This is a genomic window from Streptomyces coeruleofuscus, assembly GCF_039532725.1.
Classification (GTDB): Bacteria; Actinomycetota; Actinomycetes; order Streptomycetales; family Streptomycetaceae; genus Streptomyces; species Streptomyces coeruleofuscus.
The window spans coordinates 1-56417 of the sequence record NZ_BAAASE010000006.1; the positions used below are offsets into that span (position 1 = coordinate 1).

Sequence of the window (56417 nt, forward strand, 5' to 3'; positions counted from 1 at the left end):
GTGGCGTCACCACCGTCGTCCAGGATCATGTTCGGACCGCCGGTGGGGCTGTCCGGCCACGTCAGCGCCTGCTCCGTGCACCACCAGTACTCCTCCAGCGTCTCGCCCTTCCAGGCGAACACCGGGATGCCGGCTGCGGCGATGGCGGCGGCCGCGTGGTCCTGGGTGGAGTAGATGTTGCAGGAGGCCCAGCGGACCTTCGCCCCCAGGGCGACCAGGGTCTCGATGAGTACGGCCGTCTGCACGGTCATGTGCAGGGAGCCCGTGATGCGGGCGCCCTTGAGCGGCTGGGCCTCGGCGTACTCCTCGCGGATCGCCATCAGGCCCGGCATCTCGTGCTCGGCGAGGGTGATCTCCTTGCGGCCGAACTCGGCCAGGGACAGGTCGGCGACCTTGAAGTCCTGGGACTGGGTGTGGCGGTCAGCGGGCACTGAGGCTCCTTGAGGCTTGGACGGTGCGGTGGATGTCGAGGGCCGCGGTGGAACGGTTGAGGGTGATGTAGTGCAGGCCGGGGGCGCCTTCGGCGAGGAGCCGCTCGGCCATGGCGACGGCGTGGTCGACGCCGATGCGGTATGCGGTACCGGGGTCGTCCCGGGCGGCTTCGAGCCGGTGGGCCAGGTCTTCGGGGAAGGCGGCGTCGCTGAGCTCGGCGAAGCGGCGGATCTGCCGTACGTCGGTGGCGGGCATGATCTCCGGGATGATCGGGGTGTCGCAGCCGGCGGCCGCCACGCGGTCCCGGAGCCGGAGATAGTCCTCGACGTGGAAGAACATCTGCGTGATGGCGTAGTCCGCGCCGGCCTTGCACTTGGCCACGAAGTGACGGAGGTCGGACTCCGGATCCGGTGACCGGGGATGCCCTTCCGGAAAGGCGGCCACACCGATGGTGAAGTCACCGAGCGAGCGGACCAGTTCGACCAGTTGGCAGGCGTGGGCGAAGCCGTCCGGGTGCGGGATCCACTCACCCCGGGGGTCGCCGGGCGGATCGCCGCGCAGGACGAGGACGTCGCGGATGCCGGCGTCCGCGTAAGCGCCGATGATGTGCCGCAGCTCGGCGACCGAGTGGCCGACAGCGGTGAGGTGGGCGACCGGACGCAGGGTGGTCTCCGCGGCGATGCGCCGGGTGACGGCGACGGTGCGGTCGCGGGAGGAACCTCCGGCGCCGTACGTCACGGACACGAAGTCGGGCCGCAGCGCCTCCACCCGGCGGATCGCTTCCCAGAGGGTGCGCTCTCCGTTCGCGGTCTTCGGAGGGAAGAACTCGAAGGAGAACGTGGTCCTGCCGGTCGTCATGGGCGGCCTCCCGCGCTGAAGTAGCTCGCCTCGGGGTGGTGGACGACGATCGCGTCCGTGGACTGCTCCGGGTGGAGCTGGAACTCCTCGGAGAGCTCCACGCCGATCCGCTCCGGCCGCAGCAGGCCGGCGATCTTGGCGCGGTCCCCGAGAGCGGGGCAGGCCGGGTAGCCGAGCGAGTAGCGGCAGCCCTGGTACTGGGTCCGGAGCATGCCGTCCAGGCCGGCCGGGTCGTGCGCGCCGATGCCGAGTTCCGCGCGGACACGGCCGTGCCAGTACTCGGCGAGGGCCTCGGCCAACTGCACGGACAGACCGTGCAGTTCCAGGTAGTCCCGGTAGGCGTCGGTCTCGAAGAGTTCGGCCGTGGCCTCTCCGATCCGCGAGCCGACGGTGACGATCTGGAGCCCCACGACGTCGACCTGGCCGCTCTCCTCCGAGCGGAAGAAGTCGGCCAGGCAGAGGCGCCGGCCGCGGTCCTGACGGGGGAAGGTGAAGCGGGTGCGCTCGGTGCCGTACTCGTCGAGGATGACCAGGTCGTCGTCCTTCGACACGCACGGGAAGTAGCCGTACACCACCGCGGCTTCGAGAAGGTTCTCGGTCCGCAGCCGGTCCAGCCACATCCGCAGCCGGGGCCGCCCCACGGGTTCGATCATGTCCTGCTTGAGGCCCCACTGCCCCTTGAACAGGGCGCCCTCGTCCAGCCAGGACGCGTACTCCTTCAACGGGATGCCCTTGACGACGCGGGTTCCGGAGAACGGCGGTGTCGGCACGGGGTTGTCGGTGGCCACGTCCGAGCGCCGCGGGCTCTCCGGCGGCCGTTGCTCCGTGTTCCGCACCGCTGCGGCGGCCTTGACGCGGCGCTGTCTGAGTTCGGGGAGAGCCGCTCCCGGGATCCCCCGCTTCACCGCCATCAGGGCGTCCATCAGGCGCAGTCCCTCGAAGGCGTCGCGGGCGTAGCGGACCTCGCCCCGGTAGATCTCGTGCAGATCCTGCTCGACGTAGGCGCGGGTGAGGGCGGCGCCGCCGAGGATCACAGGGAAGCGGGCGGCGAGTCCCCGGGTGTTGAGCTCCTCCAGGTTCTCCTTCATGATCACCGTGGACTTGACCAGCAGCCCGGACATGCCGATGACGTCGGCCCGGTGCTCCTCGGCGGCCTCCAGGATCGCCGAGACCGGCTGCTTGATCCCGAGGTTGACGACGTTGTAGCCGTTGTTGGTCAGGATGATGTCGACCAGGTTCTTGCCGATGTCGTGCACGTCACCGCGCACGGTGGCCAGCACGATCGTGCCCTTGCCCGCCTCGTCACCCTCGACCTTCTCCATGTGCGGTTCCAGATGGGCCACGGCCGTCTTCATCACCTCGGCCGACTGGAGCACGAACGGCAACTGCATCTGCCCCGAACCGAACAGCTCACCGACGACCTTCATGCCCTCCAGCAGCGTCTCGTTGACGATGTCCAGGGCCGGGCGGGACTCAAGCGCCTCATCCAGATCGGCTTCCAGGCCATTGCGCTCACCGTCGATGATGCGCCGCTTCAACCGCTCGTCCAGCGGCAGCGCGGCCAGCTCCTCCGCCTTGCCCGCCTTCAGCGACTTGGCCGTCGCGCCCTCGAACAGCTGCATCAGCTTCTGGAGCGGGTCGTAGCCCTCGGCGCGCCGGTCGTAGACCAGGTCCAGAGCCGTCCGGACCTCCTCCTCGCTGAACCGGGCGATCGGCAGGATCTTCGACGCGTGCACGATCGCCGAGTCCAGGCCCGCCTTCACACACTCGTCCAGGAACACCGAGTTCAGCAGCATGCGGGCGGCCGGGTTCAGACCAAAGGAGATGTTCGACAGGCCCAGCGTGGTCTGCACCCTCGGACGGCGCCGCTTCAGCTCACGGATGCCCTCGATCGTCGCGATGCCGTCCTTGCGGGACTCCTCCTGACCGGTGCAGATGGTGAACGTCAGACAGTCGACGAGGATGTCCTCCTCGTGAATGCCCCAGTTCCCGGTCAGGTCCTCGATCAGCCGCTCGGCGATCTCGACCTTCTTCTCCGCCGTGCGGGCCTGGCCCTCCTCGTCGATCGTCAGCGCGATCAGCGCGGCACCATGCTCCCGCGCCAGCTGCGTGACCTTCGCGAAACGCGACTCCGGACCGTCGCCGTCCTCGTAGTTCACCGAGTTGATCACCGCCCGGCCGCCGAGCTTCTCCAGACCGGCCCGGATCACCTCCACCTCGGTGGAGTCCAGCACGATCGGCAGCGTCGAAGCGGTGGCGAAACGCCCGGCCAACTCCTCCATGTCGGCCACACCGTCCCGGCCGACATAGTCCACGCACAGGTCGAGCATGTGCGCGCCCTCACGGATCTGCTCCCGGGCCATCTCCACACAGTCGTCCCAGCGGCCCTCCAGCATGGCCTCACGGAACTTCTTCGACCCGTTGGCGTTCGTCCGCTCACCGATCGCCAGGTACGCGGTGTCCTGCCGGAACGGCACCGACTGGTACAACGACGCCGCACCCGGCTCGGGCTGCGGATCTCGGGGCGGCACCTCAAGGCCCCGCACCCGTTCCACGACCCGCCGCAGGTGCTCGGGCGTCGTGCCGCAGCAGCCGCCGACCAGGGACAGGCCGTAGTCGCGGACGAACGTCTCCTGCGCATCCGCCAGCTCCACAGCGGTCAGGGGGTAGTGCGCCCCGTCCTTGGTGAGCACCGGAAGCCCCGCATTGGGCATGCAGGACAGCGGCACGCGGGAGTGGCGGGACAGGTGGCGCAGGTGCTCGCTCATCTCCGCTGGGCCGGTCGCGCAGTTCAGACCGATCATGTCGATGCCGAGCGGCTCCAGGGCGGTCAGCGCCGCGCCGATCTCGGAGCCGAGCAGCATCGTGCCGGTCGTCTCGACGGTGACCGACACGATCAGAGGTACGGCGTGGCCGGTGGCTTCCATGGCCCGGCGGGCGGCGATGACGGAGGCCTTGGTCTGAAGCAGGTCCTGCGTCGTCTCCACGAGAAGCGCGTCCGCGCCGCCGGCGAGCAGGCCCTCGGCGTTCTGCTGGTAGGCGTCCCGGATCGCGTGGAAGGCGATGTGGCCCAGCGTGGGCAGCTTCGTACCGGGCCCCATCGAGCCCAGCACCCAGCGCGGTCGCCCGTCACGGGCGGCGTACTCGTCGGCCGTCTCGCGGGCGATCCGGGCGCCGGCCTCCGACAGTTCGGAGGTCCGCTCGGCGATCCCGTACTCCCCCAGGGCGGCGAGGTTCGCGCCGAACGTGTTGGTCTCCACGCAGTCGACGCCCACGGCGAAGTACGCGTCGTGGACCGACCGGACGATGTCCGGCCGCGTCACGTTCAGGATCTCGTTGCAGCCCTCCAAGCCCTGGAAGTCTTCCAGGGTGGGGTCCTGGGCCTGGAGCATGGTGCCCATCGCCCCGTCCGCCACCACCACACGGGTGGCGAGCGCCGTCCTCAGATCTTCGCCGCGCGTTCCCGTCACGACAGCCCCCGCAGATGAGCCACGAGGTGCGCGGCGCACCCCACTCCGTAGGTGGACCGCAGCCGCGCGAGCAGCGCATCGCGGTACAGGCGGTACTCCTGCGTCCCGACGTAGTCCAGGACCGTGGCGGCCAGGACGCAGCCGAGTTGGGCGGCGCACTTCTCCGGCACGCCCCACGCCGCACCCGCGAGGAAGCCCGCGCGGAAGGCGTCACCGACTCCTGTGGGATCCACGACGCCCGCCACCTCGACCGCGGGAACGGCCAGGGCCTGGCGCCCCTCCCTCCGGATCCGGACGCCCGCTGCTCCGTGCGTGGTGACCCAGCAGCCGACGCGGCGCAGGATCTCCGGCGCGGTCAGACCCGTACGGTCCTGGAGGAGCGCGGCCTCGTACTCGTTGGTGAACAGCCAGCGTGCGCCGTCGATCAGTTCGAGGACGTCGTTCCTGCTCAGGCGTGCAAGCTGCTGGGAGGGGTCGGAGGCGAAGGGGATGCCCAGGGAGCGGCACGCCCGGGTGTGCCGGAGCATGGCCGCGGGGTCGTCGGGCGAGACCATCACCAGCCCGAGCCGGCCGACCCGCTCCACGACCGTCCGCAGGTCGATCCGGCGGGCTTCCGCCATGGCGCCGGCGTAGAAGGTCGCGATCTGGTTCTGCATCCGGTCGGTCGTGCACACGAAGCGTGCCGTGTGCTGCTCCGCGCTGACCAGCACGGAGTCGGTGTCGACCCCGTGCTGCTTCAGCCATATCCGGTAGGGCTCGAAGTCGCCGCCGACCGCGCCGACGAGTACCGGCCGCATGCCGAGCAGCCCGAGGCCGAAGGAGATGTTCGCTGCCACGCCGCCGCGACGGATCTCCAACCGGTCGGCGAGGAAGGACAGGGAGACACGGTCCAGGCGGTCGGCCAGAAGCTGGTCGGTGAAACTCCCCGGGAACGACATCAGATGGTCGGTGGCGATGGAGCCCGTGACAGCGATGCGCATCTCAGCCCCCCACAGCCCTGAGCAGGGCGTCGACCCGGTCCGTGGCCTCCCATGAGAACTCCGGGAGTTCACGCCCGAAGTGGCCGTACGCCGAGGTCCGGGCGTAGATCGGCCGCAACAGGTCCAGGTCGCGGATGATCGCGGCGGGCCGCAGGTCGAACACTTCGGTGATGGCGGCCTGGATGCGGTCCACCGGCACGGCTTCGGTGCCGAAGGTCTCGACGAACAGGCCTACGGGCTCGGCCTTGCCGATGGCGTAGGCGACCTGGACCTCGCAGCGGGAGGCGAGGCCCGCGGCGACGACGTTCTTGGCGACCCAGCGCATCGCGTACGCCGCCGAGCGGTCCACCTTGGAGGGGTCCTTGCCGGAGAAGGCGCCGCCTCCGTGGCGGGCCATGCCGCCGTAGGTGTCGATGATGATCTTGCGGCCGGTCAGGCCGGCGTCGCCCATGGGCCCGCCGATCTCGAACCGCCCGGTGGGGTTGACCAGCAGCCGGTAACCGTCGCTCTCCAGACTCAGGCCCTGTTCGGCCAGCGCCTTGAGCGTGGGCTCGACGACGAGGTCCCGGATGTCCGGGGCCAGGAGACCGTCCAGGTTGATGTCGGGGGCGTGCTGGGAGGAGACGACGACGGTGTCCAGACGGACCGGCCAGTCGCCGTCGTACTCGATGGTGACCTGTGTCTTGCCGTCCGGTCGCAGGTAGGGGCACGTTCCGTTCTTGCGGACCTCGGTCAGCCGCTGCGCCAGCCGGTGCGCGAGGTGGATCGGCAGCGGCATGAACTCGGGGGTGTCGTCACAGGCGTACCCGAACATCAGGCCCTGGTCGCCGGCGCCCTGCCGGGACAGCTCGTCCCCGCCGCCTTCGGTCCGGGCCTCGTACGCGGAGTCCACCCCCCGCGCGATGTCCGGGGACTGGGATCCGATCGACACCGACACACCACAGGACGCCCCGTCGAAGCCCTTCGCGGAGGAGTCGTAGCCGATCTCGAGGATCGCGTCGCGCACGAGCTGGGCGACGGGGGCGTAGGCGGTCGTGGTGACCTCGCCCGCGATGTGCACCTGCCCCGTGGTGATCAGGGTCTCGACGGCGACGCGCGCGGCCGGGTCCTGGGCGAGCAGCGCGTCCAGGACGGTGTCGCTGATCCGGTCCGCGATCTTGTCGGGATGGCCCTCGGTGACCGATTCGGAGGTGAAGAGCCTCCGGCCCATCTCACTTCACCCCCGCACGGAAGAAGTTGGCGTCGATCGCGTCGAGGGTGCGGATGGCGTCGACCTCCAGGGTCTCCATCTCGATGGGGCGGCCGCTGTGCTGCTCCAGCAGGAAGACGAACTCGACGAAGGACAGCGAGTCGATGAGGCGGTTCTCGATCAGGTCCAGGTCGCCCGGGATGTCCTCGCGGTCCGGGTGGCGCTTGAGGATCCAGTCCTTGACCTGCTGCAGTGCCTCGCTCATGGGTGTGCTCCTCACATTGCTGTGTACACGTGGGTGGGCAGGCGTCTCACGGCCTCGGGCCGGAGGGATCGCCGAGGATGGGGGCGGCCACGGCCACCGCGTAGTCCACGTCGTGGCTGATGCTCACCGTGATGTCCGTGATGCCGGACTGTGCCGCCATGTCGGCGGCGCCGCGCCGCAGTTCGACGAGCGGCCAGCCGCCGTCCGAGCGGCGCACCACGATGTCCCGCCACGGCAGGAACCGGCCCCGGACCCGCAGTGTCTTGAACGCCGCCTCCTTGGCCGCGATCCGGCCGCAGAGACTGAGCAGATCAAGCCCGCCGGACGTGCGGCAGTCGGCGAGTTCTCCGGGGTCCAGCATCCGCTCGAAGAACCCCTCGCCGTGGTCGTCGAGGAGCCGACGGACGCGCTTGACGGACACGATGTCCATGCCGAGGTTCGCCCAGCCCGGGCCGCCGCCTGCGGCGGTGGGGTGGGCCGGCACGTCACACCCCCGGTCCGACCGGGGAGAGACGGTCCCTGGCCGCGTGGACGGCCTCCGTGGCGGCGGCCCAGCTGCCGTGCCGCCGGGTGAGTGCGGACAGCCAGCGCTCGAGACCGAAGGCGACGCAGCTGGTGAAGGCCGGTCCGCCGGTGCCGGCGAGGGTGATGGAGCAGCGGTCGCCGAAGAAGTTGCGGTGGGTGTTGACGGAGGCGATCGCCAGGTCCTCGTAGAGGAACTCGTGTTTGACGGGTGACAGCCGCTGGAGCACCGCTTTGGAGCCGCCCTTGTCGTAGAAGGGGTCGCAGGCGGCTTCCTTGCGCAGCGGCAGGTCCAGCGCCCGGGCGAAGGCGGTGATGCGGTCGCTGGAGTCGCACAGGTGGTTCTCGGCGTGCTCGCGGCTGCCGAGGGCCACGATCTCCCGCATGCGGAAGCCGAGTTGGCGCCTGAGCCCCTCGTAACGCTCCTCCTTGCGGAAGCACCAGCCGACGACGGTGACGAGGGTGTCGTCCGCCACCTCGCGGCCTTCGTGGTCGAGGTAGACCGCGTAGCAGGACGCGGAGGGCAGGCCGAGGTCGGCGGGTTGCAGAGTGGAGCAGGGAAAGCATCCGGTCTCGGCACAGAACTCACCGCGCCGGTCCACCTCGATCGCGGTGGCGACGACGGCCTGGTGCGGGAAGTTCTCGTAGTAGTCCAGGCGCCGCAGATCCGCGGCCGGCAGCAGCGGGGGCATGGTCATGGGGCGTGCTCCGGCAGCCACTCCCCACCTTTCGAAGGTGTCGTCGAGCAGCCGCAGCAGGGCGGTGCCCTCCGGTCCGAGGGAGGGCAGGCCGCGGGCTTCCCGGGGTGAACCCGGTGAAGACCGCGGGGCTGTGAACGTGGTGTGGGACACGGTGGTTGACCACCTCTCGGGTCAGATGACCGGCAGCGTGTCGTCGGAGAAGATCCCGGTCTTGAGGAAGAAGGCGAGCGGCTTGCGGATGGCCTTGCGCTCGTGCGCGCGCCGGCGCTCGTCGGCGACGAGGGCGTTGCGCAGACCGAGCGGGTCGGCGACGCCGGCGTCGCGGTAGACGTGCGGGTTGTAGAGGGAGTTGACGCTGAAGACGACGTACCGCTTGAGGTAGCTCTCCACCTCGCGCAGCCGCTCCTCGCCCACCGCGTCGCGCATCCGGGTGAACAGCAGCGAGACCAGCTCGCGCCCGAAGGCGATGTGCCGGGACTCGTCCTGGTGGTGGATGCGGTTGACCTGGCGGATGGTGTCGCAGAGCGTCCCGTCCTGCGCCATCCGCGCGTTGTAGTGGTCGACCAGCTCCTCGAAGAACAGGATGCGGGCGAAGACGAGGAAGTTCTCGACCTCGGGTTCCCACGCCGAGTCGGCGCGCATGGCGGTCGAGGCGTAGATCTTGCCGCCGTAGCGGCGGCAGAACTCGGCGAAGAACCACATGTGTTCGTTCTCCTCGCCGATGAAGTGGTGGAAGAAGTCGGACGGCACCTCGAAGCCGGGCATGTGGATGCGGCCCACGACCTCGATGAGCAGTTCGCGGATGCCGTGCACGTTCAGGCTGTAGAAGTTGATGGACTCCCACTTGGACAGCCGGTGCAGGGTCTCCTCGCCGAGCTCGTCGAAGTACGGGGTGCCGTAGGGGGTGAGCAGCTCGGGGCTCATCCACAGGCGGTTCTCGTCGAGCTTCTCGGGCCACTCGAACTGCTGGTACGGGTTGTAGTAGTCCTCGATGGACTTCTCGCTGAGCCGTTCGAGGACTTCGAGGAAGCGGTCGGTGACGGGCAGGGCCGTGGCGGCCATGGTCTCTCCTTACGCGGGCGGGTCGGGACCGGACGCGGTGAGCTGCTCAGGGCCGGACTTCGTACACGGCGTTGACCGGGGTCTCGGTCGCGCGCCGCCAGCGGGTGAAGCCGGCCTCTTCCGCGATGGCGCGGAACGCCTTCTCGCCGGAGTGGTTGCCGAGGGCGTGCGGGCCGCGCTGGGCGACGGCGACGGGCAGGCACATCACGGCGGACAGCGACATGAACATGCGGGCCGCCGGTGTGCGGGTGTCGATGTCGGCGGGCGAGACGTTGGACTCGACGAGCATCCAGGTGCCGTCCTGGTCCAGGGACTTGTGGACGTGCTGGGCGGCGGCGACCGGATCGCCCATGTCGTGCAGGCAGTTGAAGAAGGTGACCAGGTCGTAGCCGCTGCCCGGGTAGTCGTCGGCGGACGCGGTCTCGAAGACGACGCGCTCGGACAGGCCCGCGTCGTCGGCGAGCTGCCGGGCGATGGCGACGGCCTCCTCCGAGTAGTCGAAGCCGTACACCCTGGCCCGCGGGTAGGCCTTGGCGATGAGCAGGGTGGTGTGTCCCACGCCGCAGCCGATGTCGGCGACGCTGCCGCCGTTCGCCAGCTTCTCGGTGACGCCTTCCAGCGCGGGCAGCCAGTCGGGCAGCAGCCGGTGCCGGTAGGTGGGCTGGAAGAAGCTGCCCATGCCGGTGTCGAGCGCCGGGTCGTGCTCGGCCCAGCCCACGCCCTCGCCGGTGCGGTAGGCGTCGACCAGCAGGTCCTCGGTGGCGTAGAGCGCCTTCAGCGCGGTGAAGAATCCCGCGGCGTACGTGGCGGACCCGGCGTCGGCGAGGACGGAGGCGTGCGCCTCGGGCAGGGTGTACTTGTCGGACGACGGGTGGCGTTCCACGTAGTCGGCGCTGAGCTGGGCGTGCAGCCACTCCTGCGCGTACCGCGCGGTGACGCCGGCGTGCTCGGCCAACTCAGCGGGGGTGAGCGGGCCGTGCTCGGCGAGGGCGCGGTACAGGCCGAGCCGCTCGCCGAGGGAGACGGTCAGGCCGCGGACGGCGGCTGCGGCGTCGTCGATGAGGCGCTGGTGGAAAGCGGTGGTGGGGTCGGCGCTCGGGGCACCGGTCGGGTCGGTCATGACGTGGCCTCGTCTCGGGTCGCGGTGAACAGGAAGGACCGCGGCACGCGGGGTACCTCACGCGGGGGCACGGGGTAGGGCCAGCGGCCGAAGTCGGCGCCGTCCTCCCCCGGCTGCCTGACCTCGCGCACCGTCCAGCCGCAGGAGGTGAGCAGCCGCTCGGGCTCCTCGGTGCCGAACAGCCAGGGGTTGCCGTCCTCTTCGAGCACCTTCATGAAGGGCCGCGAGAGCGGGTTCTCCAGGGCCGCCTTGCTGATGACGTCGCCGAGGAGGACGGAGCCCGGCGCGCTGTGCTGCCACAGGCTCGTGATCAGGGTGCGCACGGCGTCCTCGGGCAGGAAGAAGAGCAGGCCCTCGACCACCCACAGCGTGGGCTGCTCCGAGCGCCAGCCCGCTTCCTTCAGCGGGCCGGTCCAGTCCTGGGTGAGGTCGACGGCGACGGTGCGGCGTTGGCGGCCGGCCGGCTCCGGCTCGTCGGCGAGCATGGCCGCCTTGGTCTCGAGCAGTGCGGGCCGGTCGAGTTCGTAGACGGTGACGCCCGTGGGCCAGTCGAGCCGGTAGTAGCGGGTGTCCATACCGGCCGCGAGGAACACGACCTGGCGGATCGCCCGCTCCCGCATCGCGCGGCCGATGGCGCGGTCCAGGTAGGTGGTGCGGATGGCGAGGAACGGCACGGTGCCTGCGCCCGCGTAGCGCTCGAGCAGCTCGAAGCCGACGGTGCCGGCGACCGTGCGGGCGTAGGGATCGGCGAACAGCCGGTCCTCACGCTCGGTCTCCAGTGCCCGCGCGGCGGCGGTCCACTGGGCAGTGCGGGATACGGCCTCCACAGGAGGTCTCCCTTCGGGAAGCGCTTGGGAAGCGGAGGTGGAGCGGGGTGTGTGCGGACGGCCGTGTTCAGCGCTCTCGTGCACAGGGGACCGGGTCCTCCGCCGCGGACATCGACGCGGGGGATTCGGCGGAGGAGTCGGCAGGGCGCCGCCGGAAGATGCTGTGCAGGACCATGCTGAACACGGCCGTCCCGTCGGGGGCCACCAGCTCGCAGCGCGGCTGGACGATGCCGGTGGCGGGATTGCCGAACGAGGGGCGCGATCCCAGGATCCGGATACGCGCGGTGAGGACGTCGCCCGGACGCACGGGCCGGTGGTAGCGGACCTCGTCGATGCCCGGTGATCCGACGCAGGCGCTGTAGGCGAGGAGCCCGTCGACGTAGCGCCGCATGAAGAGCGCCGAGGTGTGGAAGCCGCTGGCGATCAGCCCTCCGAAGGGCGACTGCTTCGCGAGCTCCGGGTCGGTGTGGAAGGGCTGCGGGTCGTAGCGCCTCGCGAACTCCAGCACCTCCTCCTCGGTGACGGTGACAGTGCCGAGCTCGTGGATGTCACCGGTGCGGAAGTCCTCGAAGTAGCGCATGACGCCCCCCTGGATCCGGAGAGAAGATTCTCTTTACGTACTCCAATCTACGAATGAGCCGTTTATTTTGTCAATCCAAATCTACGACCGAACCAAACTGCCCGCCAAGGCTTGTTCGACGTCTCTCCACAGGTCGTCCGGGTGCTCGATGCCCACCGACATCCGCACCGTCCCGGCGCCGATACCGGCCGCCGCCAGGGCCTCCTCGCCGAGCTCCCGGTGCGATGTCGACGCCGGGTGGGCGACCAGCGTCTCCACTCCGCCCAGCGAGAGCGCGAGCCGGGCGAGGCGCACCCGCTCGATGAACGCGCGGCCGGCCGCCCGACCGCCGGCGAGCTCGAACGAGACCATGCCGCCGCCTCCGGACAGCACCTTGCGCGCCAGGTCGTACGAGGGGTGTCCGGGCAGCCAGGGCCAGTGCACGGCGGTGACCTGCTCGTGCTCCGCGAGGCGGCCGGCCAGGAGCTGTGCGCCCGCGCAGTGCTGCCGCATCCGCAGCGGCAGCGACGGCAGCCCGCGCAGGGTCAGCCAGGCCGCGAACGGGTCGGCGCAGGCGCCTAGTTCGACCGTGCGCGGCCACACCCGGTCGCGCAGCTCCACGTCGGCGAAGACGGCGACCCCGCCCAGTACGTCGGAGTGACCCGCCAGGTATTTGGTCGTCGAGTGCACCACCACGTCGGCGCCGTGCTCCACGGGACGGCACAGCACGGGCGACGCGAGGGAGTTGTCCACCACGCTCACGACACCGTGCCGCCGGGCGGCCGACAGCAGGCCGGGGAGGTCGGGCACCAGCCCGGTCGGATTGGCGATGGTCTCGAGGTGCAGCACGCGAGTGGTGGGCCGCACGAGCCGCTCGAACTCGGCCGTGTCGTCGCCTCGTACGTACTCCACCTCGATGCCGTAGCGCGCCGCGAGGTCCGCGAGCACGGCGTACGTTCCGCCGTACAGGCAGCGCTGCGCGACCACGTGGTCCCCTGGCCGCAGAAGCGAGAGCAGCACCCCGCTGATCGCCCCCATTCCAGACGCGAAGGCGATGGCGGCGGCTCCTCCCTCCAGCGCGGCGAGCGTGCGCTCCAGGGACCGCACGGTCGGATTGCCGCGCCGCGAGTAGACGTACGGGCCGTCCGGCCCGGCCATGGCGTCGGCCAGCGCGTCTGCGGAGTCGAAGGCGAACGCCGAGGACTGGACGATGGGCACGCTCAAGGGCCGGCTGCCGCTCGGCGCGGGCTCGTTCAGGATGTGCACGGCACGGGTCTGCATGTCCAAGACTGGTACTCCTCTCCAGACAGGGCTCAGGGCCGCCCGATGCCCCGGTTGCCCGGTGCCGGACGGCCCTTCGGAGGTTCTCTGGTCCTGGTGGACGGCGGCGTTGTGCGACTCCTCCACCTGCCCACTGGCCGGCCGCTAGACGCCGGCCCGCTCGCCCCGCGCCGCGGGGGCGGCGTCGGCCTGCGGTGCGGCGGCCGCCTTGTCGCCGCGCATCACCAGCAGGGTGATCAGCCCGCCCACTGCCGCGATGACGGCGGCCCAGACGAACGCGGCACTGAAGCCGTCCGTCAGCGCGGGCAGGTTGCCCAACTGGCCGGCGCCCTGCGACGTGGCCACCGCGGTCAGCGCCGCGAGGCCCAGTGCGGAGCCCACCTGGTAGGTGGTGTTGACGATGCCGGACGCCAGGCCCGCCTGCTCCTGCGGAGCCCCGGACATGGCGGTCATCATCGCCGGGATGTAGGCGAGCGACATGCCGAGCGCGGCGACCAGCGAGGCGGGCAGGACGTCCACCGCGAAGGTGCCGGTGGGCTCGACGGCGGACAGCCACAGCAGCCCGGCGGCGAGGACCAGCAGACCGCCGCCGATCAGCGGCTTGGCGCCGACCTTGGCCATCAGCTTCGCCGTGATCGCCGTCATGAAGATCATCAGCAGACCGGTCATCGGCAGCAGCGCGGCTCCGGAGGCGAACGCCCCGTAGCCGAGGACCTGCTGGAGGTACAGGTTGAGGAAGTACCACATCGGGATCCACGCGGCACCGAGCAGGGTCATCGCGAGGTTGGCCGAGCCGAGCCGCGGGACGCGCCAGATGCCGAGCGGCATCAGCGGCTCGCGCACCGTCTTCTGGATCACGAAGAACAGCACGAGCAGCGCGGCGGCACCGGCCAGCTGAAGCACGGTCCCGGTGGAGGTCCAGCCGGCCTCCGGCGCGCGGACGATGGCGAAGACCGCGAGCGCCAGGCCTGCGGTGACCGCGGCGGCTCCGAGCACGTCGACGGCACCGCGACGGCTGCCGACGGCGGGCAGGAGCCGGGTGGCCGCCAGGGTGGCGACGCCGATCGGTACGTAGATGATGAAGATCCACGGCCAGCTCAGCCACTCGGTGAACACTCCGCCGAGGAACACACCGGCCGTGCCGCCCGCGGGCGCGGCGGCGCCGTAGAGCGCCATGGCCTTGCCGAGCTCCTTCGGGTCGTGCGCGAAGAGCATCATCAGCAGCGTCATGGCCGACGGTGCGATCAGCGCGCCGCCCACGCCCTGAACGGCACGGCCGACGACCTCCACCCACGCCGTCTGCGCGGCGGCCGCGACGACCGAGCCGGCGATCAGCACGACCCAGCCGGTGTTGAAGATCTTGCGGGCACCGAGCAGGTCGGAGAGGCGGCCGCCGAGCAGCAGCAGTCCGCCGAAGGCGATGACGTAGGCGTTGAAGACCCACTGCAACTCACCCTGCGAGAAGCCGAGGTCCTTCTGCATCTCGGGGAGCGCCACCCCGATGATTGACGTGTCCATGATGACCATGAACTGAGCGGCAGCGAGCACGACCAGTGCCCACCAGCGCCGGGGATTGACGGCAGACATGGGTTCGTCCCTTCTCTGATATACCCCTGGGGGGTACCTTGAGTGGGACCGTAACATACCCGTGGGGGGTATGTAAGAGGGTGAAGGGAGACTCCGGATCCGACCCATCGGAAACGCGCCGCTGACGCCGCCCGTCAGCGCGCCCGGCAGGCCCCCGCCCGGAGAGGGGGGCTAACCCCAGTGCGTCCGGCGCCCCGGCTTTCTACGGTGAGTGGCATGACCGGAATGGACGCGCGGGACACCGACCTGAAGAAGGAACTCGACGCCACCCTGCACGCGCGCAGGGATCTGGGCGAGGATTACGAGTCCGCGCTGGTCGACTCGTTCCTGGAGAAGGTCGACCAGCGGATCGACGGCGCGGTGGAGCGCCGGGTGCGCCGGCAGCTCGCCGAGCAGCAGATGCAGACGACCCGGGACTCCCGGTCGCCGGGGGCCACGGACTCCTGGGGCGAACGCTTCGGCTTCGGCATCGTCTCCCTGGTCCTGGCGGTGCCGCTGTCCGCGATCGGCGGGGGCCTGGCCCATCTCCCCGGCCTGCTCGCCGCCTGGGCGGGCATCGTCGGCGTCAACGTCGTACAGGCCGCCCGCACCAACCCGGGCCTGTTCGGCGGCCGCCGCCAGTCCTCCCGGAACAGCGACTGGGAGGACTGAGCGGGCACACGCCGTTCAGACCTGGCGGGTCGGCAGCGCGACGATCTGCCGCAGGTTGACCCGGCGCGGGCGGCTGGTCACGTAGGCCACCAGGTCGGCGAGCTCCTCGGCGGACAGCGCGCCCACCTCGTCCACCATGCCCGCCACCTGCCGTGCCAGTTCCGCGTCCTCGATGTGCGTCCGCAGCTCGCTCTCGACGATCCCGGGCTCGATGTTGGTGACCCGGACGTCCCGCGGCCCGAACTCGGAGCGCAGGGCCTGCGACAGATGGGTGACGGCGGCCTTGGTCGCGCCGTACACCGCGTAGTTCGGGAAGCTGACGTGCGCGGCGACGGACGAGATGTTCACGATGTCGGCCGTACGGCCGTCCGCGGCCGCGCCCACCAGGTCACCGGTGAAGGCGCCGGTGATCCGCAGCACTCCGGCGACGTTGGTGTCGAGCATCCGCTGCCACTCGTCGGCGCGCCGGGCGTCGACGGGGTGCGGCAGCATGACGCCGGCGGAGTTGACGACCAGGTCGACGGGCCCGTACTCGGCGTGGATCCGGTCGGCGGCGTCGGTCACGGACGCCTCGTCGGTGACGTCCGCGACGACGGCCAGGGCCTGCCCGCCGTCGGCGCGGATCTTCCCGGCGAGCGCCGCCAGCCGTTCCTCACGCCGGGCGAGCAGCGCCACCCGTGCGCCCTGCGCGGCCAGCAGCACGGCGACGGCCTCACCGATCCCGCTCGCGGCACCGGTGACGACGGCGGTACGGCCGGCCAGGTTCTCGTACGGCATGGAGTGTCCCCTCGGTGGTGGCCGGGGCGTCTCCCCGGCCTCGTCCACCACCCTCGGCTCCCCCGGCGGCCGTACCCAGGGCGCCGCTTTTCCTGGGTCCGGCAGTACCAGGCTCGCCGGCCCCGGGCCGCCTAGGCTCGGACCCATGGACGGAGAACTGGGAGACTTCCTGCGCTCGCGCCGCGCCCGTATCCAGCCGGAGGAGGTGGGGCTGACCTCGTACGGCCGCCGCCGTGTCCCGGGTCTGCGCCGTGAGGAGGTGGCGCAGCTCGCCGGGGTGAGCGTCGACTACTACATCCGTCTCGAGCAGGGCAGGGGGCCTGGGGGCCCCTCCCGGACGAAGTCCGGGGGAGTCTCGGACGCCGTGCTGGACGCGGTCGCGCGGGTGCTGCGGCTGGACGAGGCGGAGCACGAGTACCTGCGGGCGGTGGCCCGGCCCCGTCGGCGGGCCGAGGGCGGTCCGGCCGCGTCCCGGGAGTCCGCGCCGCGGGAGGCCCCGGCCGCCTCCCGGGTACGTCCGGGTGTCCAGCTGATCCTGGACGGCATGGACCGCAACCCGGCCTACGTCCTGGACCACCGCATGAACGTTCTCGCCTGGAACGCCCTCGGTGACGCCGTGGTCGGCTTCAGTGACAGGTCCCTGGGCGACCTCAACCTGCCCCGCCGCGTCTTCCTCGACCCCGCCGCCCGCGACCTCCACCCGGACTGGCCGGCGATCGCCTCCCAGACGGTCGCCCACCTCCGCCTCAGCGCGGGCCACCACCCGGACGACCCCGCCATGGGCGACCTCGTCGGTGAACTCTCCCGCGCCAGCGCCGACTTCCGCCGCCTGTGGGCCGACCACCTGGTCAAGCCCTGCGACCACGGCGTGAAGCAGGTCCGGCACCCGGTCGCGGGTCTGCTGACCCTCCCGTTCGAGACCCTCAGGATCCCGGCCGCCCCGGACCAGACGATCGTGGCGTACGCGCCGCAGCCCGGCTCGGAGACGGCGGAGCGCCTGGCCCTGCTGGGGAGTTGGACCTCAGCCGTCCCCTGATCCCCCGGAACGTGCCTGAGGCGTCGGCGTAGTCGGCGAAGCCCAGGTCGGCGATGCTCAGGTCGGCGCACACGCCGGGACAGGCCGTCCTGCCGAGGCAGGGGCATGCGGGGGTCCTGCCACCCGCCGCAGCCGGCGCTCTCACGGGCACCGGGAGAAGATGTGCGCGGGGACCGCCGCACCCCCTTGACGGGGGGCGGGACGACGGCGGTCCCCGCGAGAGACGCGGGCCTGGTCAGGCCGGGCTTGCGCGTCTGTGACGTCGGTGGAGGTCCGGGAGCCGCTCCGGAGGTCCTTGACGCCAACGGCGCCGGCCGGGGCGGGGAGCCGCTCCCGCCCTGCCGACACCCACCAATGTGCAGGACTCGTGTTAAGCGGGTGCTGCGCGAACGTGACGCGCTCGTACCACTTCCGCGAAGTCCGCGAAGATCGCGGACGAACGGCAAGTACGCACGGTCAACGGGTGGTTCACCTGCCGTTCGCCGTCACTTCGCGGAGCGGGCGAGGAAGGACAGCAGGTCCTGCCGGCTGACCACACCTGTCGGCTTGCCCTCGACGAGGACGATCGCCGCGTCCGCCTTGCCGAGGACGGCCATCAGGTCGGCGACGGGTTCGCCGGAGCCGACCTGGGGCAGCGGGCCGGACATGTGCTTCTCCAGCGGGTCCTCCAGCGAGGCGCTCTTGCTGAACAGCGCGTCCAGCAGCTCGCGCTCCACGACCGAGCCGACGACCTCGGCCGCCATCACGTCGGGGTGGCCCGCGCCCGGCTTGACGACCGGCATCTGCGAGACGCCGTACTCGCGCAGCACGTCGATGGCCTGGCCGACGGTCTCCTCCGGGTGCATGTGGACGAGGGACGGCATGCGGTCGCCCTCCTTGTCGGCGAGCACGTCACCGACGCGGGCGCTCGGACCCGTGTCCTCCAGGAAGCCGTAGTCGGCCATCCACTCGTCGTTGAAGATCTTGCTGAGGTAGCCGCGGCCGCTGTCCGGCAGCAGGACCACGACGACGTCGTCCGGGCCGAGCCGCTCGGCGACCTCCAGCGCGGCGACGACCGCCATGCCGCAGGAGCCGCCCACCAGCAGGCCCTCCTCCTTGGCCAGGCGGCGGGTCATCTGGAAGGAGTCCTTGTCGGACACGGCGACGATCTCGTCCGCGACGGTGCGGTCGTAGGCGGTGGGCCAGAAGTCCTCACCGACGCCCTCGACGAGGTACGGCCGCCCGGAGCCGCCGGAGTAGACGGACCCCTCGGGGTCGGCGCCGATGACCTTCACCTTGCCGTCGCTGACCTCCTTCAGGTAGCGCCCGGTCCCGGAGATGGTGCCGCCGGTGCCCACGCCCGTCACGAAGTGGGTGATCTTCCCCTCCGTCTGCTCCCACAGCTCGGGGCCGGTGGAGTGGTAGTGGGAGAGGGGGTTGTTCGGGTTGGAGTACTGGTCGGGCTTCCAGGCCCCGGGCGTCTCACGGACCAGCCGGTCGGAGACGTTGTAGTAGGAGTCCGGGTGCTCGGGGTCCACGGCGGTCGGGCAGACGACGACCTCGGCGCCGTACGCGCGCAGCACATTGATCTTGTCGGTGCTCACCTTGTCGGGGCACACGAAGATGCACTTGTACCCCTTCTGCTGCGCCACGATGGCGAGACCCACGCCGGTGTTCCCGCTGGTCGGCTCGACGATCGTGCCGCCCGGCTGGAGCGCGCCGCTCTCCTCGGCCGCCTCGATCATGCGCAGGGCGATGCGGTCCTTCACGGACCCGCCGGGGTTGAAGTACTCCACCTTGGCCAGGACGGTCGCCCTGATGCCCTGGGTCACGCTGTTGAGCCTCACCAGCGGGGTGTTGCCGACGAGACTGATCATCGAGTCGTGGAACTGCACCGTTGTCTCCGGTTGCCGCAGAAATGGTCTTGGTTGGTGCCGCCAGCCTATGGCCTGCCGGTCATCCATGACGGTCGTTCACTCGCTGTTGAGATTGGGCGACGGTCCGTACGGGGCAAGCACTGGGTGTACGGGTTCGAGGAGGTGGCGGCGACGCATGACGAGCATGTCGAGGGCGCGGGTGGCCCGGCGGATCGCGGCGGGTGCCGCGTACGGCGGTGGCGGGATCGGGCTGGCCGGGGCGGCCGCCGTGGGACTGGTGCTGGCGGAGGTGCAGCTGGCGCGGCGCCGGGTGGGCAACGGCATGTCGCCCCATGTGCCGAACGCCGACGGCCGGTACGGCCGTACGTACGACGTCCCCGGTGAAGCGCCGCTGCGGCTGACGATGCTGGGTGACTCCACGGCCGCAGGCCAGGGTGTGCACCGGGCCGGGCAGACCCCGGGAGCGCTGCTGGCCTCGGGCCTCGCGGCGCTGGCGGAACGCCCGGTGGAGCTGCGCACGGTGGCGACACCCGGGGCCCGCTCGGACGACCTGGACCGCCAGGTGGCCCTGGTGCTGGCCGACCCCGATCCCGTCCCCGACATCTGCGTGATCATGGTCGGCGCGAACGACGTCACCCACCGCATGCCCCCGACCCGCTCGGTCCGCCACCTGTCCTCGGCGGTGCGGCGGCTGCGCACGGCCGGTGCCGAGGTCGTGGTCGGCACCTGCCCCGACCTGGGCACGATCGAGCCGGTCCAGCAACCCCTGCGCTGGCTGGCCCGACGGGCCTCGCGCCAGCTGGCGGCCGCCCAGACGATCGGAGCCGTCGAACAGGGCGGCCGCACCGTGTCCCTGGGCGACCTGCTCGGCCCCGAGTTCGCCGCGAACCCGCGCGAGCTGTTCGGCCCGGACAGCTACCACCCCTCCGCCGAGGGCTACGCGACGGCGGCGATGGCGGTCCTGCCGACCGTCTGCGCCTCCCTCGGCCTGTGGCCGGCCGAGGAGGAGCGCCCGGACGCCTCCCGCCGCGAGGGCTTCCTGCCGGTCGCCCGGGCGGCGGCGGAGGCCGCGTCCGAGGCGGGTACGGAGGTCACGGCCGCCATGCCGAGCGGCCCGAGGGGGCCGTGGGCGCTGCTGAAGCGCCGCAGGCGCCGGCGGGTACCCGAGCAGGAACCGGCTCCCGCCGCACCGTCGAGCTGAGGAAAGGAAAGCCCCGGAGCCGGAAAAGCAAGCGCTTAGAAAACTGCGGTCAGGGTCACACCGCCACACCCGTGACCCGGGCCATACGTACGGGTAACTTCCCAGACAGCCCAGCCAGACCACCCGGTACGTCAATGGAGCCGTGATGCCCGAAGCCGTGATCGTCTCAGCCGCCCGCTCCCCCATCGGCCGCGCCGTCAAGGGCTCCCTCAAGGACCTCCGCCCGGACGACCTCACCGCCACGATCGTCCAGGCCGCCCTGGCCAAGGTCCCCGAGCTGGACCCGAAGGACATCGACGACCTGATGCTCGGCTGCGGCCTGCCCGGCGGCGAGCAGGGCCACAACCTCGGCCGCATCGTCGCCGTGCAGATGGGGATGGACCACCTGCCGGGCTGCACCGTCACCCGGTACTGCTCCTCCTCCCTCCAGACCTCCCGCATGGCCCTGCACGCCATCAAGGCCGGCGAGGGCGACGTCTTCATCTCGGCCGGCGTCGAGATGGTCTCCCGCTACGCGTTCGGCAGCTCCGACACCCCGGACACGCACAACCCGCTCTTCGCCGAGGCCGAGGCCCGCACCGCCGCGACCGCCCAGTCCGAGGGCTCCACCTGGCACGACCCGCGCGAGGACGGCCTGCTGCCCGACCCGTACATCGCGATGGGCCAGACCGCCGAGAACCTGGCCCGCGCCAAGGGCGTCACGCGCCAGGACATGGACGAGTTCGGCGTCCGCTCGCAGAACCTCGCCGAAGAGGCCATCAAGAACGGCTTCTGGGAGCGCGAGATCACCCCGGTGACCCTCCCCGACGGCACGGTCGTCTCCAAGGACGACGGCCCCCGCGCCGGCGTCACGCTGGACGGCGTCCAGGGCCTCAAGCCGGTCTTCCGCCCCGACGGCCTGGTCACGGCCGCCAACTGCTGCCCGCTGAACGACGGCGCCGCCGCGCTCGTGATCATGTCCGACACCAAGGCCCGCGAGCTGGGCCTCACCCCGCTCGCCCGCATCGTGTCGACCGGCGTCTCCGGCCTCTCGCCCGAGATCATGGGCCTCGGTCCGGTCGAGGCGAGCAACCAGGCCCTGAAGCGGGCCGGTCTGACCATCGACGACATCGACCTGGTCGAGATCAACGAGGCGTTCGCCGCCCAGGTGATCCCCTCCTACCGCGACCTGGGCATCCCGCTGGAGAAGCTGAACGTCAACGGCGGCGCCATCGCCGTCGGCCACCCCTTCGGCATGACCGGCGCCCGCATCACCACCACGCTCATCAACTCCCTCCAGTTCCACGACAAGCAGTTCGGGCTGGAGACGATGTGCGTCGGCGGCGGCCAGGGCATGGCCATGGTCATCGAGCGCCTCAGCTGAGCACCGCACCGTAGCCGCCATAGCACGCGCTGTGAGGCCCCGTCCCAGAACCCCGGAAACCCCGGGGTTCTGGGCTGTTTTGTGATCCAATCTCCCCCAGGATGTGACCTATCTCCCTCTACGCGGAGAGAAGCCCAGGTCACAGCAGCCCCACCCACGCCCCCGACGCCGAAGCCCTGTCCGTTTCGTGACCTTACGCACTGACAGCTGGTTAGTCCGCCCTTCAAGCTGATGTAGGAAGTCGGGGGTCGACTTTGAACCGGGAGTACGTCAGTGAGCGCCTTGCCGATCGCGTTGCTGGTCACCACGGCCGCCACGGGCGCCGTGGGTGTCGCCGTCCTGCGCACCGTGCTGCAGCTGCGCCGACAGGTCGCGGCCCTGCACACCGCGCTGGCCGAGAACCGCGCCGCCACCACCCGTGCACTGCTGCCCGCCGCCCGCACGCATGCCGACACCGACGAGATACGGGCCGCGGTGGCGGCGGCGCTGGCGGAGGAACGCGAGCGGGAGCTCGCCGAGGCGCGGGCGTTCTGGGCCGCCCAGGAGGCCCGTGACGCCTCCGACGCGCCGCCCCTGCTGGGTCTGCCCGACACCGACCTGTTCCTGCCCCGGCAGGCCGATTTCGCGGGTCTGGAGCCGGTGTCCGAACCCGGCGCGGACACCGAGGAGCCGGCCGCCGAGTCCCCGGAGCTTGCCGCGGCCCGCCGCCGGCACCCCTCCCACCCGGACTTCGTGCCGACGCAGTCGCCGGTGGCGAACGACCACGAGCGCACGGTCGCCACGCTGGAGGAGCTGGCCGCCTCGCGCGTGGAACTGACGGACGTCCGCCCGGGCCCGCTGGGCACCCTCGACGTCTACGTCTTTGCCGACGGCACGACCCTGTGCATGACCCCGGGCCACCGGGAGACGGCGGAGCACCTCGCTGCGGCCCTGCGCGCAGGCGAAACCCCGGTCCTCCTGGGCGGCTCCGGCATCTCGGGTGCGTACACCCTGACCTTCGAGTGCGGCAAGGAGAACGTGTACATCCTGGCCGACAGGGTCATCGCGTCCCTTTAAGGGGCGCGGGAACTGCGCGACCAGCCACGAACCACCGCCACTCGCGAACGGCGCTAAACCCCCGCCCGCTTCTGCGCCTCCTCAACCAACCGCACCGCGTCATCGACGTCGGCACCACTGGGAATCACCACCGCCAGATCATGCGCGGCAACGGTGATCTGATCTGCTGCCGCAAACATCCCCGCATCCGGCATCTCCCGAGGCTCCACGCCCGGCTCCTCCAACTCCTGGGCCCAACGAGCGAGCTGCCGGGCCAGCCCGAGAGCCTCAGCGGCAGCGCCCCGCTGCAACCGACTCTGGGGCGCAGCCCTCAAACGATCGGCGAAGTGATCCACCGCACGGGTCAGAGGCGTCGTATCAACCACGCCGCGAGCGTACGCGTCGCACCGGGACTGTTGCCAACGGGCGAACACTCAGGCACGGTGACCTGAAGGACCGGCTTACATCCCAGCGTCCGGAGGCGCCGATGTCCCAAGTCTTCTCCGAAGAGACCCATCGCAACATGCTCGCCCGCATCCCCCACTGCACCGGTCGTGAGATCTCCGACTGGCTTCGCACCGTCGAAGAAGGCCCGGCACTCTTCCGCTTCGAGGAAAAGGTCAGCTGGCTCCGGCACGAACACGACCTCGCGTACGGCCACGCCAAGGCGATCATCCATGAGTACGACCTGAGGAGGGCCGCGCGCAAACTGCTCTAGGCGCGGACACGTCTCGACGACGGAGCCGCCCGGCAGACGCCGAAGGGCCCCGGCCGGAGCCGGGGCCCTTCGCGCACGACGCGTCGCAGACTAGTCGTTGCTGTTGAGGATCGAGATGAGCCTCAGGAACTCCAGGTAGATCCACACCAGCGTCAGCGTGAGGCCGAAGGCCGCGAGCCACGCCTCCTCACGCGGGGCGCCGTAGGCGACGCCGTCCTCGACCTGCTTGAAGTCCAGGGCGAGGAAGCAGGCGCCGAGGATGATGCCGATGATGCCGAAGACGACACCGAGGGCACCGCTGCGGAAGCCGAGGCCGTCACCGCCGCCGAACACCGCGAACAGCAGGTTCACCATCATCAGCATGATGAAGCCGAGCGCGGCCGCCATCACGAAGCCGTAGAAGCGGCGGTTGACGCGGATCCAGCCGGCCTTGTAGGCGATCAGCACACCGGCGAAGACCGCCATGGTGCCGATCACGGCCTGCATGGCCGCGCCGTCGGCGATGCGGCTGTCGACGATGTTGGACACGACGCCGAGGAAGACACCCTCGAACGCGGCGTACGTCAGGATCAGCGCAGGCGAGGCCTTGCGCTTGAAGGACTGGACGAACGCCAGGACCATGCCGATCAGCGCGGCGCCGATACCGATGCCGTAGCTACGGCTGATGTTGGCGTCGTCGACCGGCAGCAGGGCCCAGGAGAGCGCCGCGGTGAGGATGAGCACACCGAGCGTGCTCGCCGTGCGCAGGACGACGTCGTCGATGGTCATCCGGCCGGTGGTGGCCGGGGCCTGCGGCGGCGCGCCGTGCTGCACGTCCTGCTGGGCGTAAGGGTTCTGCGCGTACGGGTTCTGCGCGTAGGGGTTGCCCGTCGGCTGCGCGTACGGGTTGCCCTGGGTGGCGACAGCGGGACCCCCGGCCTGCGGCGCGGTGTTGAAGCCCGCGTAGCCGTTGTCGCGGCTGAACCCCCGTCGCGAGAAGACCGGGTTTCTGCTCCTCATTTCACTCCTCCATGGCCAACACTGCGTGACCTTGGCTCAAGAGTAATAGGTAGGCAAAGGAATGACCCTAGTGCTTGGGGAGGATCTTTCCCTCGTCGTGCTGCGCAACACGCTACGCGGCTTCGTGATTCCCCTCATCGGAGGGGGTCATTCATCACCAAGCTGCGACACGTCCGGAACCATCCCGTGAGTACCCGCTGACGCCACCCTTACATCACCCGAACGGGAACCCCGTGTACGCCTCCGCCAGATCGGTCTCGGCGGCGCGGGAGGAGGCGATGCGGTCCAGCCGGGCGAGCTGGAGCCGGTCCTCGAAGCCGGTCGCGCCGGGGGCCCGGTGCAGGAGGGTCGTCATGTCGTAGGAGAACCGCTCGGCCTGCCAGATCCGGCGCAGGCAGGTCTCCGAGTAGGCGTCGAGCAGCTCCGGTGAGCCGGTCTCCTGCCGGTGGGCCAGGGCCCGAGCGAACGTCACGACGTCACCGACGGCGAGGTTCAGCCCCTTGGCGCCGGTGGGGGGCACGATGTGGGCCGCGTCGCCGGCGAGGAAGAGGCGGCCGTGGCGCATCGGCTCGTGGACGTAGGAGCGCATGGGCGTGACCGACTTCTGGGTGATCGGGCCGCGCTCCAGGCGCCAGTCGTCGGCGGTCTCGAAGCGGCGCTCCAGCTCGTCCCAGATCGCCTCGTCGCTCCACGCCTCGGCGTCGGTGCCGTCGGGCACCTGGAGGTAGAGGCGGGAGACGGACGGCGAGCGCATGGAGAGGAGCGCGAAGCCGCGGTCGTGGCGGGCGTAGACGAGTTCGTCGTGCGAGGGCGGCACGTCGGCGAGGATGCCGAGCCAGCCGAAGGGGTACGTCCGTTCGAAGACCTGGACCAGTTCGGCCGGGATCGCTTTGCGGGCCACGCCCCAGAAGCCGTCGCAGCCGACGACGTACTCGCACTCCAGGACGTCCTCGCGGCCCTCGTGCCGGAAGCGGACGCGCGGGGCGTCGGTGCCGGCGTCCTCCACGGCCAGCGCCTCCGCCTCGAACAGCAGCGGGCCGCCCTCGTCGAGCTGGAGGGCGATGAGGTCCTTGCAGACCTCGGTCTGGGCGTAGACCATCACGGAGCGTCCGCCGGTGAGGGCGGGGAAGTCGACGCGGTGGCGCCTGCGGTCGAAGCGCAGTTCGATGCCGTCGTGGCGCAGCCCCTCGCGGTCCATCCGCGCCCCGGCGCCGGCCGCGCGCAGCACGTCCGCGGTGCCCTGCTCCAGGATGCCGGCGCGCTGCCGCCGCTCGACGTAGGCGCGGTCGCGGCCCTCCAGGACGACCGAGTCGATGCCGGCGTTGCGGAGCAGCCGGGCGAGGAGGAGGCCGGCGGGGCCGGCTCCGATGATGCCGACGGTGGTGCGCATCGGACGCCCTCTTCTCATCCGTTCGTATAGTGAAATTTTTTTCACCATTATTGGATGTGAGTCTCTGACGGCATGCGACCGCTGTCAACGGGTACGCCGCGAACTTCTCAATGGACCACACAGGGATCGGAAGGTGCCCGGAGCCGGACTCGAACCGGCACGCCCGCGAAAGGGCAGCGAGGTTTAAGCTCGCCGTGTCTGCATTCCACCATCCGGGCAGGCCATGGGCTCCGCATCGAGGTTCCGAGACTATCGGGACGGGTCCCCCGAACAGCGGAAGGGCGGACCGATGTTGTCTTATTTTATTGACGTCTGAGGGTGCATCAGCACATGGAACGCGCCATCCGCACTTGCCAGTAGCCTTGCGTGCGGCTGTCGGCGGCGCATGCGGAATGACGGAATTTCACCGTCTGAACAAGGGCACTCCACCTGTTCTTGACACGAGGTCACTCGGTTCTTGACACGGGGTCACTCGGTTCTTGACACCGGGTCACCCGGTTTCCCGGCGCGTTGAGCACTCGCTCCTCCGACACCGGTTCCCCTCAGGGGCGTTCGTCATCCCCAGGTATGACACCGCCCCTCGCGGTCAGACCGCAGTCGGCCCCCGGAACCGGAACAACGGCTGACTACACGGCGGCGGGGGACCCGGACGATGGAACGAGTCCGTCCCAGAACACCGCCGTCCGACAGGAGTGCCATCCCGTGACCACCGCACCGCTCACCGACCGGGCCACCGCCGTGGCCGCGCGCGCCACGGATCTGTCGAAGATCTACGGACAGGGTGAGACCCAGGTGGTCGCCCTCGACCGGGTGTCCGTCGACTTCCGGCAGGCCGAGTTCACCGCGATCATGGGCCCCTCCGGCTCCGGCAAGTCGACGCTGATGCACTGTGTGGCCGGTCTCGACACCTTCTCCTCCGGGTCGGTGCGCATCGGCGACACCGAGCTCGGCTCCCTGAAGGACAAGCAGCTGACCAAGCTGCGCCGGGACAAGATCGGCTTCATCTTCCAGGCGTTCAACCTGCTGCCGACCCTGACGGCCCTGGAGAACATCACCCTCCCGATGGACATCGCGGGCCGCAAGCCGGACAAGCAGTGGCTGGACTCCGTCATCCGGATGGTGGGTCTGGCGGACCGGCTCGGCCACCGCCCCGCACAGTTGTCGGGCGGTCAGCAGCAGCGCGTCGCCGTGGCGCGGGCGCTGGCTTCCAGGCCCGAGATCACCTTCGGTGACGAGCCCACCGGAAACCTCGACTCGCGTTCCGGCGCCGAGGTGCTGGGCTTCCTGCGCAACTCCGTTCGGGAGCTGGGCCAGACGGTGGTGATGGTGACTCACGACCCGGTGGCCGCGGCCTACGCGGACCGGGTGATCTTCCTCGCCGACGGACGGATCGTCGACGAGATGTACCGGCCGACGGCCGAGTCGGTCCTGGACCGCATGAAGGCGTTCGACGCCAAGGGCCGCACCAGCTGATCCCCCGTCAGGACCGACAGGACTGAGAAGAAGAACCCATGTTCCGTACCGCCTTGCGCAACGTGCTCGCGCACAAGGCCCGGCTCCTGATGACCGTCCTCGCCGTGATGCTCGGCGTGGCCTTCGTGTCGGGGACCCTGGTCTTCACCAACACCATCTCCGACGCCTTCCAGAAGAGTTCGGCCAAGGGCTTCGACCAGGTCGACGTCGCCATGACGGCGGACTACCAGGACGCCGAGGGCGACCGGGTCGGCAAACTCCACGACCTGACCCAGGCCACGCTCGACAAGAGCGAGCGCGTCCCCGGCGCCGCGTCCGCCATCGGGGTCGTGCAGGGCTTCACCGCCATCGCCGACAAGGACGGCAAGCTGATCGGCGAGGGCTTCCAGTCGCAGGGCGGCAACTACTGGGGCACCAAGGACCCCCGCTACCCCCTGGTCAGCGGGCACGCCCCCAAGGGCCGGGGCGAGGTCCTCATCGACTCCGAGACGGCCGAACGCGCCGGCTACAAGGTCGGCGACACCGTACGCATGTCGGTCGACGGGCCGGTCCTGACCCCGAAGATCACCGGCATCTTCACCACCGACGACGGCAACGTCGCGGCCGGCGGCAGCCTCACCCTGTTCGACACGGCGACCGCCCAGAAGCTGTTCGGCAAGGCGGGCGTGTACGACCAGATCGACGTCACGGCGAAGCCGGGCATCACCCAGGCCGCGCTGAAGGCGGAGCTGGACGAGTCACTGCCCGAGGGCACCGTCGCGACCACCACGGGCAAGCAGCTCGCCGACGACCAGGCGGAGACGATCGCCCGGTCGATGAGCGGCATGCAGACGGCCCTGCTGGTCTTCGCCGGTATCGCCCTGTTCGTCGGCACGTTCATCATCGCCAACACCTTCACGATGCTGGTCGCCCAGCGCACCAAGGAGCTGGCGCTGATGCGGGCGGTCGGCGCCTCGCGGCGGCAGGTGACGCGGTCGGTGCTCATCGAGGCGTTCGTGGTCGGCGCGGTCGCCGCAGTGGCCGGGCTGGTCGCGGGCATCGGCATCGGGGCCGGACTGCGCTCCCTGATGGGGACGTTCGACGCGACCGTGCCGGACGGGCCGCTGATCATCAAGCCCGCCACGATCCTCACCGCGCTCGCGGTCGGCATCCTGGTGACCATGCTGGCGGCGTGGCTGCCGGGCCGCCGGGCCGCGAAGATCCCGCCGGTGGCGGCCATGAACAGCGTGCACGCCAAGGCCACGACCAAGTCGCTGGTGCTGCGCAACACGCTGGGCGCCCTGGTCTCCGCCGCGGGCATCGCCGTCATCCTGGTGGCCACGACGATGGACGGCTCGGACGGCCAGGTGCCCATGGGCTTCGGCGCGGCGCTGCTGATCATCGGCGTGTTCATCCTGACCCCGTTGCTGTCCCGCCCGCTGATCGCCGCCGCGGCGCCCGTGCTGCGCGCCTTCGGCATCTCCGGCAAGCTGGCCCGGCAGAACTCGGTGCGCAACCCGCGCCGCACGGCCGCCACCGCCTCGGCGCTGATGATCGGCCTGACCCTGATCACCGGTATGACGGTGATGGCGGGCAGCCTCCAGCAGGCCATCGAGAAGATGGCGTCGTCGTCGATCAAGGCCGACTACGTGGTGTCCATGGCGAACGGCAACCCGCTGTCGCCGGACGTCGAGAAGAAGCTGGAGCGGACCGACGGCGTCACCGCCACCAGCCCGATGCTCAACGCCGTCTCCCGGATCGACGGCCGGACCGAGTACCTGACCGGCGTCAACGGCGCGGCGATCGGCGAGCTGGCCGGCCCGAAGGTCGACACCGGTTCCTTCAAGGTCGGCGGCACCCGGATCGTCGTGGACAGCGAGACCGCCAAGTCCTACGGCTGGAAGGCCGGGTCCGCCTTCACGGTCTCCTTCGAGGACGGCAAGAAGCAGAAGCTGACGGTCGCCGGGACCTACGAGAGCAACGACTTCCTGAGCGGCATCCTGCTCGACCAGGCGACCCTCGCGCCGCACGAGTCGGACCCGTACAACATGAAGGTCATGGTGAAGACCTCCGGCGGCACGTCCGGCGCGACGCAGGACAAGCTGGAGAAGGCCCTCGGCACCAACCCGGCGATCAAGGTCCAGGACAAGCAGGCCATCTCCAACGAGATCGCACAGATGTTCACACTGATGCTGAACATGGTCTACGGCCTGCTCGCCATGGCGGTGATCGTGGCGGTCCTCGGGGTCATCAACACCCTGGCGATGTCGGTCTTCGAACGCTCCCAGGAGATCGGCATGCTCCGGGCAATCGGCCTGGACCGCAAGGGCATCAAGCGCATGGTCCGCCTGGAGTCCCTGGTGATCTCCCTGTTCGGCGGGGTGCTGGGCATCGGCCTGGGCGTGTTCTTCGGCTGGGCGGCCGGTGAACTGCTGGCCACCAGGATGGCGACCTACGAACTCGTCCTGCCCTGGGCCCGGATGGGCATCTTCCTGCTGCTGGCCGCGACGGTGGGCGTCCTCGCCGCGCTGTGGCCGGCCCGGCGTGCGGCCCGGCTGAACATGCTGGAGGCGATCAAGGCGGAGTAGCCGAGACCTCGAAGGGCCCCTCTCCCACGCTGGGAAAGGGGCCCTTCGCCGTTTCGGCTCCAGGCGCGGGCGGAATCCCGACGTTTCCGGTCAGGGGGGCCGGGTGGCGGGTGCGGTAGCGGTCTCGGGTTTCCCTCCCCGGGCCACCACACCGAAAGGCCCCGGTTCCCGCCGGCGGGAACCGGGCCCCCCGCGTTCAGTTCCAGGTACGGGCGCGCAGCGGCATGCCCGATTCCCCCGATTCGGGGGTGCGTACGGCCAGGACCTGGTTGACGCCGATGCGGTTGTGCTCGAAGGCGAGCGCGGAGGCGGCCATGTACAGACGCCAGACGCGGGCGCGGCCGGGGCTGGTGAGCTGGACGGCACGCTGCCATTCGGCCTCCAGGCGGGCGACCCACCGGCGCAGGGTGAGGGCGTAGTGCTCGCGGATCGACTCGACGTCGCGCACCTCGAACCCGGCGCGCTCCAACTGGGCGACGGTGACGCCGATGGGCTGGAGCTCGCCGTCGGGGAAGACGTAGGAGTCGATGAACGCGTCGACGTCGTACGCCGTCTCGTCCCGCTGCGGGCGGCGGGCGATCTGGTGGTTGAGGAGCCGCCCGCCGGGCTTCAGCAGCCCGTGCAGGTCGGTGGCGTAGTCCAGGTACCGTTCGGCGCCGACGTGTTCGGCCATGCCGATGGAGGAGATCGCGTCGTAGGGCCCGTCGCGGACGTCGCGGTAGTCCTGGACGCGGATCTCGACCTTGTCGGTGAGGCCCTCGTCGGCGACGCGCTTGCGGGCGTACGCGGCCTGCTCCTGGGAGAGCGTGATGCCGACGACGCTCACGCCGTGCTCCCGGGCCGCGTGGACGGCCATCGAGCCCCAGCCGCAGCCGACGTCGAGCAGCCGCTGACCGGAGCCCAGGCCGAGCTTGCGGCAGACCAGTTCGAGCTTGTCGTGCTGGGCCTGTTCGAGGGTGCTCTCGGGGCTGGGCCAGTAGGCGCAGGAGTACACCATGGACGGGCCGAGGACGATCTCGTAGAAGTCGTTGCCGACGTCGTAGTGGTGGCTGATGGCGCGTCTGTCGGTGCGCTTGGTGTGCAGGTTGCGGCGCGGCCGGCGGGCCTCCTCGCGGGGCGGGGCGGGCGGCAGCGGGGTTCCGGCGAGCTTGACGAGCCCGCGTACGGCGGCGCGGACCTCGGGGTCGCGCAGGGCCTGGGCGAGGGTGCGGGCGTCCTCGTCGCGCTCCCAGATGTGACCGGCCAGCAGGTCGAGGGTGGTGTAGAGGTCGCCGTCGATGTCGAGATCACCGGCCACCCAGGCCCGCGCCAGGCCGAGTTCGCCCGGCTTCCACAGCAGGCGGCGCAGGGCGCGGCGGTCGCGTACGACCAGGGTCGGCGCGCCCGGCGGGCCCGCCTGCGAACCGTCCCAAGCGCGGATGCGCACGGGTAGCGGTGCTCCCAGCAACTGTGCGAAGAGGCCCTGGAGCCGCGGCGCGGCGTCTGCCATGGTGTACACCTCCGTGACGGGGAATCCCGGAATGTCCGACACCACGTAAACACCTGCGGGGCCTCGCCGCAGTCCCCGGCACGCGTCACGTCTGGGCAAAACCACTATTACGAACGAACGCCGCGGGAACGCCGAAGGACCTCCCGCACCACGGATGGCGGGAGGTCCTTCGTCGGAGTCCGGCGGCGGAGGTCCTGCGCGCAGGTCCTTCCGTCAGGACGGGAAGGGGCCGGAGGTCAGGAGGCCTTGGCCTTCTCCTCGGTCTTCTCCTTGGCCTTCGCCTCGGTCTTCTCCTTCGGCGCGGAGGCGACCGGGGCCGGCTTGGCGGCCTCGTAGAACTCCTCGCGCGGCGTCTCGATCGCGCCGAGCGAGACGACCTCGCGCTTGAGGAACATGCCGAGCGTCCAGTCGGCGAAGACGCGGATCTTGCGGTTCCAGGTCGGCATCGCCATGCCGTGGTAGCCACGGTGCATGTACCAGGCGAGACGGCCCTTGAGCTTGATCTTCATCTTGCCCATGACGATCATCGCGACGCCCTTGTGGAGGCCGAGACCGGCCACCGCTCCCTTGTTGGCGTGGGAGTAGTCCTTCTGCGGGAAGCCCCGCATGCCGGACAGGACGTTGTCGCCGAGGACCCGGGCCTGACGCAGCGCGTGCTGCGCGTTCGGCGGGCACCAGGCGTTCTCGTTGCCCGCCTTGCGGCCGACGAGGTCCGGAACCTGGGCGTTGTCGCCCGCGGCCCAGATGTAGTCGGTGCCCTTGACCTGGAGGGTGGTCTCGCAGTCGACGTGGCCGCGCGGCCCGAGGGGCAGGCCGTAGCGGGAGAGGACCGGGTTGGGCTTGACGCCGGCGGTCCAGACGATGGTGTTGGAGTCGACCTCGAGGCCGTTCTTCAGCACCACGTGGCCGTCGACGCAGGAGTCCATGGAGGTGGACAGGTAGACCTCGACGCCGCGGCCCTCGAGGTGCTCCTTGCCGTACTTGCCGAGCTTGGGACCGACCTCGGGGAGGATCTTGTCGGCGGCGTCGACCAGGATGAACCGCATGTCCTCACGGGACACGTTCTTGTAGTACTTCGCCGCGTCGCGGGCCAGGTCCTCGACCTCGCCGATGGTCTCCGCACCGGCGAAACCGCCGCCCACGAAGACGAAGGTCAGCGCCTTGCGGCGGATCTCCTCGTCGTTGGTGGAGTCGGCCTTGTCGAGCTGCTCGAGGACGTGGTTACGCAGGCCGATGGCCTCCTCGATGCCCTTCATGCCGATGCCCTGCTCGGCGAGGCCGGGGATCGGGAAGGTGCGGGAGACCGCGCCGAGCGCGACGACCAGGTAGTCGAAGGGCAGCTCGTACGCCTCGCCGACCAGCGGCGCGATCGTGGCGACCTTGCGGTCCTGGTCGATGGTGGTGACCCGGCCGGTGAGGACCTCCGCCTTCGGCAGCACGCGTCGCAGCGGGACGACGACGTGGCGCGGGGAGATGTTGCCGGCGGCGGCTTCGGGGAGGAAGGGCTGGTAGGTCATGTACGACCGGGGGTCGACGACCGTGACGGTCGCCTCGCCGTAGCGCATCTTCTTGAGAATGCGCCGAGCTGCGTACAGGCCTACGTACCCACCGCCTACTACGAGGATCCTGGGACGCTCCGTGGTGCTCATGCCATCGAGTATCCACCCGCCTCAGGGGGGTAGCTCGTGCGCCCCTTCACAAGCTCTTCCGGGGGGTGTGTTATCCTCCGCGGCTCCCGTGATCCACGTCATGGTGACAACCGGGTCCCTTTGTGCACTACGGACCGTTGTCAATGCCGCGTGAGCTGCCTCTCTGGCCCGCGGACCCCCCTGTGAGCGTCCCGCCTGACCCTCCTCCGGCAACCTCTCCGAGCACGCCCATATCATGCTTCTGAACATGTTCAAAGGGCCATCGGGCCCCCAGAAGGGTCAACGCGGCCCTTCCAGTCGCCCTGGAGTGCCGAATTCCTTGTGAAGAACTTCACGAACTTTTCCGCGGGCCCGGCCCCGAGGGGCTCACGCGCGCCCCTCGGACCCGCTCAAACGTGATCCTTGCCTGCTCAGAAGCGGCCTGGAGCCTGTCCTAGGCGACGGACCACGCGATGCCGTCGAGGATGTCGTGCTCGCTGACCACGACCTCCTCCGCGCCGATCCGCTCCATGATCGACAGCAGTACCAGGGCCCCCGCCCCGATCACATCCACCCGGCCCGGGTGCATGGAGGGCACGGCCGCGCGCTCGGCGTGCGTGGAGCGCAGCAGCCAGTCGGTGATCTCGCGGACCTTCTCGCGGGAGACACGGGAGTGGTGGATGGCGGCCGAGTCGTACTCGGGCAGCTCCTGGGCGATCGCCGACACGGTCGTCACGGACCCGGCCAGGCCGACCAGGGTGCGAGCCTCGCGCAGCGGGACCGTCTCCTCGGCGAGGTCGAGGGCGGCGTCGATGTCCGCCCGCATCGCCGCGATCTGCTCCTCGGACGGCGGGTCGGTCACGGCCCCGTCCCGGACCAGGTGCCGCTCGGTCATGCGGACACAGCCGATGTCCACCGAGCGTGCCGCACGGACGTGGTCGTCGCCGACGACGAACTCGGTCGAGCCGCCGCCGATGTCCACCACCAGGTAGGGCTTGGCCAGGTGGTCCCGCCCGGCGAGCTCCTTGGTGGCGCCGGTGAAGGAGAACTCGGCCTCCTGGTCCCCGGAGATCACCTCGGGCTCGACGCCCAGGATGTCCAGCACGCCGCGCACGAACTCGTCCCGGTTCTCGGCGTCCCGGGAGGCGGAGGTCGCCACGAACCGCAGCCGCTGCGCGCCGTGCTCCTTGATGATCCCGGCGTACTCGCGGCAGGCCGCGAAGGTGCGCTGGAGCGCCTCGGGGGCGAGCCGGCCGGTGCGGTCGACGCCCTGCCCGAGCCGCACGATCGTCATACGGCGGTCCAGGTCGACCAGTTCGCCGGTGGCAGGGTCGGCATCGGCGACGAGAAGCCGGATGGAGTTCGTACCGCAGTCCACGGCGGCGACACGGGTCACTGGGCGTCCTCCTCGGCGGCCGTCACGCACGGGCCCTTGAGCCACCACTCCGGCAGCATCCCGATGGCCTCGTCCCCGAGCGGGTTCACCCCGGGCCCCGCGGCGAGCGAGTGCGCCACCAGCACGTGCAGGCACTTCACCCGGTCCGGCATGCCGCCCGCGCTCGGGAAGTTCTTCAGCTCCTCGATCTCGTCACGGCGCCTGACGTAGTCCTCGTGCGCCGCTCGGTACGCCGCCGCCAGCTCCGGGTCCGAGGCAAGCCGCTCGGTCATCTCCTTCATCACGCCGTTCGCCTCCAGCGTGCCGATCGCCGAGGCGGCGCGCGGGCACGTCAGGTAGTACAGCGTGGGGAACGGCGTCCCGTCCGGCAGCCGCGGGGCCGTCTCGACGACGTCGGGCTGCCCGCACGGGCACCGGTGCGCGATCGCGCGCAGGCCGCGCGGGGGCCGGCCGAGCTGCTGCTTGAAGGCCTCGACGTCCGCGTCGGTGGGCTCGGTGCGCGGAGTGGTCGGCGGGGGCGTTTCCATGACTGTGTTCAGGCTGTCTTTCTCTGGGTGTTCTCTCGGGTCACTTCACTGGTCGGAGGCGTCGGCCTTGTCGACCCCGTCCCAGACGTTCGAGTACCAGGGGCGGTCGGCCGCCCCCAGGTCGGCGCGCGACTGCCGCGCCGCGTGCGGGTCGACGACGATGAACCCCGTCTCCCCCGGCATGACGTAGTGCAACCGCTTCCGGATCTGCTGCTCGGCGTACGCGTCGTCCTGCCAGCGCGCCTTCAGGTCGCGCAGCCGTTCGACGCGCTGCCGGGCCTGCTGCTGTTCGCGCTGGAGGTCGTCGATCTCGGCGCGCTGCGAGACGTACTCCCGCATCGGGTAGGCCAGGGCCACGATCAGCGAGCACATCACCAGGGCGAGCAGCGCGGCCCGGCCGGTCAGCCGGGAGCGGCGCGCCTGGCGCTTGGTCTGGGAGCGGTAGACCCGGGCCGCGGTCTGCTCGCCGAGCAGCCGGATCCTGGTCGCGGTGGAGAACCGGTCCCGGTCCTTCACGGCCATGTCTGTCCGCCTCCCGCTCCACCGTCATACGCGCGTACGTCCCCGGACACGGTACGGGACCGAGTACGGGGACGTACGTACGACGCTGCTACTTACGGGCCAGGTCAGCCCTTGAAGCGCGGGAAGGCCGAGCGGCCGGCGTACACCGCCGCGTCGTCGAGGATCTCCTCGATGCGCAGGAGCTGGTTGTACTTGGCGACGCGCTCGGAGCGGGCCGGGGCGCCGGTCTTGATCTGGCCGCAGTTGGTGGCGACGGCCAGGTCGGCGATGGTGACGTCCTCGGTCTCGCCGGAGCGGTGGGACATCATGCACTTGAAGCCGCTGCGCTGGGCCAGCTCGACGGCGTCCAGGGTCTCGGTGAGCGAACCGATCTGGTTGACCTTGACCAGGAGCGCGTTGGCCGCGCCCTCCTCGATGCCGCGGGCCAGGCGCTCGGGGTTGGTGACGAACAGGTCGTCGCCGACGAGCTGGACCTTGTCACCGAGCTTGTCGGTGATGGTCTTCCAGCCCTCCCAGTCGTCCTCGAACAGCGGGTCCTCGATGGAGACGAGCGGGTACGCGTCGACGAGCTCCGCGTAGTACTCGGTCATCTCGGCCGCCGAGCGCTCCTTGCCCTCGAAGGTGTAGACGCCGTCCTTGTAGAACTCGGACGCGGCCACGTCGAGGGCCAGGGCGATCTGCTCGCCGGGGGTGTAGCCGGCCTCGTTGATCGCCTCGAGGATGAGGTCGAGGGCCTCGCGGTTGGAGCCGAGGTTCGGGGCGAAGCCGCCCTCGTCGCCGAGGCCGGTGGCCAGGCCCTTCGACTTCAGGACCTTCTTCAGCGTGTGGTAGACCTCGGCGCCCCAGCGCAGGGCCTCGGAGAAGGACTCCGCGCCGATCGGAGCGATCATGAACTCCTGGATGTCCACGTTGGAGTCGGCGTGCGAGCCGCCGTTCAGGATGTTCATCATCGGCACGGGCAGCAGGTGCGCGTTCGGGCCGCCCAGGTAGCGGAACAGCGGAAGGTCGCTGGCCTCGGAGGCGGCGTGGGCGACGGCGAGGGAGACGCCGAGGATGGCGTTGGCGCCGAGGGAGCCCTTGTTGTCGGTGGCGTCCAGGTCGAACATGGCCTGGTCGATCAGGCGCTGCTCGGTGGCGTCGTAGCCGACCAGCTCCGGGCCGATCTGCTCGATGACCGCGAGGACGGCCTTCTCCACACCCTTGCCGAGGTAGCGGTTCGAGTCGCCGTCGCGCAGCTCGATGGCCTCGAAGGCGCCCGTGGAGGCGCCGGACGGGACGGCGGCACGACCGGTGCTGCCGTCGTCGAGGCCGACCTCGACCTCGACCGTGGGGTTGCCTCGGGAGTCCAGGATTTCCCGGGCTACGACGACGTCGATGGACGGCACGAGCATCTCCTTCTTGATGTGACGCGGGTACGCGGGCCGCTCGGGCCCTGCGCGGTGCGGGCCGTGGTGGCTCGCGACATGAGCCTAACCGGCTCCGAGCGATCGGCCACCGGGTCGCCCACCCCATGGACAGAACCGAGAGTAAATTGTTTCCGAACGGAACAAAGCCGGATCGCAAAGACCGGCAGAAAAAACCCCGCCCCGGTGCGTACGGGGGAAGACGCACCGGAGCGGGGAGCCCGTGGGGACGGGGGCGGGCCGCTGCTTACTTCAGGTGCAGCTGCTGGCCCGGGTAGATGAGGTTGGCGTCCTGGACGATGTCCTTGTTCAGCTCGAACAGCTTCTCCCAGCCGCCCTCGACCTTGCGCTCGGTCGCGATGGAGCTGAGGGTGTCGCCCTTGACCACCTTGTACTCGCCGTCGCCCTTCTTGACCTTCTTGCCGGTCGGGGTGGTGACGGTCTTCTGGGTCTTCTGGGTCTGGGCCGGGCGCTCGTCGGAGCGGGAGGCCGGCTGCTGCTCGGTCTGGCGGGTCTCGGTGGAGCCGCTGCTCTGCTCGGCGCCGCCGCTGTAGCCGGCGCTCGACAGGCCCTTGCCGCAGACCGGCCAGGCGCCCTTGCCCTGGCCCGCGAGGACCTTCTCGGCGATCTCGATCTGCTGCTCCTTGGTCGCCTGGTCGGCGGTGGAGGCGTACTTGGTGCCGCCGTAGCCGGACCAGGTGGAGGCGGAGAACTGCAGACCGCCGTAGTAGCCGTTGCCGGTGTTGATGGACCAGTTGCCGCCGGACTCGCACTGGGCGACGGCGTCCCACTCGGAGGCGGTGGCGGCGGAGGCGTTGCCGGCCGCCATCAGCGGGGCGGCGACGGCGGCACCGGTGACACCGGCGATGGCGATGACCCGAGAGGCCTTGGACGGACGGCGGTGCGTGCCCTTGCCGGAAAACAGCATGGAGAGATCCCCTCACCGACGCCTGCGAGGTGAGCTGTCGGGTTCGGGCCGGTTGAGTTGCCCGGCCGCGTCCCTCCCGGGACGCGGCTTCACCCCAAGCCGGACCTGCCGTCGAGTTGCCTCAACCGCCGGGCCCGGCACTTACCTTGGGTCCCCCGCTCCTGCCTACGGCGCTTGACGCGACGACTGTTCCCGTGCGGCCGCTGGCAGGATTCGGCGTTGCGGCAGCCGGAGCTCGTGGTGACGAGCGGTCATGACCGTAGACATGCGAGTCGCGGAATTTCAAAGACGATCAGGGCTTCTGAGATCTATCTCTCACCGGGCTTATACGGGACATTCGGTGCGAACCGCAGCGTGAACTCGCACGGTTTAGGGGTGACTTCCGCCGCCGTTTCCGTACTGCCCCACCAGCTACTCGTCGTCCGCTTCGACCCGTACCGCCAGCTTCTGACCGGGGCGGATGAGGTTCGGGTCGACGCCGACGGCCGCCTCGTTGCCGACGTAGAGCGCGTGCCATCCGCCGCTGAGGTCAAGGGAGTCGGCGATGGACCAGAGGCTGTCGCCGGGACGGACGACGTAGGAGCCGTCCGTCGCCTCGCGCGAGGCTTCGTCGCCGCGCGAGGCGTGCCGGCCCGCGGCCCCGGACGGACGGCCGTCCTCGGCCGCGGTGTCCTCGTCGGCACTGGGGCCGCGATGACGGCCGGAGCCGGTGTCGGTGAGGCCCGAAGAGTCGTCGTTCTGCGGCGATTTGTCAGACTTGTCACTCTCGGGTTCGGCCGAGGGAGAGCTGTCGGACTCCTGGTCCTGTGACTGGTCCTGCGTCGAGGAATCGGCGGAATCAGACGACTTGTCGGACTTGGCGGTTTCGTCCTCCGAGGTCGACGGCGCGTCAGGCGACGGCGACGCGGACGGAGAGGACGAAGGAGACGACTCGGAGGAGTCGAGCAGCCCGGGCGAGTCCGTTGCGGCGGACGAGCCGGACGTGTCCGAGTCCTTGTCCTGCTGGAGACCCGAGAGCAGCCCGCAGGTGCGCCACGCGCCGACCCCCTGGTCGGCGAGGATTCTCTCGGCCACGGCTATCTGCTGGGAACGGCTGGCCAGGTCGGCACTCGGGGCGTAGTCGAGGCCGCCGTGGTTCTCCCAGTCCTCCTGGGACAACTGGAGGCCGCCGAAGTATCCGTTGCCGGTGTTCTGGCTCCAGGCGCCGCCGGTCTCGCAGTCCGCGACCCGGTCCCAGGTCGTGCCGTCGGCCGCGCTGGCGCCGGAGGCTCCGAGGAGCGGGATCGCGATGGCGGAGCCGGTCACTCCTGCCGCGACGAGGAGAGCCGGAGCCTGGCGGGGGCGACGGTGCCGACCGTTCCCGGAGAGCATACGGAGACCTTTCGCGAGACAGCAGTGACCGGCGCGGCGCAGGGTCCCCCGGGCCGCGCTGATGATGGGTGAACGTATCGGCAGACGATCACTTGTCACAAGTTCATGCCGCGCAGATCACGTGAAGATCACATTCCTGACGGCGTGTCACCTTGGGGTCGGCGTGAACTCCACCGGCAGGGTGCGCAGCCCGCGCATGATGAGGCCGCCGCGCCATCTCAGCTCGGCCGGGTCCGCGGCGAGCCGCAGGTCCGGGAGGCGGGTGAGGAGCGCGGCGAGGGCGGCCTGGCCCTCCAGGCGGGCGAGCGGGGCGCCGAGACAGTAGTGGATGCCGTGGCCGTAACCGAGGTGCTGGTTGTCGCGGCGGGCGAGGTCGAGCACGTCCGGATCGTCGAACCGCTCCGGGTCCCGGTCCGCGGCGGCCAGGACGACGAGGACCGGGTCTCCGGGCGCGATCCGCTGCCCGCCGATGGTGAGCGGCTGCGTGGCGAACCGCCAGGTGGCGAGTTCGACGGGCCCGTCGTAGCGCAGGAGCTCCTCGACGCCGGTCTCCAGGAGGCCGGTCTCCCCGGCGGCGAGGGACGCCTGGAGTCGCGCGCGCTGCTCGGGGTGGGTGAGCAGGGCGTAGGTGCCGTTGCCGATCAGGTTCACGGTCGTCTCGAAGCCGGCGAACAGCAGGATGAAGGCCATGGCCGCGGCCTCGTTCTCGGTGAGGTGCTCACCGTGGTCGGAGGCGCGGATGAGCCCGGAGATGAGGTCCTCTCCGGGGGCGGGCTCGGTGGGCAGCGCCTCCCGCTTGCGGTGGATGAGGTCGGCGAGGTAGCCGCGCATCTTCTTCACGGACCGCGCCACGCCGCCCCTGGGCCCGCCCTGGTGACGGATCATCATCCCCGCCCAGTCGCGGAAGTCGTCCTGGTCCTCGCGGGGGACGCCGAGCAGGTCGCAGATGGCGTAGATGGGGAGCGGGAACGCGAACTCGTGGATGAGGTCGGCGGACCCCTTCTCCGCGAACCCGTCGATGAGCCCGTCCGTGAGCTCCTGCACCCGCGGCGCGAACTCAGCGACCCGTCGGGGCGTGAACGCCTTGGACACGAGCCGCCGCAGCCGGGTGTGGTCCGGCGGGTCGATGTTGAGCAGATGCGTCATCAGCTCGGCCTTGCGCTCGCCGGGGATGCCGGTCTTGCCCTTGGCGTGCGCGGGTTCGGCGTGATGCGCGGGGTTCTTGGAGAGCCGGTGGTCGGCGAGCGTCTGCTTGGCATCGGCGTACCGCGTGACCAGCCAGGCCTCCACGCCGCTGGGCAGTTCGGTGCGGTGCACGGGGGCGTGCTCGCGGAGCCAGGCGTAGGCGGGATAGGGGTCGGTGGCGAACTCCCACGAAAACAGTTCGGGCACCCCGGGCACTTCACGTCGCATGCCACGACCCTACGCAGCGCCCGGGGCACCGCCGGCCGCCACTGTCAGAGGTCATCGCTGCTCTCACCGCGTCGGGATCGAGGAGGACCAGGTGCTCGAAGGCGTGTTGATCGCGGAGAGCCTGCGGGTGGGGGCCGAGTTGGCCGGTGTCCCGCTGCGCGTCACGAAGATCGCCAGGGTGGAAGTGGAGGGCGCGGCGGCCGGGCAGCCGCAGCGGTGGACGCTCCTGGACTTCACCGGGGAGGAGGCCGACGCGGAACCGCCGGCCGAGCGGCCGGCCGCTTGCCTGGACCCGACCGGGAGCTGGTACGTCAACTACAACACCACCCCCGAGGCGTTCGTGGTCTTCCTCAGCGCGGTCTTCCGCTATCCGCGCGGCCAGGATCCACACGGGCGCGCGGAGGGCCGTCGGCGGGCACAGGGCCACGCCCGTTCCCTCGGGATCCCGGAAGCGCAGCTGGACTGGCGGGACTGACCCGCCGGGCACCGCGTCACGGCCGTCGCTCTCGGCCCTCGGCCTCCCTGATCGCGTCCCGGTACGCGCGGGCCGCCGCTCTCAGGGCCGCCTCCGGGTCGACGCCCTCCGACTCCGCGCGGACCGCCAGGGCCAGCAGCTCGTAGCCGATGCCCTCGACGGGCGGGAGCGGTATGTCCAGGTGCGCCGTGCGGGCCCGGGACGCCAGCTTGGCGGCGAGGGCCAGGCCGGGCTGGCCGAGGGGGATGCCCTCGGTGATCGAGGCGCGCTGCTTCTCGACCGCCTTGGTGCGCAGCCAGTGTGCCTTGACCTCCTCCGGCGTGGTGGCCGTCTCGTCGCCGAAGACGTGCGGGTGGCGGTGGATCAGCTTGTCGACGATGCCGGCGGCGACGTCATCGACGGAGAAGGGACTCTCCAGGTCGTCCTCGGCGATCCGGGCGTGGAAGACGACCTGGAGGAGGACGTCACCGAGCTCCTCGCGCAGTTCGTCACGGTCGCCCTCCTCGATCGCCTCGACGAGTTCGTACGCCTCTTCGATGCCGTATTTGGCCAGGCCCTTGTGGGTCTGCTGGGACGACCACGGGCACTCGGCGCGGATGCGGTCCATGACCTGGACGAGATCGAGCAGGCGGGCGCCCGGCAGGTCGTAGGAGGCGGGGAGCAGCTCCAGCTCGGGCATGGCGACGCGGCCGGTGCCGGCGAGGCGGGCCAGGCCGTCCGTCAGGGCCGGCTCGCCCTCGCCCGTCGCCACGACGACCACCGTGCGGCCGCCGGCGCAGGCGTCGACCAGCTCCTGGGCCGTCGGGGACGCCTCGTCGACGGCTGTCCCCGCCTCGCGCAGATACGGCAGCTGCGGGTGCGCGCCGTCCGCGCACAGCACCTGGTCGGCCGCGTGCAGTGCCTGCCAGGCGGGCCAGGACAGCAGGCCGGGGGCGACGCGGTGGCTGGTGGTGAGCAGGACGATGCGGCCGGGGACGGCGGTGCCGGCCGTGCCGGGGGCGGCCTGCTCGGGTCGCGGGGTGGCTTCGGGGCTGTTGGCGTTCACGATTCGAAGCTATCCCACGCCGCCGACAGCCCCCGAAGTTATCCACAGGCCCCGGTTTCCACAGGCCCCGGTTTCCGCAGGCCCCGGTTTCCAGGCCCCGTGCCCGGGGTGCCTCCGCGTGCTCCGCTGCTACATGCTCTGCTGCGCCTGGGCCGCCGACACGTCCCGCACCCACGGCGTCTTCGCGTCGGCCCGGCTGCTCTTCTGGACGTCCCAGGTGCCGTAGCGCGGGTTGAGGTCGACGTTCAGGTCCTTGGAGGCCTCGGACAGGGCCTTCCAGAACTCGGGACGGTTGGTGTCGGTGCCGAGCTTCTCGGCGAGCTTCTGGGCCTCCAGCTGGAGGCGGAGGTTCTCTTCGAGGCGCTGTGGCGGGACGCCGTACTGCTGGAGCCAGGTCGTCTCCAGCTGCTTGGCGCCGCCGGCCTGCTCCTCCAGCCCGGACCGCATTGCCTGGATCTCCCTGCGGGTGACGGTCACACCGGCGTCCTCGGCGGCGCGGTGCAGCACCCGGTCGAGGATCATGGTCTGCAGGGTGTCGCGGGTGAGCGCGCCGGTCCCGGCGATGGCCTGCTGGTACTGGGCGTCGCTCTGCACGGCCGCCCGCTGGGCCGCGCGTACCTCGCCGACCCGTTCCTCCAGCTGGGAGACGGTGATCCGCTGGCCGCCCACCACGGCCGCCGCGCCGGGATGCGCGTCGTTGCCGCAGGCGGTGAGCAGGGGCGCCGCGGCGGCGATCGCGGCGGTGAGGACGAGCGCGGTGCGACGGCGGCGGTGCAAGGGGACCTCCCGAGGAGATTGTGCGACGGTGCACAAGGTCTTGCGGTGATCGATGGTAGGCAGTGGCCAAGCTCTGGCCAACCCATTCGACCAACGATTCACCAGGACTTCCGGCACCGCCGCGCGGACCGGGCCGGGAGGGGAGCCGCGTCCGGGGGGTGGGCGCGGCTCCCCTCCCGGGGTTTCCGGGTCTCCGGTGCGGTCAGGGTTCCCTGCGCTCCTGCAGCCGGATCGCCGCCGTCAGCAGGCCGGCGGCGAGGGCGGTGACGTAGAGACCCGCGGCGTAGGGACCGCCGGGGAACGGCGTTCCGCCGGGCTGTCCCTGGAAGTCGCTGAGCGCGATGAAGGGCAGCCAGGCACCGATGTCGACGCGGAGCAGCCATTCGCCCGCGGCGCCCAGCGCCGGCTCGGCCACCAGGGACCACACCAGCACGACCGCCACGGTCGCGCCTCCGCTCTTGAGCAGCAGCCCGACCGCGAGACCGATCACCGCGGTGATCGCGAACGCCACGGGGACGGAGAGGAGCTGGCGCCAGTCGAGTCCGGAGTCCGGGGTGAGCCGCGCGGTGGGCTCCGCCAGTGCCGCCACGGCGAGGCCACCGGCCATGAGGACCGCCCCGGCGAGTGCGGCGAGCCCGGCGACGACCGCCGCCTTGCCCGTCAGCAGCCGGTGCCAGGACGGCACGGCCAGGCGGGAGGCCCAGATCGTGCCCGTGCGGAACTCCATGGTGGCCGAACGGGCGGCGAAGACCATGATGAGCAACTGGGCGAAGGCCGGTCCCGTCAGGACGTCGGCGATGCCCGGCTCCTGTCCTGCCGCCGTCTCCCGCACCCCGAAGCCGCTCAGGGCCAGCGACACCGCGGCCGTGATGCCGAGGAACCACCACGTCGAGGTCAGCGACCGCAGCTTGTCGACTTCCGTCCGCAGTACGGCCGTGGTCATGCCCGGCTCCCTTCCATCGGCTGCTGCACGGAGCCCCGGTACTCGACCGAATCGGCCGTGAGCTTCAGATAGGCGTCCTCGACCGTGCGGCGGCGCGGCGCGAGTTCGAACAGGACCAGTCCGGCCCGGGCCGCCGCCCTGCCGATGTCCTCGCTGCTCATCCCGGAGACGAGCAGCGCCCCGGCGCGCTCGGGTGCCTCTACGACGGTCGCGCCGCGCTCCACGACCAGGTCGCGCAGCCGCTCGGGCTCCTCGGCGCGTACCAGCACCTCCTCGGTGGAGCTGAGGGAGGTGAGGTCCGTGACGGAGCCCTGGGTGATCAGTTTCCCGCGCCCGATCATCACCACGTCGTCCGCCAACTGCGCCATCTCGGCGAGCAGATGGCTGGAGACGAAGACGGTGCGTCCTTCGGCCGCCAGTGCGCGCAGCAGTCCACGCATCCAGGCGATGCCCTCGGGATCGAGGCCGTTGGCGGGTTCGTCGAGGACGAGGACGCCCGGGTCGCCCAGCAGTGCGCCCGCCAGCCCGAGGCGCTGCGCCATGCCGAGCGAGAATCCGCCGACCCGCTTTCCCGCCACGTCGGTGAGCCCGACCTGCGCGAGCACCTCGTCCACCCGTTGCACGGGGATCCGGTTGCTGCGGGCCAGCCAGGTCAGATGAGCGCGGGCGGAGCGCTTGGGGTGGGTCCAGCGGGCGTCCATCAACGCGCCGACGACCCTGAGGGGTTCGGGATGCTCGTGGTAGCCGCGCCCCCCGATGAGCGCGGTGCCGGCGTCGGGCCGGGTGAGCCCGAGCAGCATGCGCAGGGTGGTGGACTTGCCGGCCCCGTTCGGGCCGAGGAACCCCGTGACGGTTCCGGGGTTCACGGTGAAGGACAGGCCGTCGACGACGCGCTTCTTCGCATACGTCCTGACCAGCCCCGACACTTCGATCGTCGCCTTGGTCATCTTCCGAACCCGCCTCAGGCCACGATCAGTTGCTGCACCACGCCGAAGCTCGCGAGCAACAGGACGACGACGACCCAGACGACCTTGCCGGGCGCGAGTCCGCGGCGGACGGCCTTGACGCACTCGGTGAGTCCGATCAGCGCCGCCAGCAGCCCGATGCCGCCGATCACGGCCGCGGTGACGTACGCCCAGGTCTGGTCTCCCTGCCAGCGGAGCAGCAGCAGGGCCACTGCGAGCGGGACTACGGGCCAGGCGTCGCCGCGGACGGACTCCGGGGCTTGCTGCCCCCGTGCCGAGAAGGATCCGTTGCTCATGTCTTCCTTGGTTTTCCCTCGAGGGCTTGTCAAAGGGTCGGGTGTCGGGAAGGGGTGTGCGGCCCGCGGAACCGGCTGGTTCCGCGGGCCGCACAGCCGGCCGGGTGACCGGCCGGAACCCTGACCGGTGGTGACGGCCGAGCGGAGCCCCCGCTCCCGCGGCCGACAAGGTCACCGAGAGCCGGACGGGAGTCCGGGCGCTGCGACGGTGGCTTCCCGACAAGCGTCCGAACGGGGAATCGCCCTGCTCGGCCCCTCGGTCAGCACGGTCGTCAGCTGACGAAGTCCTTCACGATGGTGTAGACCTCGTAGACCGTGTAGCCGACCTCGATCGCCTTGCGGACCAGCCACGGCACGTACTTCTCGTACGCCTTCTTGAACGCGTTGTAGCCGCTCTTGGCCGCGGCCTTCAGCTTGTTCCAAGCGGTCGAGCCGAGGCCCTTCAGCTTGCCGATGAGCCAGCTGATGCGGCCCTTGGCGGCGACCTCGCCCGTCTCCGCCGCGGCCGAGGCGGTGGCGGAGCCCGTGGCGGCGTTGGTGGAGGCGGCCGGCGTCGCGACCTTCACCTCGGCGGCCGAGGAGACCGCGCGGTGGGTGTCGACCGTCTGCACCTGGGCGACGGAGCGGGCCGGGGTCGCGGCGTTGGCGGCCGGTGCGCCGACACCGATGAGAGCACCGACGAGCACGGTGCTCGCGATGACGCGGTTCTTGTTCACGGAGTCCTCCATGAGTCAACTGGCAAACCGTTGAAGCCGGTTGGCCAACGGCTCGCACAGGCTCACAAGGCCCCGTCTCCGCGCTCACCCTGTCGCGCCCCCTGACGATCTCGGACATGAGCACATCATGCAGCGTCGGTGTCTCCCGGGTGTCTCCGCGCTGTTCACGGGCCAGGTCAGGGCCTGCGGGCCACTCGACGGCCGGACGCGCCGGGAAATCACTTTCGGTCACCGCTGTCCCACGAGCGGTGCCCATATGGCTTGTTCCGTTCGGCGGCCCGGTGTTAACTGTCTGGCGCGTGATCCGCACAGCTGACCTCTGTCGCATCACGCGCGGCCCGGTACTTACGAGGACACGGGCCGCATACGGGGAAAACCAGGGGGAACCTTTGCCATACGTATCTCCGTCCGGAGTGGCCTCCACGCACCCGGACAAGAGCGGGACCGAACCCACCGTGCTGCTCCGTCTGCTGGGTGACGACGGCATCCACCTCGCAGAGCACGAATCCCACCGACTGCCGCCGCAGACCGCCGAACTGCTCGCCTATCTGGAACTGCGCGGTGGACGCAGAGCCCGAAGACCCGCCCTCGTCGGAGCGCTCTGGCCCGACCTGCCGGAGAGCGTCGGGCGGCGCAGGCTCAGCCGCCTGTTGTGGCGGACGAACCGGAGCCTTCCCTGGGAACTGACGTACACCGAAGGCGAGACGGTGCACCTCACCGACGCGCTGGCCAGCGACTGGAGGCTGGCGGAGGAGGCCCTGGAACGCGTCACCCGGCCCGGCGTACCGCCCCGCGCCCGGGACCTGGAGATGCTGCGGCAGCCGTTGATGTCCGACGTGCGGTCGGCATGGGCGGAGATGCACCAGGCCGGCTGGGACGAGCGCAGGTTCCACGCGCTGCGGGAGGCCGGTCACAGCCTCCTGGCCGGCGGCCTGCCCCACGAGGCGGCGGAGACGGCGACGTTCCTGGTGTCCTGGGAACCGCTCGACGAGCCGAGCCATCTGCTGCTCATGCGGGCGTTCGTGGAGATCGGAGCACCCAGCAGGGCCGCCGAGCTGTTCCGGGACCTGCGGCGACGGCTGCGCAGAGAGCTGGGCGTCGAGCCCGCTCCCGAACTCGCCGTGCTGGCGGGCCGGCCGGCCTACGGGTCGTAAGGGAGCTGTGTCGTAAGGGAGCTTCACGGCAGGGCCCGCCGCGTCACACGGCGTGCCGCGGTCACAAGGCGTACCGCGGTCACAAGGGGTGCCGCATCCACACGTTGGGCTCGACGTACACGGCGTATCCGCGCTCGGGCTCGCAGCGCACCGGCACCAGGGCGCCGGGCACCTCGATGTCGCCCCGGGTGTCGAAGGGCAGCCCCGTCCAGCGGCGCCAGTCCGCCAGCGAGGCGGACACCGTCATGGAGGCCGGTGCCACGCAGTCGATGGTGGCGCCGGCCCGGGCGTGGACCCGCAGCCACGGGTCCTGGGGCAGGCCGTCGGGGCGCACGCGGTGGGCGTACTCCTCGATGGGCGTGTGCGGTTCCAGGTGCTTGGCGTTGGGGCGGACGGGGGCGACGACCTCCTGGAAGCCGTGCGCCCGGGCGTTGTCGCGCATGGCCGAGAGCATCAGCGCGGACAGGCCGCGGCCCTGGGCGTGCGGGGCGATCGAGACCGAGATCGCGCTGACGGTGTCGGGGCGGACCCCGCGACGCAGGTCGGAGAACGCCCACACCAGCACCGTGTCCCAGCCGTTCCCGGGCAGTTGGCCACGGCCCTCGGCATTCAGGGCGAAGGGCACGCTGTAGGCGTTCGCGACGACCTCGCCCTGCTCGTCCTCGGCGAACAGGACGTACTCCGGGAGTTCGGCGGCGATCCGGGGGAAGTGGGCGGCGCCCACGAGGTCCTGGATCGTGAACTCGGGCCAGGTGTCGGCCATCCCGACGACCCGCTCCAGCATGTCCGGGCGGTCGGCGAGGCTCGATATCTTCGGCTGCATGCGATCACGGTAGGCATGAGGGCGCACGGCCGGAACCGGATTACGACGTGGGGGCACGGTCCACCACTCGGGGAGTCCTGGCTCGGCGGGCGGCGATCACCATGACCACCGTGGACAACAGGGCGATGCCGGCGCCGACGTAGAGCGGTGAGGCGTAGCCGAGGCCCGCGGTGATGGCCAGGCCTCCGAGCCAGGCGCCGAGGGCGTTGCCGACGTTGGACGCGGACACGTTGGCGCTGGCGGCCAGTGCCGCTCCGTGCGCGTAGTCGGTGACACGCGTGATCATCCCGGGCACACTGGCGAACCCGGTCACGCCCATCACGAACACGAGGACGACCGAGGCGGTCGCGCTGCCGGCCAGCAGCCCGAACAGGGCCAGGGTGAGGGTGAGTCCGGACAGCGCGAGGACCAGTGCACGGTCACGGTCGCGGTCGGCCGCGCGCCCGCCGACCAGGTTCCCGACGACCAGCCCGACGCCGTACACCATCAGCAGCCAGGCGACGTCCGCCGGGGCGAATCCGCTGACCTCGGTGAAGGTGTAGGCGATGTAGCTGAACGCGCCGAACATCCCGCCGTAGCTGAGTGCGGTGGCCGTCAGCGTCAGCCAGACCTGCCAGGACCGGAACGCCCGCAGCTGCGCCCGCAGGCCGCTGGGGGGCGCTGGGTCCGACTCGTCTGCCTCTGCGGACGGCCGACCCTGTAGGGGATCCGTTCCTGTTGCCGGCCGCGCTCGGCCCGCCCACGCGGGCACCAGCGCGGCGATTCCCGCGAGCGCGAGCACGCCGATCGCGGTGACGGCCCAGAACGCCGCCCTCCAGCCCCAGCGCTCGCCGACCAGCGCGCCGAACGGCACGCCCAGCACATTCGCGACCGTCAGCCCGGCGAACATGATCGCCACGGCCTGGGACTTCTTCTCCGGCGCGACCAGACTGCGCGCGACCAGCGAACCGATGCCGAAGAACGAACCGTGGCACAGCGCCGCGACGATCCGCCCGAGGAGCATCACCGGGTAGTTCGGCGCGATGGCGGAGAGCAGGTTGCCGACGACGAACAACGCCACCAGCCCGAGCAGTACCTGCTTGCGGGGCAGCGGTGCCGTCGCCGCGGTCAGCGCGATCGCTCCCACCGCGACGCTCAGCGCGTACCCCGAGATCAGCCAGCCCGCGGCCGCCTCGGACACCGTGAAACTGGACGCCACCTGCGGCAGCAGCCCCGCTATGAGGAACTCGGTCAGACCGATGCCGAAGCCGCCGAGCGCCAGCGCGACGAGTCCGCTCGGCATCCGTCACTCTCCGTTCGAGTCCCCGTCACCCGTCCGGTGACATCACGGGTCACCCCAGCACATCGAGTCGGAGTTGGAAAGTGCTTTCTGGCGGAGGAGCAGCCGCACCGGCAGCCCGTGCCGCTTCAGCCGCCGCACTGCTCCAGCATCATCCGCTTGTCCGCCGCCGTGACGGGAAGCTCGTACTTCAGCGACACCTGGGCGAAGCGCACCGAATAGGCGCAGCGGATCCTTTTGTTCGGCGGCAGCCAGGACGCCGGACCGGAGTCGCCCTTGGAGCTGTTGGTCCGCCCGTCCACCGGGACGAGGTTGAGCGGGTCGTTGGCGATGGCCTCCCGCTTGTCCTCCGTCCAGCGCGAGGCGCCCATCTGCCAGTCGTAGGACAGCGGCATGACGTGGTCTATCTGGACCTCCGTCGCGCGGGACTTGGTCCACTCGATGACCTTCCCGGTGTACGGGTCGTGCAACGTCAGTGCCATGACGACGCAGTCCGAGCCCGACCGGAAGCGGAGATCTTCCCCGTCGCGTTTGAGGAGGTCGTTGCGCGAGTCGCAGCCGTTGCGGGCGAAGGGGACGTCGGCCGGTGCCGAGTCCATCCAGGCGTAGCCGAACTTGTCCCGTTCGTAGCCCGTCCTGGGCCCGCGTCCCTTCGTCTCCACCTTCCCGATGAGGGCACGGGCCCGCGCCTTGTCCTCCGTGGACGTGATCGCCGCCAGCCCCGGCTTCGTGCCGTCCGGGTTGTCCAGCGGGTTCACGGCTCGTCCGTCACCGGCCGTCGGGACGCCCGAACCCGAGGGTCCGCCGCCGTCCGCGGGCGGGGTCAGGCCTTCACAGCCGGCCAGCACAGCGCACATCATCGCGACAGCCGGTGCCGCCCCGCCCTTCAGACGCCTCACTGTGCGCCCCTCCCCTGCTCGCCTGTTCCGCCACCGCGCGGGCGGTCTGTGCCTCCCCCACCGTAGCGAGGGAGAGGTACAGACCACACCGGGCCTGAACGGGCATTCCTCGCATGCCGCGCGTATCGTCGGTTCTGAGTCAACTCCGGAAGGAGCTCTGAATGGGCATCTTCGACAAGTTCAAGAGCCAGGCGCGGAACAAGGGCAAGCAAGGCTCCGACTCCGCGGAACAGAAGATGAACGAGAGGACCGGCGGCAAGTACGAGGACCAGATGGACGCCGGGCAGCAGCGGGTCGAGGGACAGCTCGGCATGGACCGGGACCGCGAACGGCCCGACCAGCAGTAAGGCCTCCGAACCTCAGAGGCCGTCCGCGGGGAGGCAATAACCAAGACGCACCTCCTGCGGGCGGCTTCGCATGCCCGACGGCGCGTCCTGGGGGGGGAGGCGGAAGGGCCGCGGGTCGAGCGGGCCTCGCACCTCCCCGCCGGATCAGACCTTGCCTATCCCCAACGTCGTCTCCTGGGGCAGCAGTCCCGACGCCAGGACCGCGACCCAGAAGTCGCCCAGCAGTCCGGCGAGACGGTCGACGTCGTCCAGTCCGAGCAATCGCCAGGGTGCGGCAGCCAGTTGGTCGGTGTGCTGCTCAACGCGCAGGCGCAGCTCACGGCCCGCCTCCGTGGCCGCACCGGCCACGTCGACCAGACCTCTGGCGGCCAGGCGGTCACGTCCGGCCGCCCATTCCTCGGAGCTCCAGCCACGACTCTCGAAACGCTCCGTCGACGCGGCGCCTATCGCTGCGAAGGAGACGAGTGACTCCACTGGGCCCAGGCCGGCCATGAGAAGGGCCGCGAGGTGGCCGTCGCCGCGGTGTTCGCGCAGGATCGTCGCCGCGTGCCACAACTGAAGGTGCGGGGCGTCCGGCCAGTCGAGCGCCGCGTTGGCCGCGGCGAGCGGACGGGCCGCCAGGTCCGCCGCCTCTGCCGCGCGCCGGGCGAGTGCGGCCGCCTCCACCAGCTCGGGGCTGTGCACCTGGTCGCCGAATAGGGCGCGGTAAGCCCGGTCGACCGCCCGCACCCTCGCCTCGAGCACCGCTTCCGGGCTCGCGACCCGCCACGCCGGCTCGACATGCTCGGCGACCATGCGAGGACTGAAGCTGTAGAAGGCCGAGGCCACCTGCTCCGGGCCGGCCTCCCCCAACGGGGCGGCACGGTACGGGAAGTAGCTCGGCCAGCGCTCCTTCGTGTCGTACCTGAGGGCGGCCGCCTCTTCGAACGCCTCCGGTGCGTAGTACAGCACCGCGTGCAGGGGCTCCAGCAGGTGCCACATCTGACGCACGCGAGCAGGCTCCACGCCGCCGTCCCGCGTCACCGCGTCTCCGTCGATCTCACCGACATGTTCCGGCATGACACACCTCCACGCACTCGCGTCCGGTCCCGTCGCACCTGACCGCCACCACTCCCACCGCGTCACGGTCGGCTCCCCGGGCACTCAACTTGACACTGACAAGATTGCCCCGGCGACCCCGAACTTGTCAATGCCTAGATACGGCGTACGCTCCTGACATGAGCTCCAGCAAGCCATCAGCGACCGAGAAGGGCCCCAGCGGCCGCCCGTACCACCACGGAGACCTGCGCCGTGCCATCCTCACCGCCGCCCTCGACGCCATCGCGGCGGACGGTCCGTCCGGGCTGAGCCTGCGCGACCTCGCCCGCCGCGCGGGCGTCTCGCACGCCGCGCCCGCCCACCACTTCAAGGACCGCGCCGGACTGCTCACGGCGATCGCCGCCGAGGGCTTCGGGCTGCTCGCGACCATGCTCAGGGCGGCGACAGACCTGGAGGAGGCGGGTGTGCGCTACGTACGTTTCGCGCGTGAGCATCCGGCGCACTTCCAGGTGATGTTCGCGCCCGAACTGCTGCGCACCGGCGACCTGGAACTGACCACGGCGCGCGCCCTCGCCTCCGACGCCCTGCGCGAGGCCGTCACGGCGGTGCCCCCGGAAGGCCGGGGCACGGACGCCCGACTCGCCGGCGTCGCCGCCTGGTCCCTGGCCCACGGCTTCGCCACGCTGCTGCTCAGTCACAACCTGGAGGACCCGGTGAGCGGCCAGGACCCCGAGGAGGTGTTCCGCAAGCTGGCGGGGATGCTGTTCCGCCACGTCGGGTAGCCGTCGCTCGCCGCCGTCGTACCAGGCGGGCGTGACCTCGGCACCCGTGCTTGACCTTGACACTGACGTCAGGGTCCGACGATCCCCGCATGGCATCCCATTCGAAGACCTCACGCACCGTGCTCGTCACCGGCGCCGGTTCCGGCATCGGCCGTGCCACCGCCCAGGCGTTCGCCGACGCGGGCGCACACGTCGTGGCGGTGGGCCGACGCGAGGCGCCCCTCGCCGAGACCTCAGCTCACGACCCGGCCCGCATCAGCCCGCTCGTCGCCGACATCACGGCCGAAGACGGCCCCGAGAGCATCGTCCGTACGGCACTCGACCGGCACGGCAGCATCGACGTGCTCGTGAACAACGCGGGCATCGTCAGCACCCAGTCCCTGCGCACGTACACGCGTGCCGCCGTGGAGCCCCAGCTCGCGACGAACCTCCTCGCTCCCGTCCTGCTCGTGCAGGCCGCACTCCCGGCTCTCGAGGACAGCCGGGGCGTGATCGTGAACGTGACGACGTCCGTCGGGCAGCGCGCCTGGCCGGGCAACTCCCTGTACGCGGCCGGGAAGGCGGCCCTGGAGGTGCTCACGCGCAGCTGGGCGGTCGAGTTCGCCCCGCTGGGGATCCGGGTCGCCGCCGTGGCGCCGGGAGCGATCGACACACCGATCGGCGAGCACTCGGGCCACACACCCGAGCAGCAGGCCGCGATCCGCGCGTGGCAGCTCGCGCACACGCCGCTCGGCCGGGTCGGACGCCCCGAGGAGGTGGCGTGGGCGATCACCCAACTGGCCTCCCCCCAGGCATCGTTCGTCACCGGCGTGATCCTTCCGGTGGACGGCGGCGCGGTCGTCGCATGAGACTGACGCTCATGGCGGAACGACGCATGCGGATCGGTGAACTCGCCGAGGCGACCGGCACGACACCGCGCGCCCTGCGCCACTACGAGCAGGCGGGGCTCATCACCTCGGCACGCGCCGCGAACGGCTATCGCCTGTACGACGCCGGCACGGCCGTCCGCGTCCGCAACGTCCGCCGGCTGCTGGACGTGGGCCTGACGCTCGACGACGTACGGGTGTTCCTGCCGTGCCTGGACGGCGACGTCACCGCCGGGCCCGCCTCCGAGGAGGCGCTCCGGGTCGCCGCCGGCCGTCTCGCGGTGCTGGACGAGCGCATCGCCGCGCAGGTCGCGGTCCGCGACCGGCTGGCGGCGGCACTGCGCCAGGCCACCGGGGCGCACGTACGCCCGGTGGCCTGACCGGGTGCCGGCGGGCCCGGGCCGTCAGGAGCCCAGCACCGACGTCAGGAACTCCCCGACCCACGCCAGCAGATCCCGCCCGACCAGCGGCTTCCCGCCGACCTTCGCGGTCTTCGGGCGCGGCACCAGCACCTGGTGCGCGGCCGGCTTGATGACGACCCCGGGGTACAGCCGCTTGACCCGCAGCTCCTGCGACTCGCGCAACTCCACCGGCGCGAAGCGGATGTTGGTGCCCTGGAGCACGATCTCGCCGACGCCGCACGCCCGCGCGAGCATCCGCAGACCGGCCACGAACAGCAGGTTCTCCACGGGTTCGGGCAGCTTGCCGTAGCGGTCGACGAGTTCCTCGCGTACGGCCTTGACGTCCTCCTCCGTGTTGGCGGAGGCGATGGCGCGGTACGCCTGGAGCCTGAGCCGCTCGCCCGGCGCGTAGTCGTGCGGGACGTGCGCGTCGACGGGCAGCTCGATCTTGACCTCGAGCGGCGGCTCCTCCTCGATCTCGCCGGTCTCCAGCTGGCGGCGGTAGTCGGCGACGGCCTCGCCGACCATCCGTACGTACAGGTCGAAGCCGACGCCCGCGATGTGGCCGGACTGCTCGCCGCCGAGCAGGTTGCCCGCGCCGCGGATCTCCAGGTCCTTCATCGCCACGTACATGCCGGCGCCCATCTCCGTGTGCTGGGCGATGGTCGCGAGCCGCTCGTGCGCGGTCTCGGTCAGCGGCTTCTCCGGCGGGTAGAGGAAGTACGCGTAGCCGCGCTCGCGGCCACGGCCCACCCGGCCGCGCAGCTGGTGCAGCTGGGACAGGCCGAAGGTGTCGCCGCGCTCCACGATGAGGGTGTTGGCGTTGGAGATGTCGATGCCGGACTCCACGATGGTCGTGGACACCAGCACGTCGAACTTCTTCTCCCAGAAGTCGACGACGACCTGTTCCAGCGCCTGCTCGGACATCTGGCCGTGGGCGGTGGCGATGCGCGCCTCGGGGACGATCTCCCGCAGCCGGGCGGCGGCCCGGTCGATCGACTCGACGCGGTTGTGGATGTAGAAGACCTGGCCCTCGCGCAGCAGCTCGCGGCGGATGGCGGCGCCGATCTGCTTCTCCTCGTAGGGGCCGACGAAGGTCAGCACCGGGTGCCGTTCCTCCGGAGGGGTCGTGATCGTGGACATCTCGCGGATGCCGGTCACCGCCATCTCCAGCGTCCTGGGGATCGGGGTGGCGGACATGGTCAGCACGTCGACGTTGGCGCGGAGCTTCTTCAGCTGCTCCTTGTGCTCGACGCCGAAGCGCTGTTCCTCGTCGACGATGACCAGGCCCAGGTCCTTGAACTTGGTCTCCGACGAGAACAGGCGGTGGGTGCCGATGACGATGTCCACCGAGCCCTCGCGCAGGCCTTCCAGCACGGCCTTGGCCTCGGTGTCGGTCTGGAAGCGGGACAGCGCCTTCACTTTCACGGGGAACTGCGCGTACCGCTCGCTGAACGTCCCGAAGTGCTGCTGCACCAGCAGGGTCGTGGGCACCAGGACGGCCACCTGCTTGCCGTCCTGGACGGCCTTGAAGGCGGCCCGGACCGCGATCTCGGTCTTGCCGTAGCCGACGTCGCCGCAGACCAGGCGGTCCATCGGGACCGACTTCTCCATGTCCTCCTTGACCTCGGCGATGGTGGTGAGCTGGTCGGGCGTCTCCGCGTAGGGGAAGGCGTCCTCCAGCTCGCGCTGCCAGGGGGTGTCCGACCCGAAGGCGTGGCCGGGGGCCGCCATGCGGGCGCTGTAGAGCTTGATGAGGTCGGCCGCGATCTCCTTGACGGCCTTCTTCGCGCGGGCCTTCGTCTTCGTCCAGTCGGCGCCGCCGAGGCGGTGCAGGGTGGGCGCCTCGCCGCCGACGTACTTGGTGATCTGCTCCAGCTGGTCGGTGGGGATGTACAGGCGGTCGCCGGGCTGGCCGCGCTTGGCGGGCGCGTACTCGACGACCAGGTACTCGCGGGTCGCGCCCTGCACGGTGCGCTGCACCATCTCGATGTAGCGGCCGACGCCGTGCTGCTCGTGGACGATGTAGTCGCCCGGCTCCAGGGTGAGCGGGTCGATGGTCTTGCGGCGGCGGGCCGGCATCCGGGCGCCGTCGCGGCCCGCCGCCCGCTGGCCCGTCAGGTCCGTCTCGGTCAGTACGGCGAGTCTGAGGGCCGGGTCGACGAAGCCGTGCTCGATCGAGCCGCACGCCACGTGCACGACCGACGGGGAGATCTCGGCCAGGTCGGCGTCGTGACGGGCGGCGATGCCCTCGCCGCCCAGCACCTCGACCGTACGGGCCGCCGGGCCGTGCGCCTCGGTGACGAACACCGTGCGCCAGCCGTCGGCGAGCCAGCCCTTGGTGTCGGCGAGGGCCTTGGCGGTGTCCCCGCGGTAGGTCTCCGGGGCGTGCATCCCCAGCTTCAGGGTGTCCCCCGCCGCGTCAGCGGCATATGTCTCCGTCAGCTCCTCGTCCGCGGCGAACGGCGACACCGACCACCACATCATGTCCAGCTCGCGGGCCCGGTCCCGGACGTCGGCGATGGACCACAGGGAGGCCGCGCCGACGTCGATGGGCGCCTCGCCGCCGCCGGCGGTGGCCGCCCAGGAGGCCTGGAGGAACTCCTGCGACGTGGCCACCAGGTCCGACGCGCGCGTACGGACCCGCTCCGGGTCGCACACGACGGCCATGGAGCCCTTGGGCAGCACGTCGAGCAGCAGCTCCATGTCGTCGACCAGGACCGGCGCGAGGGACTCCATGCCCTCCACCGCGATCCCCTCGGCGATCTTGCCGAGCAGTTCACCGAGCTCGGGGTGCTCCTCGGCGAGGGCACGCGCACGCGCGCGGACGTCCTCGGTGAGCAGCAGCTCGCGGCACGGCGGCGCCCACAGGCCGTGCTCGGCGACTTCCAGGGAGCGCTGGTCGGCGACCTTGAAGTAGCGGATCTCCTCGACGTCGTCGCCCCAGAACTCGATGCGCAGGGGGTGTTCCTCGGTGGGCGGGAACACGTCGAGGATGCCGCCGCGGACGGCGAA

General features: G+C 70.8%; 53 protein-coding genes, 1 tRNA gene and 1 riboswitch (1 of these 55 running past the window's edge). Of the genes, 14 read left to right on the forward strand and 40 right to left on the reverse strand.

The genetic code is table 11. The features are described from left to right. From ABFX81_RS23455 to ABFX81_RS23520, 14 genes are all read right to left on the reverse strand, one after another. A partial coding sequence (locus tag ABFX81_RS23455; protein WP_346138611.1) for an adenosylhomocysteinase occupies nt 1–431 on the reverse strand: 431 nt, incomplete at its 3' end. After that, a complete protein-coding gene (gene metF, locus ABFX81_RS23460) occupies nt 421–1290 on the reverse strand; it encodes a methylenetetrahydrofolate reductase [NAD(P)H] (RefSeq protein ID WP_086845063.1) in 870 nt (289 codons plus the stop codon). The genes metF and ABFX81_RS23455, both read right to left, overlap by 11 nt. Beyond that, entirely contained in the window at nt 1287–4760 is a 3474-nt protein-coding gene (metH, locus tag ABFX81_RS23465; RefSeq protein ID WP_086845061.1) for a methionine synthase, read from the reverse strand. The genes metF and metH overlap by 4 nt, the downstream gene beginning before the upstream one ends. Further along, complete coding sequence (locus tag ABFX81_RS23470) at nt 4757–5740, reverse strand: PfkB family carbohydrate kinase (RefSeq protein WP_086845060.1); 984 nt, start codon at nt 5738–5740, stop codon at nt 4757–4759. The genes metH and ABFX81_RS23470 overlap by 4 nt, the downstream gene beginning before the upstream one ends. A gap of 1 nt (nt 5741) precedes the next feature. Next, nucleotides 5742–6950 carry a methionine adenosyltransferase gene (gene metK / locus ABFX81_RS23475; RefSeq protein ID WP_346138613.1) on the reverse strand — a complete coding sequence of 403 codons (1209 nt, stop codon included), beginning with the start codon at nt 6948–6950 and terminating at the stop codon, nt 5742–5744. Between the two features lies 1 nt (nt 6951). Beyond that, nucleotides 6952–7194, reverse strand: a complete 243-nt coding sequence (locus ABFX81_RS23480) for an acyl carrier protein (protein WP_086842223.1) — start codon at nt 7192–7194, stop codon at nt 6952–6954. Nucleotides 7195–7240: 46 nt separating this feature from the next. Next, entirely contained in the window at nt 7241–7678 is a 438-nt protein-coding gene (acpS, locus tag ABFX81_RS23485; protein WP_086842220.1) for a holo-ACP synthase, read from the reverse strand. 1 nt (nt 7679) lies between these two features. Then, nucleotides 7680–8567, reverse strand: coding sequence for a class-II aminoacyl-tRNA synthetase family protein (locus tag ABFX81_RS23490; protein WP_346138614.1), 888 nt, complete (start codon nt 8565–8567; stop codon nt 7680–7682). Nucleotides 8568–8588: 21 nt separating this feature from the next. Continuing rightward, a complete protein-coding gene (locus ABFX81_RS23495) occupies nt 8589–9479 on the reverse strand; it encodes a diiron oxygenase (protein ID WP_086842218.1) in 891 nt (296 codons plus the stop codon). 46 nt (nt 9480–9525) lie between these two features. Further along, on the reverse strand, nt 9526–10599 hold the full coding sequence (locus tag ABFX81_RS23500) for a methyltransferase domain-containing protein (RefSeq protein ID WP_086842216.1): 1074 nt from the start codon (nt 10597–10599) through the stop codon (nt 9526–9528). Further along, nucleotides 10596–11426 (reverse strand): SAM-dependent methyltransferase, encoded by an 831-nt coding sequence (locus tag ABFX81_RS23505; RefSeq protein ID WP_086842214.1) that lies wholly within the window; start codon nt 11424–11426, stop codon nt 10596–10598. The genes ABFX81_RS23500 and ABFX81_RS23505 overlap by 4 nt, the downstream gene beginning before the upstream one ends. Nucleotides 11427–11493: 67 nt before the next feature. Next, nucleotides 11494–12006, reverse strand: a complete 513-nt coding sequence (locus ABFX81_RS23510) for a MaoC/PaaZ C-terminal domain-containing protein (protein ID WP_086842212.1) — start codon at nt 12004–12006, stop codon at nt 11494–11496. Nucleotides 12007–12087: 81 nt separating this feature from the next. Next, a complete protein-coding gene (locus ABFX81_RS23515; RefSeq protein WP_086842227.1) occupies nt 12088–13266 on the reverse strand; it encodes an aminotransferase class V-fold PLP-dependent enzyme in 1179 nt (392 codons plus the stop codon). A 144-nt stretch (nt 13267–13410) separates the two neighbouring features. Next, on the reverse strand, nt 13411–14853 hold the full coding sequence (locus ABFX81_RS23520; protein WP_086842210.1) for an MFS transporter: 1443 nt from the start codon (nt 14851–14853) through the stop codon (nt 13411–13413). A gap of 225 nt (nt 14854–15078) precedes the next feature. Between ABFX81_RS23520 and ABFX81_RS23525 the strand changes: the two genes are divergently transcribed. Further along, a complete protein-coding gene (locus ABFX81_RS23525; RefSeq protein WP_346138748.1) occupies nt 15079–15504 on the forward strand; it encodes a hypothetical protein in 426 nt (141 codons plus the stop codon). Between the two features lie 15 nt (nt 15505–15519). On the opposite strand, the gene ABFX81_RS23530 is transcribed toward ABFX81_RS23525, so the two are convergent. Next, nucleotides 15520–16281 (reverse strand): SDR family NAD(P)-dependent oxidoreductase, encoded by a 762-nt coding sequence (locus ABFX81_RS23530; protein WP_086840126.1) that lies wholly within the window; start codon nt 16279–16281, stop codon nt 15520–15522. Between the two features lie 145 nt (nt 16282–16426). Between ABFX81_RS23530 and ABFX81_RS23535 the strand changes: the two genes are divergently transcribed. After that, nucleotides 16427–17317: an MmyB family transcriptional regulator gene (locus tag ABFX81_RS23535; RefSeq protein ID WP_086840128.1), complete on the forward strand. Its 891-nt coding sequence runs from the start codon at nt 16427–16429 to the stop codon at nt 17315–17317. Between the two features lie 485 nt (nt 17318–17802). Here the strand turns inward: ABFX81_RS23535 and ABFX81_RS23540 are convergent, their stop codons facing one another. Further along, nucleotides 17803–19191: a cystathionine beta-synthase gene (locus ABFX81_RS23540; RefSeq protein WP_086840131.1), complete on the reverse strand. Its 1389-nt coding sequence runs from the start codon at nt 19189–19191 to the stop codon at nt 17803–17805. A 157-nt stretch (nt 19192–19348) separates the two neighbouring features. On the opposite strand from ABFX81_RS23540, the gene ABFX81_RS23545 reads away from it, so the two are divergent. The 3 genes from ABFX81_RS23545 to ABFX81_RS23555 all read left to right on the forward strand — a co-directional run bounded on the left by ABFX81_RS23545 (nt 19349) and on the right by ABFX81_RS23555 (nt 22793). Then, nucleotides 19349–20374, forward strand: coding sequence for a GDSL-type esterase/lipase family protein (locus tag ABFX81_RS23545; protein ID WP_086840133.1), 1026 nt, complete (start codon nt 19349–19351; stop codon nt 20372–20374). Nucleotides 20375–20519: 145 nt separating this feature from the next. Then, on the forward strand, nt 20520–21737 hold the full coding sequence (locus tag ABFX81_RS23550; protein WP_086840135.1) for an acetyl-CoA C-acetyltransferase: 1218 nt from the start codon (nt 20520–20522) through the stop codon (nt 21735–21737). 273 nt (nt 21738–22010) lie between these two features. Continuing rightward, nucleotides 22011–22793, forward strand: coding sequence for a hypothetical protein (locus tag ABFX81_RS23555; RefSeq protein ID WP_086840137.1), 783 nt, complete (start codon nt 22011–22013; stop codon nt 22791–22793). 53 nt (nt 22794–22846) lie between these two features. Here ABFX81_RS23555 and ABFX81_RS23560 read toward each other — a convergent pair whose 3' ends face one another. Beyond that, complete coding sequence (locus ABFX81_RS23560) at nt 22847–23158, reverse strand: hypothetical protein (protein ID WP_338779695.1); 312 nt, start codon at nt 23156–23158, stop codon at nt 22847–22849. A 101-nt stretch (nt 23159–23259) separates the two neighbouring features. On the opposite strand from ABFX81_RS23560, the gene ABFX81_RS23565 reads away from it, so the two are divergent. Next, the gene (locus tag ABFX81_RS23565) at nt 23260–23490 is read left to right on the forward strand and encodes a DUF4287 domain-containing protein (protein WP_086840140.1); all 231 of its coding nucleotides are present in this window, start codon (nt 23260–23262) and stop codon (nt 23488–23490) included. Nucleotides 23491–23580: 90 nt separating this feature from the next. Here the strand turns inward: ABFX81_RS23565 and ABFX81_RS23570 are convergent, their stop codons facing one another. The 3 genes from ABFX81_RS23570 to ABFX81_RS23580 all read right to left on the reverse strand — a co-directional run bounded on the left by ABFX81_RS23570 (nt 23581) and on the right by ABFX81_RS23580 (nt 26097). Then, the gene (locus ABFX81_RS23570) at nt 23581–24489 is read right to left on the reverse strand and encodes a Bax inhibitor-1/YccA family membrane protein (protein WP_086840142.1); all 909 of its coding nucleotides are present in this window, start codon (nt 24487–24489) and stop codon (nt 23581–23583) included. Between the two features lie 214 nt (nt 24490–24703). After that, the gene (locus ABFX81_RS23575) at nt 24704–25879 is read right to left on the reverse strand and encodes a 4-hydroxybenzoate 3-monooxygenase (protein ID WP_086840144.1); all 1176 of its coding nucleotides are present in this window, start codon (nt 25877–25879) and stop codon (nt 24704–24706) included. Between the two features lie 134 nt (nt 25880–26013). Further along, a tRNA-Leu gene (locus ABFX81_RS23580) sits at nt 26014–26097 on the reverse strand. A gap of 484 nt (nt 26098–26581) precedes the next feature. On the opposite strand from ABFX81_RS23580, the gene ABFX81_RS23585 reads away from it, so the two are divergent. Further along, nucleotides 26582–27352, forward strand: coding sequence for an ATP-binding cassette domain-containing protein (locus tag ABFX81_RS23585; protein WP_086840146.1), 771 nt, complete (start codon nt 26582–26584; stop codon nt 27350–27352). A 38-nt stretch (nt 27353–27390) separates the two neighbouring features. Beyond that, nucleotides 27391–29919, forward strand: a complete 2529-nt coding sequence (locus ABFX81_RS23590; RefSeq protein ID WP_086840148.1) for an FtsX-like permease family protein — start codon at nt 27391–27393, stop codon at nt 29917–29919. Between the two features lie 196 nt (nt 29920–30115). On the opposite strand, the gene ABFX81_RS23595 is transcribed toward ABFX81_RS23590, so the two are convergent. From ABFX81_RS23595 to ABFX81_RS23635, 9 genes are all read right to left on the reverse strand, one after another. Further along, complete coding sequence (locus tag ABFX81_RS23595) at nt 30116–31408, reverse strand: class I SAM-dependent methyltransferase (RefSeq protein WP_086840169.1); 1293 nt, start codon at nt 31406–31408, stop codon at nt 30116–30118. Nucleotides 31409–31644: 236 nt separating this feature from the next. Beyond that, complete coding sequence (locus ABFX81_RS23600) at nt 31645–33057, reverse strand: NAD(P)/FAD-dependent oxidoreductase (RefSeq protein WP_086840150.1); 1413 nt, start codon at nt 33055–33057, stop codon at nt 31645–31647. A gap of 433 nt (nt 33058–33490) precedes the next feature. Continuing rightward, a complete protein-coding gene (locus tag ABFX81_RS23605; RefSeq protein WP_086840152.1) occupies nt 33491–34432 on the reverse strand; it encodes a Ppx/GppA phosphatase family protein in 942 nt (313 codons plus the stop codon). After that, nucleotides 34429–34959 carry a DUF501 domain-containing protein gene (locus ABFX81_RS23610; protein WP_086840154.1) on the reverse strand — a complete coding sequence of 177 codons (531 nt, stop codon included), beginning with the start codon at nt 34957–34959 and terminating at the stop codon, nt 34429–34431. The genes ABFX81_RS23605 and ABFX81_RS23610 overlap by 4 nt, the downstream gene beginning before the upstream one ends. 45 nt (nt 34960–35004) lie before the next feature. Next, nucleotides 35005–35481 carry a septum formation initiator family protein gene (locus ABFX81_RS23615; protein ID WP_086840156.1) on the reverse strand — a complete coding sequence of 159 codons (477 nt, stop codon included), beginning with the start codon at nt 35479–35481 and terminating at the stop codon, nt 35005–35007. A gap of 104 nt (nt 35482–35585) precedes the next feature. Beyond that, the gene (gene eno / locus ABFX81_RS23620) at nt 35586–36866 is read right to left on the reverse strand and encodes a phosphopyruvate hydratase (protein WP_086840171.1); all 1281 of its coding nucleotides are present in this window, start codon (nt 36864–36866) and stop codon (nt 35586–35588) included. A 265-nt stretch (nt 36867–37131) separates the two neighbouring features. Beyond that, the gene (locus tag ABFX81_RS23625) at nt 37132–37812 is read right to left on the reverse strand and encodes a transglycosylase family protein (protein ID WP_086840158.1); all 681 of its coding nucleotides are present in this window, start codon (nt 37810–37812) and stop codon (nt 37132–37134) included. A 4-nt stretch (nt 37813–37816) separates the two neighbouring features. Beyond that, nucleotides 37817–37995: riboswitch (cyclic di-AMP (ydaO/yuaA leader) on the reverse strand. Between the two features lie 228 nt (nt 37996–38223). Further along, the gene (locus tag ABFX81_RS23630; RefSeq protein ID WP_086840160.1) at nt 38224–39183 is read right to left on the reverse strand and encodes a transglycosylase family protein; all 960 of its coding nucleotides are present in this window, start codon (nt 39181–39183) and stop codon (nt 38224–38226) included. A 147-nt stretch (nt 39184–39330) separates the two neighbouring features. Further along, nucleotides 39331–40596: a cytochrome P450 gene (locus tag ABFX81_RS23635; RefSeq protein ID WP_086840161.1), complete on the reverse strand. Its 1266-nt coding sequence runs from the start codon at nt 40594–40596 to the stop codon at nt 39331–39333. Nucleotides 40597–40687: 91 nt separating this feature from the next. On the opposite strand from ABFX81_RS23635, the gene ABFX81_RS23640 reads away from it, so the two are divergent. Further along, complete coding sequence (locus ABFX81_RS23640) at nt 40688–41071, forward strand: hypothetical protein (RefSeq protein WP_086840163.1); 384 nt, start codon at nt 40688–40690, stop codon at nt 41069–41071. Between the two features lie 16 nt (nt 41072–41087). Here the strand turns inward: ABFX81_RS23640 and ABFX81_RS23645 are convergent, their stop codons facing one another. The 6 genes from ABFX81_RS23645 to ABFX81_RS23670 all read right to left on the reverse strand — a co-directional run bounded on the left by ABFX81_RS23645 (nt 41088) and on the right by ABFX81_RS23670 (nt 45813). Continuing rightward, on the reverse strand, nt 41088–42116 hold the full coding sequence (locus tag ABFX81_RS23645) for a nucleoside triphosphate pyrophosphohydrolase (protein WP_086840165.1): 1029 nt from the start codon (nt 42114–42116) through the stop codon (nt 41088–41090). Nucleotides 42117–42245: 129 nt separating this feature from the next. Further along, nucleotides 42246–42893, reverse strand: a complete 648-nt coding sequence (locus tag ABFX81_RS23650) for a SurA N-terminal domain-containing protein (RefSeq protein ID WP_346138615.1) — start codon at nt 42891–42893, stop codon at nt 42246–42248. Nucleotides 42894–43095: 202 nt separating this feature from the next. Next, on the reverse strand, nt 43096–43836 hold the full coding sequence (locus tag ABFX81_RS23655; RefSeq protein WP_086839618.1) for a hypothetical protein: 741 nt from the start codon (nt 43834–43836) through the stop codon (nt 43096–43098). Then, nucleotides 43833–44783 (reverse strand): ATP-binding cassette domain-containing protein, encoded by a 951-nt coding sequence (locus ABFX81_RS23660; RefSeq protein ID WP_086839619.1) that lies wholly within the window; start codon nt 44781–44783, stop codon nt 43833–43835. The genes ABFX81_RS23655 and ABFX81_RS23660 overlap by 4 nt, the downstream gene beginning before the upstream one ends. Before the next feature lie 14 nt (nt 44784–44797). Next, on the reverse strand, nt 44798–45097 hold the full coding sequence (locus ABFX81_RS23665; protein ID WP_086839621.1) for a hypothetical protein: 300 nt from the start codon (nt 45095–45097) through the stop codon (nt 44798–44800). A gap of 272 nt (nt 45098–45369) precedes the next feature. Then, entirely contained in the window at nt 45370–45813 is a 444-nt protein-coding gene (locus tag ABFX81_RS23670) for a hypothetical protein (protein WP_346138617.1), read from the reverse strand. A 389-nt stretch (nt 45814–46202) separates the two neighbouring features. Here ABFX81_RS23670 and ABFX81_RS23675 point away from each other — a divergent pair, with 389 nt between their 5' ends. Then, nucleotides 46203–46967, forward strand: a complete 765-nt coding sequence (locus ABFX81_RS23675) for an AfsR/SARP family transcriptional regulator (RefSeq protein WP_346138618.1) — start codon at nt 46203–46205, stop codon at nt 46965–46967. Between the two features lie 79 nt (nt 46968–47046). On the opposite strand, the gene ABFX81_RS23680 is transcribed toward ABFX81_RS23675, so the two are convergent. The 3 genes from ABFX81_RS23680 to ABFX81_RS23690 form a co-directional block, all read right to left on the reverse strand. Continuing rightward, entirely contained in the window at nt 47047–47790 is a 744-nt protein-coding gene (locus tag ABFX81_RS23680) for an N-acetyltransferase (RefSeq protein WP_086839627.1), read from the reverse strand. Between the two features lie 40 nt (nt 47791–47830). Next, complete coding sequence (locus ABFX81_RS23685; protein WP_086839629.1) at nt 47831–49072, reverse strand: MFS transporter; 1242 nt, start codon at nt 49070–49072, stop codon at nt 47831–47833. A 125-nt stretch (nt 49073–49197) separates the two neighbouring features. Then, nucleotides 49198–49968, reverse strand: a complete 771-nt coding sequence (locus ABFX81_RS23690; RefSeq protein WP_086839631.1) for a GmrSD restriction endonuclease domain-containing protein — start codon at nt 49966–49968, stop codon at nt 49198–49200. Between the two features lie 161 nt (nt 49969–50129). Here ABFX81_RS23690 and ABFX81_RS23695 point away from each other — a divergent pair, with 161 nt between their 5' ends. Next, entirely contained in the window at nt 50130–50315 is a 186-nt protein-coding gene (locus ABFX81_RS23695; protein ID WP_086839633.1) for an Rv0909 family putative TA system antitoxin, read from the forward strand. 144 nt (nt 50316–50459) lie between these two features. Here ABFX81_RS23695 and ABFX81_RS23700 read toward each other — a convergent pair whose 3' ends face one another. Further along, nucleotides 50460–51374, reverse strand: coding sequence for an SCO6745 family protein (locus tag ABFX81_RS23700; protein ID WP_086839635.1), 915 nt, complete (start codon nt 51372–51374; stop codon nt 50460–50462). Between the two features lie 158 nt (nt 51375–51532). Here ABFX81_RS23700 and ABFX81_RS23705 point away from each other — a divergent pair, with 158 nt between their 5' ends. The 3 genes from ABFX81_RS23705 (at nt 51533) to ABFX81_RS23715 (ending at nt 53381) form a co-directional block, all read left to right on the forward strand. Continuing rightward, nucleotides 51533–52135: a WHG domain-containing protein gene (locus ABFX81_RS23705; RefSeq protein ID WP_086839638.1), complete on the forward strand. Its 603-nt coding sequence runs from the start codon at nt 51533–51535 to the stop codon at nt 52133–52135. Nucleotides 52136–52224: 89 nt separating this feature from the next. After that, nucleotides 52225–52983: an SDR family oxidoreductase gene (locus ABFX81_RS23710; RefSeq protein WP_086839640.1), complete on the forward strand. Its 759-nt coding sequence runs from the start codon at nt 52225–52227 to the stop codon at nt 52981–52983. A 26-nt stretch (nt 52984–53009) separates the two neighbouring features. Continuing rightward, on the forward strand, nt 53010–53381 hold the full coding sequence (locus tag ABFX81_RS23715) for a MerR family transcriptional regulator (RefSeq protein ID WP_086839644.1): 372 nt from the start codon (nt 53010–53012) through the stop codon (nt 53379–53381). Between the two features lie 24 nt (nt 53382–53405). On the opposite strand, the gene mfd is transcribed toward ABFX81_RS23715, so the two are convergent. Next, nucleotides 53406–56417: the 3' portion of a transcription-repair coupling factor gene (mfd, locus tag ABFX81_RS23720; protein ID WP_346138619.1), read on the reverse strand. Its footprint extends 546 nt past the window's final position; 3012 of the gene's 3558 nt are visible here — the last part of the coding sequence; its start codon lies off the right edge, out of view; its stop codon occupies nt 53406–53408.

Excerpts from the sequence above, each read along its gene's own strand:
- metF (WP_086845063.1), bottom strand. The coding sequence starts at position 1,290 with ATGACGACCGGCAGGACCACGTTCTCCTTCGAGTTCTTCCCTCCGAAG.
- ABFX81_RS23470 (WP_086845060.1), bottom strand. The coding sequence starts at position 5,740 with ATGCGCATCGCTGTCACGGGCTCCATCGCCACCGACCATCTGATGTCG.
- metK (WP_346138613.1), bottom strand. The coding sequence starts at position 6,950 with ATGGGCCGGAGGCTCTTCACCTCCGAATCGGTCACCGAGGGCCATCCC.
- ABFX81_RS23480 (WP_086842223.1), bottom strand. The coding sequence starts at position 7,194 with ATGAGCGAGGCACTGCAGCAGGTCAAGGACTGGATCCTCAAGCGCCAC.
- ABFX81_RS23495 (WP_086842218.1), bottom strand. The coding sequence starts at position 9,479 with ATGGCCGCCACGGCCCTGCCCGTCACCGACCGCTTCCTCGAAGTCCTC.
- ABFX81_RS23500 (WP_086842216.1), bottom strand. The coding sequence starts at position 10,599 with ATGACCGACCCGACCGGTGCCCCGAGCGCCGACCCCACCACCGCTTTC.
- ABFX81_RS23510 (WP_086842212.1), bottom strand. The coding sequence starts at position 12,006 with ATGCGCTACTTCGAGGACTTCCGCACCGGTGACATCCACGAGCTCGGC.
- ABFX81_RS23515 (WP_086842227.1), bottom strand. The coding sequence starts at position 13,266 with ATGCAGACCCGTGCCGTGCACATCCTGAACGAGCCCGCGCCGAGCGGC.
- ABFX81_RS23520 (WP_086842210.1), bottom strand. The coding sequence starts at position 14,853 with ATGTCTGCCGTCAATCCCCGGCGCTGGTGGGCACTGGTCGTGCTCGCT.
- ABFX81_RS23525 (WP_346138748.1), top strand. The coding sequence starts at position 15,079 with ATGGACGCGCGGGACACCGACCTGAAGAAGGAACTCGACGCCACCCTG.
- ABFX81_RS23530 (WP_086840126.1), bottom strand. The coding sequence starts at position 16,281 with ATGCCGTACGAGAACCTGGCCGGCCGTACCGCCGTCGTCACCGGTGCC.
- ABFX81_RS23535 (WP_086840128.1), top strand. The coding sequence starts at position 16,427 with ATGGACGGAGAACTGGGAGACTTCCTGCGCTCGCGCCGCGCCCGTATC.
- ABFX81_RS23545 (WP_086840133.1), top strand. The coding sequence starts at position 19,349 with ATGACGAGCATGTCGAGGGCGCGGGTGGCCCGGCGGATCGCGGCGGGT.
- ABFX81_RS23550 (WP_086840135.1), top strand. The coding sequence starts at position 20,520 with ATGCCCGAAGCCGTGATCGTCTCAGCCGCCCGCTCCCCCATCGGCCGC.
- ABFX81_RS23565 (WP_086840140.1), top strand. The coding sequence starts at position 23,260 with ATGTCCCAAGTCTTCTCCGAAGAGACCCATCGCAACATGCTCGCCCGC.
- ABFX81_RS23570 (WP_086840142.1), bottom strand. The coding sequence starts at position 24,489 with ATGAGGAGCAGAAACCCGGTCTTCTCGCGACGGGGGTTCAGCCGCGAC.
- ABFX81_RS23575 (WP_086840144.1), bottom strand. The coding sequence starts at position 25,879 with ATGCGCACCACCGTCGGCATCATCGGAGCCGGCCCCGCCGGCCTCCTC.
- ABFX81_RS23590 (WP_086840148.1), top strand. The coding sequence starts at position 27,391 with ATGTTCCGTACCGCCTTGCGCAACGTGCTCGCGCACAAGGCCCGGCTC.
- ABFX81_RS23595 (WP_086840169.1), bottom strand. The coding sequence starts at position 31,408 with ATGGCAGACGCCGCGCCGCGGCTCCAGGGCCTCTTCGCACAGTTGCTG.
- ABFX81_RS23600 (WP_086840150.1), bottom strand. The coding sequence starts at position 33,057 with ATGAGCACCACGGAGCGTCCCAGGATCCTCGTAGTAGGCGGTGGGTAC.
- ABFX81_RS23610 (WP_086840154.1), bottom strand. The coding sequence starts at position 34,959 with ATGGAAACGCCCCCGCCGACCACTCCGCGCACCGAGCCCACCGACGCG.
- ABFX81_RS23615 (WP_086840156.1), bottom strand. The coding sequence starts at position 35,481 with ATGGCCGTGAAGGACCGGGACCGGTTCTCCACCGCGACCAGGATCCGG.
- ABFX81_RS23625 (WP_086840158.1), bottom strand. The coding sequence starts at position 37,812 with ATGCTGTTTTCCGGCAAGGGCACGCACCGCCGTCCGTCCAAGGCCTCT.
- ABFX81_RS23630 (WP_086840160.1), bottom strand. The coding sequence starts at position 39,183 with ATGCTCTCCGGGAACGGTCGGCACCGTCGCCCCCGCCAGGCTCCGGCT.
- ABFX81_RS23635 (WP_086840161.1), bottom strand. The coding sequence starts at position 40,596 with ATGCGACGTGAAGTGCCCGGGGTGCCCGAACTGTTTTCGTGGGAGTTC.
- ABFX81_RS23655 (WP_086839618.1), bottom strand. The coding sequence starts at position 43,836 with ATGACCACGGCCGTACTGCGGACGGAAGTCGACAAGCTGCGGTCGCTG.
- ABFX81_RS23660 (WP_086839619.1), bottom strand. The coding sequence starts at position 44,783 with ATGACCAAGGCGACGATCGAAGTGTCGGGGCTGGTCAGGACGTATGCG.
- ABFX81_RS23665 (WP_086839621.1), bottom strand. The coding sequence starts at position 45,097 with ATGAGCAACGGATCCTTCTCGGCACGGGGGCAGCAAGCCCCGGAGTCC.
- ABFX81_RS23680 (WP_086839627.1), bottom strand. The coding sequence starts at position 47,790 with ATGCAGCCGAAGATATCGAGCCTCGCCGACCGCCCGGACATGCTGGAG.
- ABFX81_RS23685 (WP_086839629.1), bottom strand. The coding sequence starts at position 49,072 with ATGCCGAGCGGACTCGTCGCGCTGGCGCTCGGCGGCTTCGGCATCGGT.
- ABFX81_RS23695 (WP_086839633.1), top strand. The coding sequence starts at position 50,130 with ATGGGCATCTTCGACAAGTTCAAGAGCCAGGCGCGGAACAAGGGCAAG.
- ABFX81_RS23700 (WP_086839635.1), bottom strand. The coding sequence starts at position 51,374 with ATGCCGGAACATGTCGGTGAGATCGACGGAGACGCGGTGACGCGGGAC.
- ABFX81_RS23705 (WP_086839638.1), top strand. The coding sequence starts at position 51,533 with ATGAGCTCCAGCAAGCCATCAGCGACCGAGAAGGGCCCCAGCGGCCGC.
- ABFX81_RS23710 (WP_086839640.1), top strand. The coding sequence starts at position 52,225 with ATGGCATCCCATTCGAAGACCTCACGCACCGTGCTCGTCACCGGCGCC.
- ABFX81_RS23715 (WP_086839644.1), top strand. The coding sequence starts at position 53,010 with ATGCGGATCGGTGAACTCGCCGAGGCGACCGGCACGACACCGCGCGCC.